The 56,475-nt window shown below is 59.0% G+C and carries 41 protein-coding genes and 2 tRNA genes (1 of these 43 running past the window's edge); 23 read left to right on the top strand and 20 right to left on the bottom strand.

The window, feature by feature from the left end; genetic code table 11:
- Positions 1-111 precede the first annotated feature (111 nt).
- The 4 genes from M2367_RS06715 (at position 112) to yjjG (ending at position 2,910) form a co-directional block, all read left to right on the top strand.
- Positions 112-188 (top strand) — tRNA-Met (locus tag M2367_RS06715).
- A gap of 80 nt (positions 189-268) precedes the next feature.
- Positions 269-345, top strand: a tRNA-Met gene (locus tag M2367_RS06710).
- Between the two features lie 228 nt (positions 346-573).
- Positions 574-2,064 carry a M17 family metallopeptidase gene (locus tag M2367_RS06705; protein ID WP_404972859.1) on the top strand — a complete coding sequence of 497 codons (1,491 nt, stop codon included), beginning with the start codon at positions 574-576 and terminating at the stop codon, positions 2,062-2,064.
- Between the two features lie 171 nt (positions 2,065-2,235).
- Entirely contained in the window at positions 2,236-2,910 is a 675-nt protein-coding gene (yjjG, locus tag M2367_RS06700; RefSeq protein WP_224432830.1) for a pyrimidine 5'-nucleotidase, read from the top strand.
- Between the two features lie 102 nt (positions 2,911-3,012).
- Here yjjG and M2367_RS06695 read toward each other — a convergent pair whose 3' ends face one another.
- Positions 3,013-4,278, bottom strand: coding sequence for an amidohydrolase (locus M2367_RS06695; protein WP_259236202.1), 1,266 nt, complete (start codon positions 4,276-4,278; stop codon positions 3,013-3,015).
- A gap of 1,026 nt (positions 4,279-5,304) precedes the next feature.
- Between M2367_RS06695 and M2367_RS06690 the strand changes: the two genes are divergently transcribed.
- From M2367_RS06690 to rplY, 5 genes are all read left to right on the top strand, one after another.
- Positions 5,305-6,375: a helix-turn-helix transcriptional regulator gene (locus tag M2367_RS06690; protein ID WP_042042378.1), complete on the top strand. Its 1,071-nt coding sequence runs from the start codon at positions 5,305-5,307 to the stop codon at positions 6,373-6,375.
- 72 nt (positions 6,376-6,447) lie between these two features.
- Complete coding sequence (locus tag M2367_RS06685) at positions 6,448-6,870, top strand: CBS domain-containing protein (protein WP_042042380.1); 423 nt, start codon at positions 6,448-6,450, stop codon at positions 6,868-6,870.
- 151 nt (positions 6,871-7,021) lie between these two features.
- The gene (gene hrpA / locus M2367_RS06680) at positions 7,022-10,909 is read left to right on the top strand and encodes an ATP-dependent RNA helicase HrpA (protein ID WP_259236201.1); all 3,888 of its coding nucleotides are present in this window, start codon (positions 7,022-7,024) and stop codon (positions 10,907-10,909) included.
- Between the two features lie 75 nt (positions 10,910-10,984).
- A complete protein-coding gene (locus M2367_RS06675; RefSeq protein WP_259236200.1) occupies positions 10,985-11,767 on the top strand; it encodes a hypothetical protein in 783 nt (260 codons plus the stop codon).
- Positions 11,768-11,875: 108 nt separating this feature from the next.
- Positions 11,876-12,163, top strand: a complete 288-nt coding sequence (rplY, locus tag M2367_RS06670; protein WP_005908201.1) for a 50S ribosomal protein L25 — start codon at positions 11,876-11,878, stop codon at positions 12,161-12,163.
- A 176-nt stretch (positions 12,164-12,339) separates the two neighbouring features.
- On the opposite strand, the gene M2367_RS06665 is transcribed toward rplY, so the two are convergent.
- From M2367_RS06665 to selD, 3 genes are read right to left on the bottom strand one after another with little or no spacing between them, the layout of a single operon-like run.
- Positions 12,340-12,984, bottom strand: coding sequence for an MBL fold metallo-hydrolase (locus M2367_RS06665; protein WP_259236199.1), 645 nt, complete (start codon positions 12,982-12,984; stop codon positions 12,340-12,342).
- On the bottom strand, positions 12,978-14,108 hold the full coding sequence (mnmH, locus tag M2367_RS06660; RefSeq protein WP_042042384.1) for a tRNA 2-selenouridine(34) synthase MnmH: 1,131 nt from the start codon (positions 14,106-14,108) through the stop codon (positions 12,978-12,980). Before mnmH ends, M2367_RS06665 begins: the two co-directional genes overlap by 7 nt.
- Positions 14,105-15,142, bottom strand: coding sequence for a selenide, water dikinase SelD (gene selD, locus M2367_RS06655; protein ID WP_259236198.1), 1,038 nt, complete (start codon positions 15,140-15,142; stop codon positions 14,105-14,107). Before selD ends, mnmH begins: the two co-directional genes overlap by 4 nt.
- A 730-nt stretch (positions 15,143-15,872) precedes the next feature.
- Here selD and M2367_RS06650 point away from each other — a divergent pair.
- The 3 genes from M2367_RS06650 to M2367_RS06640 all read left to right on the top strand — a co-directional run bounded on the left by M2367_RS06650 (position 15,873) and on the right by M2367_RS06640 (position 19,249).
- On the top strand, positions 15,873-17,879 hold the full coding sequence (locus M2367_RS06650) for an alkyl/aryl-sulfatase (protein WP_259236197.1): 2,007 nt from the start codon (positions 15,873-15,875) through the stop codon (positions 17,877-17,879).
- Complete coding sequence (locus tag M2367_RS06645) at positions 17,876-18,412, top strand: hypothetical protein (protein WP_259236196.1); 537 nt, start codon at positions 17,876-17,878, stop codon at positions 18,410-18,412. The genes M2367_RS06650 and M2367_RS06645 overlap by 4 nt, the downstream gene beginning before the upstream one ends.
- Before the next feature lie 192 nt (positions 18,413-18,604).
- Positions 18,605-19,249, top strand: coding sequence for a glutathione S-transferase family protein (locus tag M2367_RS06640; protein WP_259236195.1), 645 nt, complete (start codon positions 18,605-18,607; stop codon positions 19,247-19,249).
- 167 nt (positions 19,250-19,416) lie between these two features.
- Here the strand turns inward: M2367_RS06640 and M2367_RS06635 are convergent, their stop codons facing one another.
- Positions 19,417-20,610: a class I SAM-dependent methyltransferase gene (locus tag M2367_RS06635; RefSeq protein WP_259236194.1), complete on the bottom strand. Its 1,194-nt coding sequence runs from the start codon at positions 20,608-20,610 to the stop codon at positions 19,417-19,419.
- Positions 20,611-20,702: 92 nt separating this feature from the next.
- Complete coding sequence (locus tag M2367_RS06630; RefSeq protein ID WP_224432839.1) at positions 20,703-22,133, bottom strand: methyl-accepting chemotaxis protein; 1,431 nt, start codon at positions 22,131-22,133, stop codon at positions 20,703-20,705.
- A gap of 84 nt (positions 22,134-22,217) precedes the next feature.
- Here M2367_RS06630 and yccX point away from each other — a divergent pair, with 84 nt between their 5' ends.
- Together yccX and M2367_RS06620 are read left to right on the top strand one after the other, a co-directional pair.
- On the top strand, positions 22,218-22,490 hold the full coding sequence (yccX, locus tag M2367_RS06625; RefSeq protein WP_042042389.1) for an acylphosphatase: 273 nt from the start codon (positions 22,218-22,220) through the stop codon (positions 22,488-22,490).
- Positions 22,491-22,641: 151 nt separating this feature from the next.
- On the top strand, positions 22,642-23,454 hold the full coding sequence (locus tag M2367_RS06620; RefSeq protein ID WP_042042391.1) for a CHAD domain-containing protein: 813 nt from the start codon (positions 22,642-22,644) through the stop codon (positions 23,452-23,454).
- A 104-nt stretch (positions 23,455-23,558) separates the two neighbouring features.
- On the opposite strand, the gene metG is transcribed toward M2367_RS06620, so the two are convergent.
- Positions 23,559-25,592, bottom strand: coding sequence for a methionine--tRNA ligase (metG, locus tag M2367_RS06615; protein WP_259236193.1), 2,034 nt, complete (start codon positions 25,590-25,592; stop codon positions 23,559-23,561).
- Positions 25,593-25,755: 163 nt separating this feature from the next.
- Between metG and apbC the strand changes: the two genes are divergently transcribed.
- From apbC to M2367_RS06595, 4 genes are all read left to right on the top strand, one after another.
- Positions 25,756-26,838, top strand: coding sequence for an iron-sulfur cluster carrier protein ApbC (gene apbC, locus M2367_RS06610; protein WP_259236192.1), 1,083 nt, complete (start codon positions 25,756-25,758; stop codon positions 26,836-26,838).
- Between the two features lie 109 nt (positions 26,839-26,947).
- Positions 26,948-27,592, top strand: coding sequence for a uridine kinase (udk, locus tag M2367_RS06605; protein ID WP_005902590.1), 645 nt, complete (start codon positions 26,948-26,950; stop codon positions 27,590-27,592).
- Between the two features lie 66 nt (positions 27,593-27,658).
- Positions 27,659-28,240, top strand: coding sequence for a dCTP deaminase (gene dcd, locus M2367_RS06600; RefSeq protein ID WP_005902592.1), 582 nt, complete (start codon positions 27,659-27,661; stop codon positions 28,238-28,240).
- Between the two features lie 611 nt (positions 28,241-28,851).
- Entirely contained in the window at positions 28,852-30,321 is a 1,470-nt protein-coding gene (locus M2367_RS06595) for an inorganic phosphate transporter (protein WP_259236191.1), read from the top strand.
- Positions 30,322-30,529: 208 nt separating this feature from the next.
- Here M2367_RS06595 and dsbB read toward each other — a convergent pair whose 3' ends face one another.
- Together dsbB and nhaB are read right to left on the bottom strand one after the other, a co-directional pair.
- Positions 30,530-31,051 (bottom strand): disulfide bond formation protein DsbB, encoded by a 522-nt coding sequence (gene dsbB / locus M2367_RS06590; RefSeq protein WP_224432844.1) that lies wholly within the window; start codon positions 31,049-31,051, stop codon positions 30,530-30,532.
- Between the two features lie 82 nt (positions 31,052-31,133).
- Complete coding sequence (nhaB, locus tag M2367_RS06585) at positions 31,134-32,717, bottom strand: Na(+)/H(+) antiporter NhaB (protein ID WP_259236190.1); 1,584 nt, start codon at positions 32,715-32,717, stop codon at positions 31,134-31,136.
- Positions 32,718-33,049: 332 nt separating this feature from the next.
- On the opposite strand from nhaB, the gene fadR reads away from it, so the two are divergent.
- The gene (gene fadR, locus M2367_RS06580) at positions 33,050-33,763 is read left to right on the top strand and encodes a fatty acid metabolism transcriptional regulator FadR (protein WP_042042400.1); all 714 of its coding nucleotides are present in this window, start codon (positions 33,050-33,052) and stop codon (positions 33,761-33,763) included.
- A gap of 93 nt (positions 33,764-33,856) precedes the next feature.
- Here fadR and M2367_RS06575 read toward each other — a convergent pair whose 3' ends face one another.
- The 4 genes from M2367_RS06575 to M2367_RS06560 form a co-directional block, all read right to left on the bottom strand.
- The gene (locus M2367_RS06575; protein ID WP_259236189.1) at positions 33,857-35,377 is read right to left on the bottom strand and encodes a SpoVR family protein; all 1,521 of its coding nucleotides are present in this window, start codon (positions 35,375-35,377) and stop codon (positions 33,857-33,859) included.
- 8 nt (positions 35,378-35,385) lie between these two features.
- A complete protein-coding gene (locus M2367_RS06570) occupies positions 35,386-36,657 on the bottom strand; it encodes a YeaH/YhbH family protein (RefSeq protein ID WP_042042402.1) in 1,272 nt (423 codons plus the stop codon).
- Positions 36,658-36,684: 27 nt separating this feature from the next.
- Entirely contained in the window at positions 36,685-38,607 is a 1,923-nt protein-coding gene (locus tag M2367_RS06565) for a PrkA family serine protein kinase (protein WP_042042404.1), read from the bottom strand.
- A gap of 641 nt (positions 38,608-39,248) precedes the next feature.
- Positions 39,249-41,177 (bottom strand): ATP-dependent DNA helicase RecQ, encoded by a 1,929-nt coding sequence (locus M2367_RS06560; protein ID WP_259236188.1) that lies wholly within the window; start codon positions 41,175-41,177, stop codon positions 39,249-39,251.
- A gap of 344 nt (positions 41,178-41,521) precedes the next feature.
- Between M2367_RS06560 and sstT the strand changes: the two genes are divergently transcribed.
- A complete protein-coding gene (gene sstT / locus M2367_RS06555) occupies positions 41,522-42,769 on the top strand; it encodes a serine/threonine transporter SstT (protein ID WP_224432849.1) in 1,248 nt (415 codons plus the stop codon).
- A 321-nt stretch (positions 42,770-43,090) separates the two neighbouring features.
- On the opposite strand, the gene yfaE is transcribed toward sstT, so the two are convergent.
- The 5 genes from yfaE to ubiG form a co-directional block, all read right to left on the bottom strand.
- On the bottom strand, positions 43,091-43,414 hold the full coding sequence (gene yfaE / locus M2367_RS06550; RefSeq protein WP_310504053.1) for a class I ribonucleotide reductase maintenance protein YfaE: 324 nt from the start codon (positions 43,412-43,414) through the stop codon (positions 43,091-43,093).
- Positions 43,411-44,544, bottom strand: coding sequence for a class Ia ribonucleoside-diphosphate reductase subunit beta (nrdB, locus tag M2367_RS06545; RefSeq protein WP_042042407.1), 1,134 nt, complete (start codon positions 44,542-44,544; stop codon positions 43,411-43,413). The genes yfaE and nrdB overlap by 4 nt, the downstream gene beginning before the upstream one ends.
- Positions 44,545-44,609: 65 nt before the next feature.
- A complete protein-coding gene (nrdA, locus tag M2367_RS06540) occupies positions 44,610-46,877 on the bottom strand; it encodes a class 1a ribonucleoside-diphosphate reductase subunit alpha (RefSeq protein WP_259236187.1) in 2,268 nt (755 codons plus the stop codon).
- Positions 46,878-47,478: 601 nt separating this feature from the next.
- The gene (locus tag M2367_RS06535; RefSeq protein WP_224432851.1) at positions 47,479-48,162 is read right to left on the bottom strand and encodes an HAD family hydrolase; all 684 of its coding nucleotides are present in this window, start codon (positions 48,160-48,162) and stop codon (positions 47,479-47,481) included.
- Complete coding sequence (gene ubiG / locus M2367_RS06530) at positions 48,162-48,878, bottom strand: bifunctional 2-polyprenyl-6-hydroxyphenol methylase/3-demethylubiquinol 3-O-methyltransferase UbiG (RefSeq protein ID WP_005907197.1); 717 nt, start codon at positions 48,876-48,878, stop codon at positions 48,162-48,164. The genes M2367_RS06535 and ubiG overlap by 1 nt, the downstream gene beginning before the upstream one ends.
- A gap of 184 nt (positions 48,879-49,062) precedes the next feature.
- Between ubiG and gyrA the strand changes: the two genes are divergently transcribed.
- Positions 49,063-51,840, top strand: coding sequence for a DNA topoisomerase (ATP-hydrolyzing) subunit A (gene gyrA, locus M2367_RS06525; RefSeq protein ID WP_259236186.1), 2,778 nt, complete (start codon positions 49,063-49,065; stop codon positions 51,838-51,840).
- A 678-nt stretch (positions 51,841-52,518) separates the two neighbouring features.
- Here the strand turns inward: gyrA and M2367_RS06520 are convergent.
- Positions 52,519-53,577 carry a PA0069 family radical SAM protein gene (locus M2367_RS06520; protein ID WP_259236185.1) on the bottom strand — a complete coding sequence of 353 codons (1,059 nt, stop codon included), beginning with the start codon at positions 53,575-53,577 and terminating at the stop codon, positions 52,519-52,521.
- A 216-nt stretch (positions 53,578-53,793) separates the two neighbouring features.
- On the opposite strand from M2367_RS06520, the gene M2367_RS06515 reads away from it, so the two are divergent.
- Positions 53,794-54,384: a tetratricopeptide repeat protein gene (locus M2367_RS06515; RefSeq protein WP_259236184.1), complete on the top strand. Its 591-nt coding sequence runs from the start codon at positions 53,794-53,796 to the stop codon at positions 54,382-54,384.
- Between the two features lie 149 nt (positions 54,385-54,533).
- Here the strand turns inward: M2367_RS06515 and M2367_RS06510 are convergent, their stop codons facing one another.
- Positions 54,534-56,081 (bottom strand): MFS transporter, encoded by a 1,548-nt coding sequence (locus tag M2367_RS06510; RefSeq protein WP_259236183.1) that lies wholly within the window; start codon positions 56,079-56,081, stop codon positions 54,534-54,536.
- Positions 56,082-56,251: 170 nt separating this feature from the next.
- Here M2367_RS06510 and M2367_RS06505 point away from each other — a divergent pair, with 170 nt between their 5' ends.
- Positions 56,252-56,475, top strand: the beginning of a protein-coding gene (locus tag M2367_RS06505) for a LysR substrate-binding domain-containing protein (RefSeq protein WP_259236182.1). Its footprint extends 655 nt past the window's final position; only the first 224 of its 879 coding nucleotides appear in the window; the start codon lies at positions 56,252-56,254; its stop codon lies beyond the right edge, outside the window.

Raw genomic sequence — 56,475 nt, 5'->3', positions numbered from 1 at the left:
GTCGTTGGTTCAAATCCAGCCCCCGCAACCACACACAGTCTTGCTGTTCAACTATGAACATCAAGGCGCACTCAAGCTGGCAACTGCTCTGCCAGCTTGGGACAATTCGGACGCGGGGTGGAGCAGCTCGGTAGCTCGTCGGGCTCATAACCCGAAGGTCGTTGGTTCAAATCCAGCCCCCGCAACCACACACAGTCTTGCTGTTCACCTATGAACATCAAGGCGCACTCAAGCTGGCAACTGCTCTGCCAGTTTGGGACAATTCGGACGCGGGGTGGAGCAGCTCGGTAGCTCGTCGGGCTCATAACCCGAAGGTCGTTGGTTCAAATCCAGCCCCCGCAACCATTTTATTCTGTTCGTCTCTCTCCATTGCTCCCCCTTTAGCTGGCTAGACTCCCTCATCGGGGTTGCCTGCTCGTTGTTCGACCGCGCTGCCTGTCACTGATCTATGCCCTTTTTCATTGTCTGTATCCCATCAGCGCTCCGCTCAATGAGCTAGCAGCATGGCGATCTTTGCCTTCACTCAGGTATCATCGGCGCTCTTCTGTTTTTTCATGGATGAGGCTGCACCATATGCTCGATTTTTCCTATCAGGCCCCCAAGATAGACAACGATCCTCGGGATCTCGATCAGTTTATGGAACTGAGTTCCCCCCTCAAGTTATTGATCTGCCATCAGAGTCTGAAAGAGACGCTGCTTGCGCGCCCCGAGCTGGTTGCGGCCAGCCTACAAGCGGCCCTGGGGCAGGAGGGGCCTTATCTGTGCCCGATCATCGACTCTTCTGATCAGCAAGGGCTGCTTATCCTGATCTTCAGCCCGGCGCTGGGAACAGGCCATGAGCGCTTCAAACAGATCCGGCAATGGATAGCCCCCCTTGCCCAATACCAGACCGAGCAGCTGAGTCTGCATCTGGAAGGGTTCGAACCCGCCGAGAGGGCCCGACTCGGAGAGGTACTGCTTGCCTCCCTGCTGGCCGCCAACGTGACGCTGCCGAGCCAGAAGCGCGAGGCCAAGGCCAGGACCCCTTATCGCCTGCTCGCCAGCTCCCCCGCATTTCCCCTGGATGTGGCGCGTTTGTGTGCCGAGGCCGAAGGCAATGCCCTGGCCCGCCATCTTGGTGTGCTGCCCGCCTCCGTGCTCGATGCGCCCGGCTACCGGCAACGGGTGAAAGAGATGGCCGGTGTCGAGGGGTGGCAGTGTCAGGAATATGATGAGGCAGCCTTGAAGGCACTGGGGGCGGGGGCTTTTCTCGCCGTGAGCCGCGGCTCTCAGGATGGCCAGGGCGCCATCGTGAAGCTCAGTTATGAACCCGCAGGGGCCACCCGGCAGCTGGCCCTGGTGGGCAAGGGGATCTGTCACGACTCGGGCGGCTACAACCTGAAAGTGGGGGGCTCCATGTATGGCATGCACCTGGATATGGGTGGCAGCGCCGTGGCGCTGGGAACCCTGCTCGCCATTAGCCGGGCCAGGCTGCCGGTGAGGGTGCACTGTTGGCTGGCCATCGCCGAAAACCACATAGGCCCGGCGGCTTATCGCCCTGGTGAGGTGGTGACCGCCTGCAATGGCACCACCATCGAGGTGGTGGACACCGATGCCGAGGGGCGCATGGTGCTGGCCGATGCCCTGGCGCTGGCGGCGCGAGACGAGCCGGATCTTATCATCGACTACGCCACCCTGACCGGCGCCTGCAAGCGGGCGCTGGGCAGCCGTTACAGCGGTGCCTTCACCAACCAGGCCGAGTGGCTGACCTGCCTCATTGCGCTTGGGCAAGAGAGCGGGGAGCGGGTGTGGCCCTTCCCGCTCGACAGTGATTATGATGAGGTGCTGGAGAGCGAATGGGCGGATCTGTTGCAGTGCGCCCCCGGTGCCTCTCCGGATCATATCGATGCGACCCGTTTTCTCAGCCGTTTCGTGCCAGCCAACACCCCCTGGTTACATCTGGACTTGTCCGGCTACCGCCACAAGGGGGGCAATGGGGTGGTGGGCAGCGAGGTAACGGGCTTTGGGGTACGTTTCACGCTGAGCCTGTTGGCGAAATGGCAGGCCGGCAAGCTGGGATCCTGACTGGATCCCGTCCGCGCCCTGGCTGATAATGGTGCCCTGCTTGTCGGCCCGTTCGTCAAAGATGAGTGGCTTTGGCCTCGAAAGGCCACTCATTGCCAGGGGTTGACCACAGTTGAGCCCGTTTGGCCGGGTCAGCGCCAGCGTTCATTTTCCATGTAGTAAAGGATTGATATGAAGACGCCATCTTATGACTGGGTACTCTTTGATCTCGATGAAACCCTGCTGGATTTCCCGGTGGATCTCGCCTTGGAGCAGACCTTGCAGCTGCACGGTATCGTCGCGAACGAGGCGCGGATGAGTGAGTACCGTGAGCTCAATCATCGACTGTGGGGTCAGTACAACAGTGGTGAAATAGATGCCCAGCATCTGCAACAGACCCGTTTCTCCCCCTTCGTCCCAGCAGGGCTCGACCCCCTCGCCATGAATAATACTTTTTTGCAGCAGATCATTGCCCTGAGTCAGCCCCTGGATGGCGTACTGGAAACCTTGCTGCAACTGAAAGAGCGGGTGAGCATGGGCATCATCACCAACGGTTTCAGCCTGCCCCAGCGCGGCCGTCTGGCCAAACTTGGTTGGCACGACTGGTTCGCACCGCTGATCATCTCGGACGAGGTGCGAGTCACCAAACCGGCGGCGGCCATCTTCGAGCAGAGTCTGGCGCTGATGGGGAGACCGGATCCGGCCAGGGTGCTGATGGTGGGAGACAATCCCAAGACAGACATAGCCGGCGCGGCGGCCATGGGGTTGGCCACCTGCTGGTATAACCCCCAGGGTCAGGCGGGGGACTGTGCCCCGACCCACGAGATCCGCCACTTCAGCCATCTGGCCGAGATAGTCCTGGGATAACGGCGGTAATAATGCTGGGATAAAACAACGATGTCCCGCTCAACAAAACAGGCAGCCTCTTGTTGGCTGCCTGTTTTTTTATGTCATTGCGGGATCCTGCCCCTATTCATCAGGCCGGGCCAGCCTGTGCTGGATAAAACGCGCCAGCAGATTGACCCCCGATTCCATCACGGTTTCATCGAAGTTGAATGCGGGATGGTGGTGAGGCGCACTGAGATCGGCACCCAGGATGAGATAAGCGGCCTGACCACCATTGCGCTGCACCCGTTCGATGAGGAAACCGGCATCTTCACTGGCACCGAAGCGGCGGGTGTGCACCGTATTGAGGGCCATGGCGGCGGCCAGGGGGAGCAGCTCTTCAATCAGCTCAGGGCTGTTGTGGATGCCGATGGCTTCCCCTTGCTTGCGAATGAGATAACTCACCCCCTGCATCAGGGCGGCCCCCTCGACGATGCGTTGTACCTGGCCAAAGACATAGTCGTTGAGCGCCGGGCTGGCGCCCCGGGTTTCTCCTTGCAGGCGAGCCTGGCCGGGTATCACATTGCGACCGCTGCCACCACTGAGCTGGCCGACGTTGATGCGGGTCATGCCGTCGCGATGACGGGGGATGCCGAGCATGGCGGTGGTCGCCATACAGGCCGCCGCCAGGGCATTGCGGCCCGAATTGGGCTCGAGCCCGGCGTGAGCCGACTCCCCCATAAATTCCACATCAAACTTGGTCGAGCAGAGAAACTCGGTAGGGTTGAGGACCAGCTCGCCGCTGGTGGCATGAATGCCTATGTGCAGCGCCAGCAGCACGTCCACATCATCGAGCTGGCCACCTGCCGCCAGCGCCTTGCCGCCACGGCATCCCTCTTCCGCCGGTTGGAAGAACAGCTTTATGCGTCCCCCAAGCTGCTCGGCCTGGGTCATGATGCGCTCTGCCAGTACCAGGCCGATGGCGGTGTGGCCATCATGGGCACAGGCGTGCATCCAACCGGGATTGTGAGACTGCCATGCCTCCTGGGTGGGTTGGTGCTGCTCGCCACTCTCTTCGTCCACCTCAACGGCATCTATGTCGAAACGAAACCCCAGCGTCGGGCCGGGCCGTCCGCTATCCCACAGGCCCATCACGCCGGTCAGACTCTCGATGCGTGCCAGCCAGTCGGGGTTGGCACCTTGGCGCAGGGCTCGCTCTTTCTGCGCCGCTACATCGATCTGACGGCCCATCACCAAGGAACTGGCCAGCAGGGCATCTCCCAGCATGACGGTGAAACCGAGTTCATTGAGGCGGTGCGCGATGAGGGCGCTGGTGCGAAATTCACACCAGGCGGCTTCTGGCAGACGATGCAGATCGCGGCGCCAGTGGCGCAGGGTGTCGATAGTCATAACGGATCCCGAGAACAACTGAAGAGGGTTATTGTGGCCCTGGGGTGGGGCAGAGTAAATCGGTGATGGGGCCGCCCATAAGAGGTCGGACGAGCATGGGCAGCATGGGGAAATGCAGAAATGGCACAAAAAGCACAAACAAAAACACCAACCGTGAAAAAGTCACAGTTGGTGTCGATTAAACAGTCGTTTTCTGGTCAGTCAGTGAGGCACAAGGCGCCTCGCATGGCTCAAAACTGGGACAGTGAAGGCAGGGAAACTGCGACCAGAGTGAAAAACACAGTGAAAACTGCTGTAACTAAGAATTCGGTCATATCTTTTCTCCCTGGCTGGCTGTTGATGGATCCAAGATAACACAAAGAGAGATTAAAACAATGGCTCTTTGTGATAAATGGGGCATTTTTATGGCTTGAGCAACCAAGCGACCGTTTTTGCATGCTGGTGTTTGAAATGCACCCAAGTCGATGTGGTTAATGGAATGTTTCGACGGAAAACTATTTTAAATCCATTATTTTCAATAGCTTATTGTTCATTGATAACAGGTTTATAAATGGGTTTTGAATGAGGCTTTTTAGGTTTTCCCACTTTTAGAGAGCGTAAATGGCGATCCAGCCCAGTCAAAAGTTGTCGCCGAGCGCTGTTTTTGGCCGTCATACGGTGCCATGCCCCTCTGTAAGCAGATTTTTTGTAGGTGTCGATTTTATGATCTTATCTAACCCCATGACACTGCTCAGGCTTTGACCCGACAGAGCAGGGCGGTGCGATCAGACAGATAGCCAGGTGTGGGGAGCATGAAAGGAGCCTATTAAGAAGGAGAGCGAACAAGGCGGGAGCGGAGGAAAGCGATCAACAGGGCAGGGGGACGACATCGTATGGGCCTTTGCTTAATAAGCGATGACTGATGAACACTTAATTGTAAATATAATGAGGCAGCTGCTCTTGTAATTATTCATTTGGCTACTTTTCGCTGTAGTCAATGCGGAGTAAGATGCCTGCTCAATAAAAATAAGAATTAGGAGTTCGGGTGTGAAAACATTAGTAAGCGAGAGGGTATCGCCTTATATAAATCAATTATATGAATGCGGTATTAATGATTCTGACATTAAGCTGGTCGTGGACAAGTTTCGTCATGATCTCGGTGGCAGTTCAACCCTGTTTTTATTGCGCGATGATGACAAGAGCGACGGGATCAAGCTGTTTGCCAGCGGCTTGAACGATGCTCAGCAGCATTTCTATCTGCAGCATCATCGTCAGGATCTCTGGTTCAATCACTACCTGGATAAAGGATGCCAGGGGGTGGTCAGCGCCAACGAGATCTCCGACAACGCCGGCCTGCTCGCCAGCTTTGGCGCCCAGTTTGCCTTAGGGGGCGTGTGCCGGGTCAAGGATCATGGCTTGAGCTCTCTGTGCGGTTATCGCAGTGGGGCCCAGAGCGATTTCAACCTGCAAGAGAGGCATCTGGTTGCCGATACCTATGCCGGTCTTGCGGCCTGGAGTCAGCACTATTGGAATCTGCTTGCTCTGGAAACCCAGAATTACCAGCTGCAACAGCTGGTGCGTAACCACAATAAGCCGAGCGCCATCATTGATGGCAAGGGTTATATCCATTATTCCAACATGGCATTTAACCGCATCACGGATGAAAATGTGGAATTGCGCACCCTGACGGGCTTGTTCTCCCTGCATAGCAAGGAGCTGCAGCGTCAATTCAAAGAGATGCTTGCCGGCTTTGCATATCTGCTGCCCGGGGCAAGCGCTTATCTTTCCGTGCCCCGCCAATCCAATCTCAGGCCCTTGTTGATCCAGTGCACCCTGATGAGTGGCCTGACCCGGTTCGAGCGTTATGTGGAGTTGGTGCTGCGCGACCCTGAGCATGCGTTTAATCCCGATATCGAGGCCCTGGCCAGTCTCTATCCACTGACCATAGGGGAGAAAGAGCTGCTGATGCTGATGAGCAAGGGATACAGCAGCAATGACATCGCCCAATTACGGGGCGTGAAAGTGGAAACGGTGCGATCCACCCTCAAAGGGGTCTTCAAGAAGACAGATTGTCACAGCCAGAGCGAGCTGTTGTTGCTGCTGCAATCCATCTCCTGACATCGGCGAGCTATGCTAGACATGAGGCCGCCAATATAAGGCGGCCGAGCCAGATTTCTTAGGGGGTTCAACATGAAAGCATTAATGGCCAAGGACTATATGCAGGTGAGGCCCATCACCTTCAAGGCTGAGATGATGGTGCAATCTGCCGTCGCCAAGTTTATCAACAGCAATCAACTGGGCGGCCCTGTCATCGATGAGGCAGGTCACTTGATAGGCTGGGTCTCTGAGCAAGATTGCATCTCCGTCATGCTCAAGGAGGCCTATCACTGCGAGCAGGTGGCTCAGGTCAAGGATGTGATGCGCAAGGATGTGCTGACGGTCAACCCTGACACCAGCATGCTGGAGCTGGCCGAGATGATGCTGGGTCAGAAACCCAAGATGTATCCGGTGCTGGAGGGCGGCCGCCTGGTGGGGGTCATCAGTCGCCATGATGTGATGAAGGCCATTCACAATCAGCTCGATACCTGCTTCCTTCCCCGGGCTCACCACTGACAGCTCTTCACCGAGGCAGGGGTCTTCCCCTGCTTTTATCCTGACCCGCAACCTGACCGCGTTAATGCTTGCACCGCTCCCGCCCGCTCTTTAGGATCTGCCCCAGCTATCGATATGGCCCCCAGCGGGCTTTCTATAAGGAATCTGTACCTTGTCTCTCTCTATCGAGGCGCTGCGCCGCCGTCTTTCTGCCTGCATGAATCTGGATGCCCGCCGTCTATCCAGTCGACTTCATGGGGTCAAGAAGCTGCCACAAGACAAGCAAGAGTCTGTGCTGGAAACCATTGCCGCCGATCTGGACGCCGCCGAGCAGCGTTACCAGTCTCGCCTGGCCGGGGTGCCCGCCGTTACTTATCCAGACAACCTGCCGGTCAGCCAGAAGCAGGCGGAGATCGCCAAGGCGATTCAAGAACATCAGGTGGTGATCATCGCCGGGGAAACCGGCTCGGGCAAGACCACCCAGATCCCCAAGATCTGTCTGGCACTGGGACGCGGGGTGAAAGGTTACATCGGCCACACCCAGCCGCGCCGCTTGGCGGCCCGCACCGTGGCGGCCCGCATCGCCGAGGAGATGAAGTCCGAGCTCGGCCAATATGTCGGCTACAAGGTGCGCTTCACCGATCAGGTGAGCGAGCAGACCCACATCAAACTGATGACCGACGGCATCTTGCTGGCGGAGATCCAGCACGACCGCATGTTGACCCAGTACGACACCATCATCATCGATGAGGCCCATGAGCGCAGCCTCAACATCGACTTCATCCTGGGCTATCTCAAGCAGCTGCTGCCGAGGCGCCCCGATCTCAAGGTGATCATCACCTCGGCCACCATCGACCCCCAGCGCTTCTCCCGCCACTTCAACCAGGCGCCGGTGATCGAAGTATCGGGCCGTACCTATCCGGTGGAGGTGCGCTATCAGCCGCGCCCGGAAGGGGGTGACGATCGCGATGAGTTGCAGGGCATCTTCGATGCGGTGCAGGAGCTGGCCAAAGAGGGCTTGGGGGACATCCTCATCTTCATGAATGGCGAGCGGGAAATTCGCGACACCGCCGATGCCTTGAACAAGCTGGGGCTGCGTGACACCGAGGTATTGCCGCTCTATGCGCGCCTCTCCAACAGCGAGCAGAACAGGGTGTTTCAGCAGCACGCCGGGCGGCGCATCGTGCTCGCCACCAACGTGGCGGAGACCTCCCTCACGGTGCCAGGCATCCGTTACGTGATAGATCCCGGCACCGCCCGCATCAGCCGCTACTCCTGGCGCACCAAGGTGCAGCGCCTGCCCATCGAACCCGTCTCCCAGGCCAGCGCCAACCAGCGCATGGGCCGCTGTGGCCGGGTCGCCGACGGTATCTGCATCCGCCTCTACTCGGAGGAGGACTTCAACAACAGGCCCGCCTTTACCGATCCCGAGATCCTGCGCACCAACCTCGCCTCCGTCATCTTGCAGATGCTGGCGCTGGGGCTGGGCAACATGGAGGCCTTCCCCTTCGTCGAGCCACCGGAGTCGCGCCACATCAAGGATGGCCTCTCCCTGCTCAACGAGCTGGGGGCGGTCAAGGCGCTGCCTGCAAACAGGGAGCAGGACGGCAAGCTGCAACTGACCGAGACCGGTCGCCAGCTGTCGCGCATTCCTCTCGATCCACGGCTCGCCAAGATGGTGATCACCGGGGCGCAAACCGGCTGCCTGAGCGAGGTGATGGTGATCACCGCCGGCCTTAGCATCCAGGATCCTCGCGAGCGCCCCATGGAGAAGAAACAGGCCGCCGACGAGCAGCACAGGCGCTTCGAGGACAAGGAGTCCGACTTCCTCGCCTTCGTCAATCTGTGGAACTACCTGAAAGAGCAGCAGGATCTCCTGGGCAGCAACCCGTTCCGTCGCCTGTGCCAGAAGGAGTTCCTCTCATTCCTGCGGGTGCGCGAATGGCAGGATATCCACTTCCAGCTGCGCCAGACGGTGAAAGAGCTGGGCTTCAAGAGCAATGCCGAGCCTGCGGATTTCAAGACGGTACACTGCGCCCTGCTGACCGGCCTGCTCAGCCACATCGGCAACAAGGATCTGGAAAAGCCGGAGTTTCTCGGCGCTCGCAATGGTCGCTTCCATATTTTCCCGGCTTCGGGACTGTTCAAGAAGCCGCCCAAGTGGGTGATGGCCGCCGAACTGGTGGAGACCTCGCGCCTCTATGCCCGGGTCAACGCCAAAATTGAACCCGAGTGGGTGGAACCCCTGGCGGCGCACCTCATCAAGCTGCACCACAGCGATCCCCACTGGTCGAAGAAAAGCGGCGCCGTCATGGCCAAGGAGAAGGTGACCCTCTACGGCCTGACGCTGGTCAATGAGCGTCTCATCAACTTCAGCACCATAGACCCGGCCCTGTGCCGCGAGCTGTTCATTCGCCGCGCCCTGGTGGAGGGGGACTTCGAGACCCGCCACCGCTTCTTTAGCGACAACCGCAAACTGCTGGCTGAGGTGGAGGCGCTGGAGCACAAGTCGCGGCGCCGCGACATCCTGGTGGATGACGAAGACCTGTTCCGCTTCTATGATGCGCGGCTGCCGGAGGATGTCATCTCCAGCCGTCACTTCGACAAGTGGTGGAAGGAGGCGCAAAAGCAGAGCCCCGATCTGCTCAACTTCGAGAAAGAGATGCTGATGAAGGGGAATGCCGCCCACATCAGCGACTTCGATTACCCCAACTTCTGGCAGCAGGGGCGCCTCAAGCTCAAGCTGACCTACCAGTTCGAGCCGGGGGAGGCGGCCGATGGCGTCACCCTGCATATCCCGTTGCCGCTGCTCAACCAGGTCGAAGTGAAAGGCTTCGAGTGGCTGATCCCGGGTCTGCGTCATGAGCTGTTGGTGGCCCTCATCAAGTCGATGCCCAAACCGATGCGCAAGAACTTCGTACCGGCCCCCAACTATGCCGATGCGCTGCTCGCCAGCATCAATCCCGAGCAGGGGCCGCTGCTGGACGAGATGGAGCGCCAACTGCGGCGCATGACCGGCATCACAGTGCCCCGTGAGGCCTGGGACTGGGCGGCGGTGCCCGATCACCTGAAACTCACCTTCCGGGTGGTGGACGACAAACACAAGAAGGTGGCTGAGGCCAAGGATCTGGAGGCGCTCAAAGAGTCCTTGCGTGGCCGGGTGCAGGAGACGCTCTCCCAGGTCGCGGATGATGACATCGAGCAGTCCGGCCTTACCCTGTGGAGCTTCGGGGAGCTGCCCAAGGAGTACAGCCAGAAACGCAGTGGCTTTGAGATGAAGGCCTATCCGGCGCTGGTGGATCAGAAAGATTCGGTCGCCATCCAGCTGGTGGAGAGTCCGGTGACCCAGCAGCAGCTGATGTGGGCGGGCCAACGCCGCCTGATCCTGCTCAATGTGCCATCTCCCATCAAGTACCTGCAGGAGAAGCTGCCCAACAAGGCCAAGCTGGGGCTCTATTTCAACCCGTTCGGCAAGGTGGCGGAGCTGATTGACGACTGCATAGCCTGCGGCTGCGACAAGCTGATCGAGCGCCACGGCGGCCTGGCCTGGGACGAGGCGGGTTTCGAGGCGCTCAAGGAGTATGTGCGCGCCGAGCTCAATGATGCCGTGGTGGAGGTGGCTAGCCAGGTGGAAGCCGTGCTGACCCTCTCCTTTGATATCAAGAAGCGCCTCAAGGGCAAGATGCAGCTCGATACCGCCTTTGCCATGTCCGACATCCAGTTGCAGCTCGACAAGCTCATCCACAAGGGCTTCGTGACCGAGACCGGCTGGCAGCGATTGCCTGACTTGTTGCGCTACCTGCGCGCCATCGAGCGGCGCATGGAGAAGCTGGCCATCGATCCCAATCGGGACAGGGCTTACATGCTCAAGGTGCAGAGTGTCGAGAACGATTACAAGGCGCTGCTTGCCAAGATGCCCAAGTCCCAGCCGATCCCCCCCGAGGTGGCCAACATCCGCTGGATGATCGAGGAGCTGCGGGTGTCGTTCTTTGCCCAGCAACTGGGCACCCCCTATCCGGTCTCGGATAAACGGGTGCAGAGTGCCATCGCTCAGTGCTAACCTGATGGCACGGCGGGGTTGACAGGGAAAGTCGCCTTGCTAGCCATTGATTAGTCGAGATAAAAAGGAGCAGGCATGCTTGGACTCTGGTTAGGGATGGCATTGGTGAACATCAGTGGGTATCAACCCATTGCCGAGCAGACCTGGGTCAGCCTGAACCCTGAATATTATCCGCTGCGCCAGGCGCCACCGCCCATCTTTGCCGCCTGGCACGGCAACCAGTATCCCCCCCTGGCCAGTCGCCAATACAAGGGGCATTGGCAAGTGCTGTTCCCGGCCAGGTTGGTCCCTCCATTCGACTTGTTCGAGGGGCAGGCCCAGCTTTCCCGTGCCTATCTGGCCCGGTTGGAGCGTATCGACGAGATGGCTTATGGCATCGCCAGCGTTGAACCGGCGAAACCGGCCACGCTCAATCAGGAGCAGCGGCTCGAACAGGCCACCAGCCATGTGCCCGTGCTGCCCGAGTTCACACTTCCCAATCAATATGGCCTCCTGCTGGCATCCCCCCTGCTCAGTGACCGGATGCCCCATCAGGGGCAGGTACAGCCTCAGGGCCAACCGGAACGGGTCGAGTCAACCCTGGCAAGAGGGGAGGAGAGCGGTGGCATCTGTCACAGGGTGGCACCCGGCGAGACCTTGTGGCGCATCGCCAGCACCCTGGCCAAGGGGGAGGGCGGGGACACCTACAGCTATCTGCTGGCGCTCTATGAAACCAATCGCCAGCAGCTGGGAGTCAAGCCTGTGGTCAAGACCGGGGATGCCCTGCGCTGCCCGGCGCCACAATTGCTGGCCCGTTTCGAGGCGCTCAGCCCCGCCGAGCGTCATCAGCAGTTCAATCGACTCGATGGCAGTCTGTAACCTGTCTTGTCACTGCCGTGATAGCCATGCTATTATCCGCGCTCGTTTTGCGAGGTGCTGATCGGTCGCAGTCAGCATCATAAAGTCATCTACATAGAGATAACCAATATGTCTTTCATATTCGAAGCTGAAGTCCGTTCTGACCTGGGGAAAGGTGCGAGCCGCCGCCTGCGTCATGCTGACCAAGTTCCTGCCATCATCTACGGTGCAGGCAAAGAAGCAGTGTCCATCACTGTTGACCACAAAAAATTCATCATCGCCCAAGCCAAGCCGGAGTTCTACGAATCCGTGCTGACCCTGAAAGTGAACGGTGAAGAAGTCAACGTGAAAGTGAAGGCTATCCAGCGTCACCCGGTGAAAGCCAAGCTGGTGCACATGGACTTCATCCGCGTCTAAGCCTCGCTTAGCACGTGATAAAAACACCTCCCTTGTGGAGGTGTTTTTTTATGTCTGCTTTTCACTTGAAAGGCGGGTGGCGAGCGTGCCTTGCCCGCTCAGTGTTTCGGCAGGTTGCCGCCACCTATCACCTCCACAAGCAGGGGGAGCCGCCCTTCGGGGTGCTTCCCCCTTGATCACCAGACGGGCTGGGTGAGATAGGGATTGCTGACTCGCTCGCGGCCAAAGGTCGAGCTGGGGCCGTGACCCGGCACGAAGACGATGTCATCGCCGAGGGGCAACAGGGTCTCGGTGATCGAGCGAATGAGGGTGGCGTGATCGCCACGGGGAAAGTCGGTGCGACCTATGCCACCGGCGAACAGCACATCGCCGACCCAGGCGAGCCGCTCACGCTGGCTGAGCAATACCACATGACCCGGGGTGTGGCCGGGGCAGAAATAGACCTCCAGCTCGCAGTTGCCGACTGTCACCTTGTCGCCCTGCGCCAGCCAGCCGTCCGGGCTGAAGGCGGGGGTGTGGGGGAAGCCGAACATCTGGCTCTGCTGGGGCAGCATGTCGAGCCAGAAGGCATCTTCCTGGTGGGGGCCGATGATCTTGACCCCGGTCTGCTCGCGCAGCTCGGCGGCGGCGCCCACGTGGTCGAGGTGGCCGTGGGTCAGGATGATCTTCGCCAGCACCAGATCGTGCCGGGCGATGGCGGCCAGCAACTTGTCAGCCTCGCCACCGGGGTCGATCAGCGCGGCCTGGCGGGTCTCGTCACACCAGATGAGGGAGCAGTTCTGGGCGAAAGGGGTGACCGGGATCACCTCGAACTTCAACATGGGGATCGCTCCTGATTGATCTCGGCGGCATGCTGCTCGGCGAAGAAGGCGAGGCAGGCCTGCTTGTCACCGCGAAAGCGGATCCGCTCGCGTTTGTTGTTGAGCTGATAGAGATACATGGGATCGTAGTAACGAGTCAGCAACAGCCGGATCCAGGCCAGGTGCAGCGCGGTATTGCCGCTGCTGGCCTGCTCCGCCAGGGCTGTTTGCATCAAGCCATCCAGCTCCCGGTGATCCTTGTCGCCGAGCCGCTTCTTGAGGCGCGCCAGGGCTTCGGTCAGGTAGCCGGCAAACAGCGGCCAGCCAGCCTCTGGCCCGTGCATCTCCTGGTAGCGTGACCAGAGATCCTGCACGTAGTCGACCCGGATCTGTTCGGCACGTTCTTCCTGGGGCACATCCACCACCACCAGCGGGGCCTGGCACATGGCCTCATACAGGCTCAGTGGCAGGGCGCAGCGGCCGATGAGGCGACTCTCGTCTTCCACCACGAAGGCCCGCTCGCCCAGGTGACGACGCTTGAGCAGCTCGATGGCCAGCTTGTTTTCGAAGTTGATGTTGCTGGGTTGGCCTCCCGGCAACTGGCCAAAGGAGGAGCCCCTGTGATGGGCATGGCCCTCCAGATCCACCGCCTGGACAACCTGCTCCAGCATATGGGTCTTGCCGGAGCCGGTCATGCCGGTCAGCACTGTCCAGCCACATTCGGCCGAGGCGCTCTCCTGGGTATCTATCAGAAAGCGGCGCAGCTCCTTGTAGCCACCGGCCACCCGGGGGCGGGTGACCCCGGCCTCATGGAGCCACTGCTGCACCGTCTGGGAGCGCAGGCCGCCGCGAAAGCAGTAGAGCAGGGCATCGGGCTGCTGGCGCAATTGCGCCAGCCAGCCATCGAGACGCGCTGCCCGCACGGCGCCCCCCACCAGCTTGTGGCCGAGGGCAATGGCGGCCGCCTGGCCCTGTTGCTTGTAACAGGTGCCGACCTTGGCACGTTCTTCATCGGTCATCAGCGGCAGGCTGACGGCATGGGGGAAGGCCCCCTCCTTGAACTCGACGGGGGCGCGCAGGTCGATGAGTGGCACATCCTTGAGGAAAATAGTGGCCAAGTCCGTGGCGAGTGGCAGCGAACTCATTGAATGACCTCGATAAAGCGTTCGCCATCCTTGACCATCAGCTCGCCGACCGGGGAGAGGGAGAGCCCGGCCGCACGGGCGATGCTCAGCAGCGTGGCCTCGCTCTCTTTACCGACGGCCACCAGCAGGCCACCGCTGGTCTGGGGATCGCACAGGATATTGCGGGTGCGATCACTCATGGCATCGAGCTTGTCACCATAAGAGTCGAAGTTGCGCAGGGTACCGCCCGGCACGCAGCCCTCATCCAGGTAGTAATCCACCTCGTCCAGCAGCGGCAGCGCCTTGAAGTTCAATCTGGCGCGCAGCCCGGATCCTTCGCACATCTCCAGCAGGTGGCCCGCCAGACCGAAACCGGTCACATCCGTCATGGCATGCACGCCGGGCAGGGCCGCAAACTGCTGACCAATCTTGTTGAGGGTGCACATGGCCTCGGGGGCCAGTTGCTCATGCTCGGGTTTGAGCTTGCCCTTCTTCTGGGCCGTGGTGAGGATGCCGATGCCAAGGGGCTTGGTCAGATAGAGAATGTCGCCCACCTGGGCGGTGTCGTTCTGCTTGATGGCATCAAGCGGCACTATGCCGGTCACCGCCAGACCGAAGATGGGCTCGGGGGCATCGATGCTGTGACCGCCGGCCAGGGAGATCCCCGCCTCGTGGCACACCTGGCGACCGCCATCGATCACCTGCTGTGCCACTTCAGGCGCCAGGGTGTTGATGGGCCAGCCGAGGATGGCGATGGCGACGATGGGTTTGCCGCCCATGGCGTAGATGTCGCTGATGGCATTGGTGGCGGCGATGCGGCCAAAGGTAAAAGGGTCATCGACGATGGGCATGAAAAAATCGGTGGTGGAGACGATGCCCTGGCCGTTGCCGATATCGACCACGGCGGCGTCATCCTTGCTGCTGTTGCCGACGATCAGGGTGGGATCATCGAAGCCCGGGATCTGGCTCTTGAGAATGGTGTCGAGCACCTTGGGAGAGATTTTGCAGCCACAGCCAGCGCCGTGGCTGTATTGGGTCAGACGAATGGAAGACATAGTTACCCCTTATGCAGAGGCGCTCGTGGCGCCATCTTGATAAACGCGCGGGCTCTGTCGCAACAGCCGGTATCGCAACAATGCACCGCAAATACGGGTGGCCTCGGTGCCAACGGGGGCAGCGATGTCAGGTCGCCATGAATGGCAACCAGGCCGGACGGGGAGGAGGGGCGACAAGGTGCGCCAGAGCAGCCCCGCCAAGGGCCACAGGACGGGACATTATGCCACAAAGGGGATAAGGGGTTCGAACTGGAATTTGACCCAGGCAGGGTGGCGGCTATGTCGGTACTTGTCCGAGGCGAGGCGAATTTAAGTGGGTTGCCATTGACAACGCGCATGCCATGAGGGCGGCAGGACGGGCATTAACCAAGGCTGTACGGCATAGCAGTAAGTAAAAAGAAACTTTTGATAAAACACATGGTTAAGTGTAGTTTGGAGCCGAGGGGGTCTTCGCAATTTATCAAATCCAGACCTCCCCCTGCATCGTGGTTTTACATCAGACAACTCATGCGCTGTGGCTGCGTTTGCTGGTTTTTTTTCATGATGACGGGGGCAAGGGGTGAGAGTGACGTCGGGTCAAGGGGGAACGGGCGTGTCCCATGTCGGATCCTGACCTGACGGTATTTATCTTAATGATCCCCACAGTCCTCAATTGCACTAGGCTGATGTGCGATGGTTTCATATAGCACGACCTTCTGGAAAAACATTAACCATGACAGAGGAATACCTTATGAATTCGAGTGTCAATCTCCCTAAAAAATCGGCCATGAAGGGGCGACTGCTGCTGAGCAGCGCCATCCTGCTTGCCATGCAGGGGCCCGCTTTCGCGGCAGAATCTGCCGTTCAGAAAGAGGCAACGACAGCGACCAAGGCGGCCAATGATGCCCTCTACAAGCAGCTCCCTTTCGCCAACAAGACAGATTTCACCAATGCCCATAAAGGCTTTATCGCCGCGCTGCCAGATGCAGTGATCAAGGGCGAGCAAGGCAATGTGATCTGGGATCCGGCCAAATACGCTTTCATCAAGGAGGGGGACAAGGCACCCGATAGCGTCAACCCCAGCCTCTGGCGCCAGTCGCAGTTGATCAACATCAGTGGTCTGTTTGAGGTCACGGATGGCATTTACCAGGTGCGCAACCTCGATCTGTCCAACATGACCATCATCGAAGGCAAGGATGGCATCACCATAGTGGATCCCTTGATTTCGGCGGAGACAGCCAAAATTGGTCTGGATCTCTACTACAAGCATCGCGGCAACAAACCGGTCAAGGCCGTGATCTACACCCACAGCCACGTCGACCACTATGGCGGCGTCAAAGGGGTAGTCAATGAAGAGGACGTCAAGTCCGGCAAAGTCAAGGTCTATGCCCCCGAGGGCTTCATGGAGGCGGCCGTAGCCGAAAACATCATGGCTGGCAACGCCATGAGTCGCCGCGCCAGCTACATGTATGGCAACCTGCTGCCGCCTGATGCCAAGGGGCAGGTGGGGGCCGGGCTTGGTACCACCACGTCCGCCGGTACCGTGACCCTGATTGCGCCAACGAATTACATCACCAAGACGGGTCAGAAAGAGAGTATCGATGGCCTGACCTATGAATTCATGATGGCACCGGGCTCCGAAGCGCCAGCCGAGATGCTCTGGTTCATCGAAGAGAAGAAGGCCATCTCTGCGGCCGAAGATGCCACCCATACCCTGCATAACACCTACTCCCTGCGTGGCGCCAAGATCCGCGAGCCGCTGCCCTGGTCCAAGTATCTGAATCAGGCTCTGACCATGTGGGGCGACAAGGCTGAGGTGATCTTCGCCCAGCACCACTGGCCTACCTGGGGGAACGAGGAGGTCACGACACTGCTCAAGTCCCAGCGCGACCTCTATCGCTATATCAACGATGAAACCCTGCGAATGATCAACCACGGCTATACCCGTGACGAAATCGCCGCCAAGTTCAAGCTGCCGGACAACCTGGCCAACACCTGGTCAAGCCGGGGCTACTATGGCTCCATCAGCCACAACGTCAAGGCGACCTATGTGCTCTATCTGGGCTGGTTTGACGGTAACCCGGCCACCCTGGATGAGCTACCGCCGGTGGAGGCCGCCAAGAAGTATGTCGATTACATGGGGGGAGCCGACAATATCCTGAAAAAAGCGAAAGAGGATTTTGCTCAAGGCAATTATCGCTGGGTGGCTCAGGTCGTGAGCAAAGTGGTGTTTGCCGATCCGGATAACCAGGCGGCTCGCGCCCTGGAAGCCGATGCCCTCGAACAAATGGGTTATCAGGCCGAATCCGGCCCGTGGCGCAACTTCTACCTGACTGGAGCCAAGGAGCTACGCGGGGGTGTCACAAAGCTGGCTACCCCGAATACCGCCAGCCCGGATACGGTGCGTGCCATGTCACTGGATATGTTCTTTGACTACCTGGCAGTGCGTCTGAACAGTGAAAAGGCGGGCAATGCCCATGCAATGCTGAACTTCGACTTCGGTGATCAAGGAGGGAAGTACAAGATCGAGCTGGAAAATGGTGTGCTCAACAACACCGCCAATGCCCAGGACGATAAGGCCGATGCGACCATCACGCTCTCGCGCGATGTGCTCAATAACCTGCTGCTCAAGCAGACCACCTTCGAACAGGCGGTGGCTGCAGGGGACATCAAGATCAACGGCAATGCCGATAAACTCAAGGAAGTGCTCAGCTATCTGGACAACTTCGAGTTCTGGTTCAACATCGTTACCCCATGATCAAGCCATTAGCTCGACTCCTGCTCTGCGCCCTGGTCCTGGGGGCTTCCCCCACGACCAGGGCTTGCGGCTATGACATGGCCTGGGATAATCCCTTCCAGCTCAGTTGGCCAGGCTCTTTCGATGTTGCGCTGGCGACGGCAACTGCCATCTCTGCCAACAAATTGGATCCCATTTTGGCCATCACGGGAAAAGAGGGATTTGGCCGTAGTTATCAATGGCTGAACCAGCTTAGATCAACCCTGAAAACGACCGGTATCCCGGGCAATGTGTCGATACTGTTGGTCGACTCCGGGCTTTGGTCACGATTAAGGGGCAAGCAGACCCTGCTGTTGCAGAGTCACACCCAGGGGCCCGTCGAGGGTGACAGGGTGGTGCTGCTGAGCGAGGCAACCATCGATGCCTTGCTGGCGGGTCGCCTCTCCGCCAAGGAGGCGATACATCTGGGGGTCATGACGGTCAACAATGATGCGGATGGTGCTTTTTTGCAGCAACTGGATCAGGCCTTGGCCACGAGATCTGCCGAGAGCTGAGATGCGCTTCATAACGAACAAAGCCGCCAGTCAGGCGGCTTTTTTATTGGCGCGATGTCGACGTGACAGGGAGTTAACCAGGGAGGGCTCGCTAGGTGCCACATATGGGCTGTCCAGTGCTGCCGGACGGTAAAGGTCGGGAGAAGGGATAGACTGGATCTAGCCCATCACAGTGTTTGAGGAGAATGCCTCATGAAACTCTACGCCCACCCCTTCTCGTCTTACAGCCAGAAAGTGCTGATCGCCCTCTACGAGAATGCCATCTCGTTTGACTATCGGAACCTCGAAGATCCGGCGGCCAACGCCGAGCTTGTCGCCCTCTGGCCGCTCAAGCGTTTCCCGGTGCTGCTGGACAATGGCCGCACCATCCTCGAGAGCAGTACCATCATCGAGTACCTCCAGCACTGTCACCCCAGCCCCGTTCAGCTGATCCCGGAGGGGGAGGCGGGGCTAGAGGTTCGCATGCTCGATCGCCTGTTCGACAACTATGTGATGACGCCGATGCAGAAGGTGGTACTGGACGGCTTGCGTCCAGATGGTGACAAGGATGCCTCTGGGGTGGCACAGGCGCGCGATTTGCTGGGCAGGATCTACCCCTGGCTCGACGATCGCCTGGTCGGACGCTGCTGGATAGCCGGCGATCGCTTCACCCTGGCCGATTGCGCCGCCGCCCCCTCACTCTTTTATGCCGACTGGGCCCACGAGATCCCCTCTCTCTATACCCGGCTGCGGGACTATCGCGCTCGGCTGCTGAGTCACCCCTCCATCGCGCGCACCGTGGACGAGGCGCGCCCCTACCGCCACTATTTTCCGCTCGGGGCGCCCGCGCGGGATTAGCGACATTGGCCAGGCCAATGGTGACCGGCACTGTGATGGCGAGTGGCGCCGGTATCTCCGATGGCAGGTCGTCACCTGGCACAAGAGAGAGGCCCGCAATCGCGGGCCTCTTTTTGGCATGTTTTGGGTGGGTCATCCCCTCAGGAGAGATGTCGGGGAGGGCGCCCTTAGCGGGCGCGCACCACCATGCCCTTGAGGTAGAAGCCTTCCGGATAGGCGGTGCCGATGGGGTGATCCGAGGCCTGGGTGAGCAGCTCCAGGATCTGGGCATCGCGACCGGCATCGAGGGCCGCATCGGCCACTATCTTCTGGAACAGACTCTGCTCCATCAAGCCGGTGCAGGAGTAAGTCAGCAGCACGCCACCCGGCGCGAGCAACTGGAACGCCAGCATATTGATGTCCTTGTAGCCACGGCAGGCGCCCAGCAGCTGGGCCTTGCTGTCGGCAAACTTGGGCGGATCCAGCACGATGACATCGAACTTCTCGCCCTTCTCGCGGTATTCGCGCAGCAGCTTGAACACGTCATGGCGCACGAACTGGGTGTTGGAGACATCCAGGCCGTTGAGCTCGGCGTTCTGACGGGCAACGTCCAGGGCGTTCTGGGAGAGATCGACGTTGACCACTTCCCGGGCGCCACCCTTGAGGGCATAGATACCAAAGCCGCCGGTGTAGCAGAAGCAGTTGAGCACCCGCTTGCCTTCGGCGTACTTGGCGGCGGTCTGACGGTTGTCGCGTTGATCCAGATAGAAACCAGTCTTGTGACCGTTGCGGATGTCCACCAGGATCTTGACGCCGCCGTTCTCCTCGATCACCACAGGCTCGTTCGGTGTCTCGCCATAGATGACGCCAGTGCGCTCTTTGAGCCCCTCTTTCTTGCGCACCGCCACGTCGGAGCGTTCATAGATGCTGCACTCGGGGTAGAGGGTACGCAGGGCTTGGGTGATCAGCTCGCGCTGGAGCTCGGCACCGGCAGACAGAATTTGGCACACCAGGAAGTTGGCGTAACGGTCTATGGTCAGACCCGGCAGGCCATCGGATTCGGCGGCGCACAGGCGATAACCGGTGAGGCCCTGCCGCTTGATCAGCGGATCCCGGGACTCCTGGGCATAGGAGAGGCGACGAATGAAGAAGTCGAGATCGACGGCCTCGTCTTTATCGAAGGTCCAGACCCTGGCGCGGATCTGGGAGCTGCCGGACCAGGCGCCCCGGGCGAGCCACTTGCCATCGTTGGAGTAGATCTCGACGGTGTCGCCATCGATGGGGTTGCCCTGCACCTTGTCGATCCCCTTGGAGAAGATCCAGGGGTGACGGCGCAGCAGGGATTTTTCGCGGCCTTTGACGAGATAGATGGAAGCGCTCATGGGAGTTGCCAGATGGTCAAAAGAAATGGGGCCACATTCTATGTGGCCCCTCCCAAAAACTCAAAGGCAAAACGCAGTGGTGATGGGTTGAGTCAGATCTTGAGACCACGCAGAGCCTGTGTCAGCTCCGTTGCCGTGGCCTTGAGGCCTGCGGTACCGGCCACCGAGGCGCTGGCGGACTCTTCCACCTGGCTCGCCTCGTGACGGACCCGGTCCAGATTGCGGCTGATCTCCTCGGCCACCGAACTCTGCTGCTCGGAGGCGGTGGCTATCTGGGTGCTCATCTCCAGCACCGCATCGCTGTGGTGGCTGAGCTTCTCGATATCCAACCCCACTTCGGCGATCAGACGCTGGCTCTGCTCGGCGCGCTCGACGGTTTTTTCCATGATGTCGTTGAGTGCGCCCGTGCCCCCTTGCAGCTCTTCGATCATCTTCTGGATCTCGACCGTGGCTTGCTGGGTGCGGCTGGCCAGGGTGCGTACCTCATCGGCGACCACCGCGAAGCCACGACCCTGCTCACCGGCCCGGGCCGCCTCGATGGCGGCATTGAGCGCCAGCAGATTGGTCTGCTGGGAGATGGCATTGATGACGGCGATCACCTCGTTGATGCGATTGGCGTTGTGGGTCAACCGCTCCACCGCGCCAGAGGCATTGCCTATCTCGCTGGCCAGGGTGCTGATGGCCTCTATGGTACGGGTCACCCGGTTGGCGCCCTGGTTGGCCTCGTCACTCGACTGGCGGGTCTGGGCCAGGGAGTCATTGGCATTGCGGGCGACCTCGCGAATGGCGGCGGACATCTGCTCCATGGCGGCGGCCAGGGAGTCCATGTGCTGGCGTTGATCCATGGCGAGGGATTCGCCGTCACTGGCATGTTCGCGAAACTCGTCGGCGGCCATGGTGAGGGCTTCAGCAGACTCTTCCACCAATTGCACTATCTTATGCTGACGGTCGGTAAATCTGTCGATGCTGCCCGCCAGCACGGAAAACTCGTCCCGGACCGGGAAGAAGTTGAGGCGATGGGTGAGATCGCCGTCAGCCACCGTCTGCAGGGCCTTGTTGGTGGAGTAGAGGGCGCCGGATACGAAGGTCATCAGATAATGGGTGACCAGTGCCATCAGCGCGGCCACCAGGGCGATGACGGTGAGGGTGCTGCCCTGGTTGTCCCAGGGGGAGAACTGGCTGGCATCCAGGGTGGCGGTGAGGTAGCCCGCCTGACCGGCACTGGCGGTGACGCTGCGGTGCTCGCCCTGCTCACTGATGCCAGGAGTACCGCTGGGGCTTAAGCTCAAGCCGGCAGGCAGGGTCAGGGTCGGTTGCTGGCTGACCAGCTGCGCCGTGGTCTCCACCTTGCTTTGCAAGGCGTCGAGGCGCAGCTGCATCTGCTGGGCGTGGCTGCTCGATAGCAGATACCAGGAGAGTACCGCGATGAAGATCAGCGGGCACCAGAAGGTGATGAGGAATTTTTCACTGATGGTGAGATGAATGAGATAGCGGTCAACCCAACGAAACTTTACTTCTTTCATAATGGTATTTGCATCCTGCACAACAGAGAGTGTCGGCATCATTATCGGCTTGCCCTCTCATTGCTTAAGGAAAAGGTGTGAAAAATGGGAGAGCAAGCGTTTTCGGTCAAGGTGTTTGGGCGAGTGCAAGGGGTGGGCTTTCGCTACTTCACTCAGGAGCGAGCCTTGCAACTGGGCTTGAGGGGGCATGCCTATAACCTGGAGGATGGCTCGGTCGAGGTCGTGATCTGCGGACCCAGGGAGCAGGTACAGATGATGCTGGGTTGGCTCGAACACGGTCCGCGCACCGCCGCCGTGACCCATATCGAGTATTTGGCCCATGAGGGGGAGGTCAGGGCGGGTTTTCACATCAATTAGCGCTAGGCCATCACGCCCGGACGGCCTGCTTGTTGGCGGTTCCGGGCAGGTGATGGGTCATATCAAGGTGACAGATCCGCCCCCCTGGGGGTGACAGTGCCGGTGCGTTGGCATTGCCATGATGGGCATGGCAATAAACAGGAGTGACTTCATGGACGATCCCTTACGCGAGCGACTGCTTGATCAGGCGCGTGCCCTCATCAATCACTATTGGGCCGCGACCCTGGCCCTGCGCCAGCAGGCGGGCCTGGAGCAAGTCCATGGCTACCGCATCGCGGCGCGCAGGCTCCATGCCCTGCTGGCCCTGTGGCGCCCGCTCATTTACCACCCCAGGCTGGAGCGCCGGCTGCTGAATTCGGTGCGCCGTCTCTCCCCGTTGCGGGATGAACAGGTCTACGCCAGCCATTTCTTGCATCATAAGGCCGCGAACAAAGGGGATGAGAAGGAGGGCAAGGGGGCAGTAGCTGAGCCTGTGCCACCCAAGGTGAACATGCTGGCGGTGGCCCTCGACGGCTGGCTCGATGCGGTACAACAGGTGCCAGCAGGCTTTGATCCACTGCCCTGGTATCGGCTCCAGCTTGGTCTGCGACTGAGCCTGCTGCTCAACCAGAGTGATGATGAACAGAGCGCCAAATCCAAGAAGCTCAAGAATGACAAACTGTTGCGCCAATGGCACAAGGCCCGGGTCGAGATCAAGCAACTCCGCTATGGCTGCGAGCTCTTGGTGGCCATGGGGGCGGGGGATCCGGATTGGTTGACCCTGCTTGGCCGTTGGCAGGAGCAGTTGGGTCAGCTGCAAGATGGCCGGCAGTGGTACAAGCGGCTGCGCCGGGAAAAGAGCACCGCCAAGCAGCAACGGCTGTTGCGGGCCCTGCGCAAGAAAGGGGGCTGGCAGCTACAACGGCTCTCCTGTCAGCGCGGTGAACTCGTTGGGTTGAGCCTCTTGATGCTCAAGGTCGATTGAGGCGCGGCGGCCAATCAAGCGCGGGGATTGCCACTCATCAGCCTTGGCGAGGGTGAGACAAACAAGGGGCCCATTGGGCCCCTTGTTTGGTAATGGCGCGGAGTTTACTTGACCCGCATGCCTGGCTGGGCGCCGTCCTGGGGCTCCAAAATCCAGAGATCTTTTCCACCGGGGCCCGCGGCCAGCACCATGCCCTCTGACATGCCAAAGCGCATCTTGCGCGGCGCCAGGTTGGCCACCATCACGGTCAGCTTGCCTTCCAGATCTTCCGGGTTGTAAGCGGACTTGATGCCGGCGAACACCTGACGGGTCTCACCACCGAGATCCAGCTGCAACTTGAGCAGCTTGTCGGCCTCAGGCACCGCGTCGGCCTTCTTGATCAGTGCCACCCGCAGGTCAATCTTGGCGAAATCCTCATAGGAGATGGTCGGGCTGATGGGGTCATCCGCCAGCGGGCCGGTGGGCTTGGGGGCCTGCTCTTTGGCCAGATCTTCCTTGGAGGCTTCGATCATGGCCTCAATCTTGGCCGGTTCGATGCGGGCGAACAGCGCCTTGAACGGGGCCAGCTGATGATTGGTGAGCGGCTGGGCCACCCCTTCCCAGCTGAGGGTCTCATTCAAGAAGGCTTCGGCGCGCTCGGCCAAGAGTGGCATGACGGGCTTGAGATAGGCCATCAGCACCCGGAACAGGTTGATGCCCACGGAGCAGACATCTTGCAGCTGCGCATCCGCGCCTTCCTGCTTGGCCAGCACCCAGGGCGCCTTGTCATCGACGTAGCGGTTGGCCTTGTCGGCCAGGGCCATGATCTCGCGGATGGCGCGGCTGAACTCGCGGGCCTCGTAGGCCTCTGCGATGGAGGCGCTGGCGCTGGCGAACTCGTTGTAAAGCTCGGGTTCGCTGCAGCTATCGGCCAATTTTCCATCGAAACGCTTGGTGATGAAACCGGCGTTGCGGGAGGCCAGGTTGACCAGCTTGTTGACCACATCGGCGTTGACCCGGGAGACGAAGTCTTCCAGGTTCAAGTCCAGATCGTCGATGCGGCTGTTGAGCTTGGCGGCGTAGTAGTAACGCAGGCACTCCGGATCCAGGTGCTTGAGGTAGGTGCTCGCCTTGATGAAGGTGCCCTTGGACTTGGACATCTTGGCGCCGTTGACGGTCACATAACCGTGCACGTTGACCTTGGTCGGCTGGCGGAAACCCGCCCCTTCCAGCATCGCCGGCCAGAACAGGCAGTGGAAGTAGGCGATGTCCTTGCCGATGAAGTGATAGAGCTCGGTGGTGGAGTCTTGTCGCCAGTAGCTGTCGAAATCGATGTCGCCGCGCTTGTTGCACAGGTTCTTGAACGACGCCATGTAGCCGATGGGGGCATCCAACCAGACGTAGAAGTACTTGCCCGGCGCCCCCGGGATCTCAAAGCCGAAGTAAGGGGCGTCACGGGTGATGTCCCACTGCTGCAGGCCGCTCTCGAACCACTCCTGCATCTTGTTGGCCATCTCTTCCTGGATGGCGCCGGAGCCGCGCACCCAGCCGGCGAGCCAGGTTTCGAACTGGGGCAGGTCGAAGAAGAAGTGCTCGGAGTCCTTCATCACCGGGGTGGCACCGGAGACGGCGGACTTGGGATCGATGAGCTCGGTTGGGCTGTAGGTCGCGCCGCAAGCATCGCAGTTGTCACCGTATTGCTCGGGGGACTTGCACTTGGGGCAGGTGCCCTTGACGAAGCGATCCGGCAGGAACATGGACTTTTCCGGATCAAACAGCTGAGTGATGGTGCGGCCCTTGATGAAGTCGCCATCCTTCAGCCGCCCGTAGATCTGCTCCGCCAGCGCGCGGTTCTCGTCGCTGTGGGTGGAGTGATAGTTGTCAAAACTGATGTTGAAGCCGGCGAAGTCGGTCTGATGCTCCTCGGACACGGCCGCGATCATCGCTTCCGGGGTGATCCCGAGCTGCTGCGCCTTGAGCATGATGGGGGTGCCGTGGGCATCGTCGGCACAGACGAAATGCACCTGATGGCCACGCATTCGCTGATAACGAACCCAGATATCGGCCTGGATGTGTTCCAGCATGTGGCCAAGATGGATGGAGCCATTGGCATAGGGGAGGGCGCAGGTTACCAGCATTGTACGAGGATCAGTTGCCATAATACGTTCTTTATGTGCCTGTTGGGATGATACAGTGCCGAGCATGTTACCCGAATTGGGGGCGGCCTGCCTAGGTCTGCGGCCCTTCATGGGCGCGGGCTTGGCCCTTATGAGGTAGGTTCTCCACTCACCCTCAGCATAATGACGACATAATGAGGATTTCATGGTGATTGATTCAGTTAAACAGGTACTTGCCGAATTTAAGCCAATCGGTTGGGGCAAGAGCCTGGTTGACGCCGGTTTTGTCCGTGCCATCAACGAGCAGGGCCAGACCCTGCAGATCAGACTGGTGCTGCCCTTTGCCGGCGGTTCCTGGTTTGAACAGATCAAGGCAGAGTTTGATGACAGGTTGCGTACCTTGACCGGGGCGAGCCAGATCGAGTGGCAATGCGACATCGATGTGGCCAGCATGCCCCGGGCCCAGCATCTCAATGCGGTGCAGGGGATCCGCAACATATTGGTGGTCGCCTCGGGCAAGGGGGGGGTGGGTAAATCCACCACGGCGGTCAATCTGGCGCTGGCGCTGCAAAAAGAGGGGGCGCGGGTCGCCATTCTGGATGCGGACATCTATGGTCCCTCGGTCCCCATCATGCTGGGCTCCCAGCAAGAGCGCCCCAGCAGCCAGGATGGCAAGACCATGCTGCCGGTGGAGGCGTGTGGCCTCAAGAGCAACAGCATCGGTTATCTGGTGGCCGAGCAGGACGCCACCATCTGGCGTGGTCCCATGGCCAGCAAGGCACTGGCGCAGATACTGCACGAAACCCGCTGGGGCGAGCTGGATTATCTGGTGGTTGACATGCCGCCGGGCACCGGCGACATCCAGCTCACCCTGGCCCAGCAGGTACCGACCTCGGGGGCCGTCATCGTCACTACCCCCCAGGATGTGGCACTGGCGGATGCACGCAAAGGCATTGCCATGTTCAACAAGGTGAATGTGCCGGTGCTCGGCATCATCGAGAACATGAGCTATCACCTGTGCAGCGCCTGCGGCCACCATGAAGCCCTGTTTGGTACCGGCGGTGGCCAGAAGATGGCTGAGCAGTATCATGTGGACTTGCTTGGTCAATTGCCGCTGCACATCGATATTCGTCAGCACATGGATGATGGCCGTCCGACGGTGTTCTTTGCCCCGGAAGGTGAGCTGGCTCAGAGTTATTTGAAGCTGGCTCGTCGGGTCGCTGCTGCGCTCTATTTCAGCGGTAAACCGATTGCGACCCCCCTGTTTACCCTGGCGGTGGACGAATAATCGTCGGTTGGCGGTTCAGTGGGTATTTAGGGTGGGCAGGTCCCACCCTTTTCCATATAATGGATCGGTTTAAACCTTTCCCGCAGCGCTTCTTTTTTAGGTATTTGTCATGTCTGATACTCAACATTCGTGTGTGATCATCGCCATTGCAGGGGCGTCAGCGTCCGGCAAGAGCCTCATCGCCCAGACCATCTACGAAGAGCTGGTGGCCGAACTGGGGGCGGGTGAGATCGGGGTGATCTCCGAAGATTGTTACTACAAAGATCAGACCCATCTGACCATGGAAGAGCGGGTCAAGACCAACTACGACCACCCCAGCGCCATGGATCACAGCCTGCTGGTCGAGCATCTGGTGCAGCTTATCAAGGGGGCAGGGGTCGAGATCCCCCAGTACTCCTACACGGAACATACCCGCATCAGCGAGACCAGCTACTTTGCACCGCGCAAGGTCATCATCCTCGAAGGGATATTGTTGCTGACTGACAGCCGGCTGCGCGAGCTGATGGATGCCTCCATCTTCATGGATACCCCGCTGGACATCTGTCTGGTGCGCCGCCTGGTGCGCGATGTGCAAGAGCGTGGCCGTACCATGGATTCGGTGCTCAAGCAGTACCAGAAAACCGTGCGCCCCATGTTCCTGCAGTTCATCGATCCCTCCAAGCAGTATGCGGACGTGATAGTGCCCAGAGGCGGCAAGAACCGCATCGCCATCGACATGCTCAAGGCGCGTATTCGCCACATGCTGGTGGGTTAACAACATGAGGAAGCCGGGTCACTGCCCGGCTTTTTTAAATGCCATTTTTGTCAGGAGAGTCGCAGAATGCGTCTTTGTGATACCGATATCGAACGTCATCTGGACGAAGGCAAGATAGTCATCGAACCCAGGCCCGGAGTAGAGCGGATCAGCGGCGTCAGCGTCGATGTGCTGCTTGGCAACGAGTTCCGGGTGTTTCGCGACCACACAGCCCCCTTCATCGATCTCAGCGGCCCGAGCAGCGAGATGGCCAGTGCCATCGATCGGGTGATGAGCGAGGAGATCCACATTGCGGATGGGGATGCCTTCTATCTGCACCCAGGTCAGCTTGCCCTGGCGGTGACCTATGAGTCAGTGACCCTGCCTGCCGATATCGTTGGCTGGCTCGATGGCCGCTCCTCGTTGGCCCGTCTCGGGTTGATGGTGCACGTGACCGCACACCGCATCGATCCGGGTTGGTCCGGCCGCATCGTGCTCGAGTTCTACAACGGCGGCAAACTGCCGCTGGCGCTGCGTCCCAAGATGAAGATAGGGGCGCTCAACTTCGAGATGCTCTCCGGCGCCGCGGCCCGCCCCTACAACAAGCGTGAAAATGCCAAGTACAAGAGTCAGCAAGGTGCGGTCGCCAGCCGTATGAGTGAAGACTGAGTCGACAATTTTCCCTGCAAAGGCGCCTCTGTTGTGGCGCCTTTTTACTGCCTGTTTCCCCAGACAGCGTTCTGTGCTCCTGTAGCGGTCTGATCATTCCGGTGCAGCGTGGCGTCGTGAGCCTGATCAGGTGGAACGGCGCTGGCATTGGCAGAGGGATCCATGATGTCTGTGCGTGATGGCAGTTAGCTGCGCTGAGTCGCATTGCACTCTTTGTCATGACTGTGCTGGCTGAGCCGATGAGATTGTCCCGCTCGCGGTGTCCAATCGACTCATCCTGACCGGGACACTGGCCCCGACTGATGAGCTATGTGTCGTCAACATGTGGCTATCGTGTGCCATTTCCTGGTCATAAAACTTGGCGTGATCCGTATTGTTGGCCACGATATCGCAAATGTTGAGCTTGTTTTACCCTCCGTTCGCGTTTTTTTGCCCGAATGTTGAATGTGCTTCTTGTGTTAATGAGTTGTTGATAGTCCCGTGGGGCAAGGGGCCAGCCTCGGTTTTTTAAAATGCGCTTTATTTTTATGACTGAAATATTTCAGGGGTGGCTATTGCCTCCCGAGCCATCTGGGCATAATCCGCCGCAACTCATAAACAGGTTCGTTTTTATGTTGGAAATGATTAACGGTTTGGGTTTGTGGTGGTTCATTGGCTTGGCGCTGGCCGTGCTCTTTGTACTGACGTATGAATTTATCAACGGGTTTCATGACACGGCCAATGCGGTAGCGACGGTGATTTACACCAAGGCGATGCCTGCAAACATGGCGGTGGTGGCCTCCGGAATCTTCAATTTTGCCGGTGTCATGCTCGGTGGCCTGGGGGTGGCTTATGCCATCGTCCATCTGTTGCCTATCGATCTGCTGCTCGGGATGGATTCGAGCCAGGGGCTCGTCATGGTCTTCTCCCTGCTCTTCTCCGCCATCGTCTGGAATCTGGGTACCTGGTACTTCGGTATTCCGGCGTCCAGCTCTCACACCCTGATAGGCTCCATTCTGGGGGTGGGTGGCGCTTATGCCTGGATCAACGATCAGCCCCTGGCGCAGGGGATCAACGTTGGCAAGGCCATCGATATCATGCTGTCGCTCATCGTCTCGCCCACACTGGGCTTTATCATCGCGGCCGGGCTGCTGTTTGCTCTTAAACGCGTCTGGCAGGGCAGCAAGATCCACAAGACCCCGGAAGAGCGGTTGCTGGTCGATGGCAAGAAGCACCCTCCCTTCTGGGCACGACTGACCCTGGTCGCATCGGCCATGGGAGTGAGCTTCGTGCATGGCTCCAATGATGGTCAGAAGGGGATCGGCCTGGTGATGTTGGTGCTCATCTGTATGGCACCCGCTTATTTCGCCCTCGACATGGGCAGCCGCCCTTATGACATCGACAGAACTCAGGATGCCAACCGTCGCATTACCGAGATCTATCAGCGCAATCAGGATCAACTGGTGGGTCTGATTGACTTTCAGCGTCCTGCCAAGGTCAACCATCATCCGGTGACCCATTGCGAGGCAGGGAATACCTTGTCGGCCATGGCGACCCTGGATGACAGGCTTGGCAAGGTGCGTAGCTACGATGGTCTGAGCCTGGAAGAGCGCCGTGAAGTACGCCGCCTGCTGCTGTGTGTCGATGATACGGCCCGCAAAGTCGCCAAGCTGCCGCTACCTGGCAAGGAGCTGACCGATCTCGCCAAGTGGCGCAAGGATCTGACTGCGACTGCCGAATATGCCCCGACCTGGGTCATCGTCTCCATCGCCCTGGCCCTGGGCTGTGGCACCATGGTGGGCTGGCGCCGTATCGTTCACACCGTCGGCGAGAAGATAGGCTCGAGCGGCATGACTTATAGCCAGGGCATTGCCGCCCAGATCACGGCCGCCACCTCGATAGGGATCGCCAGTCTGACCGGCATGCCGGTATCCACCACCCATATCCTCTCCTCGGCGGTGGCGGGTACCATGGTGGCCAACGGCTCTGGCCTGCAGAGCCAGACCGTCAAGACCATCTTGATCGCCTGGGCGCTGACGCTGCCGCTGACCATGGTGCTTTCGGGGGGACTCTTCATCCTGAGCAATGCCCTGCTGGGCTAAGTCACGCTGAGTAGCACACAAACGCAAGCCGCCCTCGGGGCGGCTTTTTTTGGCTCTGAATATCCGCCCAGCGACGGGATCCTGCTCTGGACCTGCTGGCCGTGTGCGCTCGCTGTCACATGCCCAGCCCTCCCCATCCTTCCCATCTAGCTGGGCGTGGATAAAAAGAGGCGCCCTCGGGCGCCTCTTCTCATGACAAGGTGGTTGATCAGTTGCAGCAGCGTCCCTTGACCAGATTGCCAATCATCACCACGGCGGCCACCAGCAGATAGGCGGCGAAGATGACGATCAGCCACTGGGGCATGGAAAAACTGAGGAACTGCCAACTGATCTCGCTGCAATCTCCATCGGGGAAGAAGAGCCAGGGAACCCAGGTGTCCAGGGGAAGCCAACTGGGGAAGTCGGCATAGGGGCTGCAGACATTGAAGGGGGAGGGATTGATTTGATAATCAACGTGCTGCAGCGCCAGTTGCAAACCACGGAAGGCACTGAAGACCCAGAGCAGCAAGGCCCCCCAGCGCAGATACCATTGCTGCGGGTTGACCATGCCAATCAGGCCGGCGGTGAGCACACCAAGGATGGCGATGCGTTCATAGATGCACATGACACAGGGATGCAGCCCGAGGATGTGCTGGAAGAAGAGCGCGCACAATTCGAAGGCGAGGGCGGAGGCCGCGAGCAGGCCCCAGGCCCAGCGCTGACAGGCAATATGGCGGAGAAATGCAATCATCTGATTGATCCTGAAGGGGAAGATGAGACGGATTAGAGCAGAGCAAGGCGCAAAAGAAAAGGGCCCTTCCTGGGCCCTTTTCTCAGTGTGCCAGTGGCAATGCACTGCTGGCGGCACTGCTGTGGTGCAACAACCAACCCGCCTCGTAGTACCAGCTGGTAATGGGGCCGAGTAAAAACTCCACTGAGATGAAGCCAATGCCACCCAGCACCAGGGTGTAGGGCAGCGCCATCCACACCATGCGCCCGTAGGAGAGGCGTAGTAGAGGGGCCAGTGCCGATGTGAGCATGAATAGGAAGGCGGCTTGGCCGTTGGGGGTCGCCACCGATGGCAAATTGGTCCCCGTATTGATGGCAACCGCCAGCATGTCGAACTGATCCCGGCTGATGGCGCCGTTTAACAGGGCGGTCTTCACCTCATTGATGTAGACGGTGCCGACGAAGACGTTGTCACTCACCATGGAGAGCAGACCATTGGCCAGATAGAAGAGGGCTAGCTGATCGTCCGGATCGGCGGAGAGCACCATCTGGATCACCGGTCTGAACAGCTGCTGATCGATGATGACGGCCACCACGCTGAAGAAGACGGCAAGCAGGGCGGTGAAGGGCAAGGCCTCCTCGAAGGCTTTGCCAAGGGCATGCTCTTCGGTGATGCCAGTCAAGGAGGTTGCCAGCACAATGACGGTCAAACCGATGAGACCGACGGCGGCCAGATGCATGGCAAGCCCCACGATCAGCCAGACGGCAATCAGGGCCTGAACAATCAACTTGGCCTTGTCCTGAGGAGTTCGGCGCTCGTCTTCATAGCGGTTGTAGTCTTCCATGATACGGCGAACCGCATTGGGCAACTTGGCGCCATAACCAAACCAGCGGCACTTCTCGACCAGTATGCAGGTGAGCAGGCCACAGAAGAACACGGGGATGGTGACCGGTGACATGCGCATGGCGAACTCGCCGAAGTGCCAACCCGCCTGCTCGCCGATGATGAGGTTCTGGGGCTCACCGACCAGCGTACAGACGCCACCGAGGGCGGTACCTATGGCGGCATGCATCATCAGGCTGCGCAGGAAGGCGCGAAAATCGTCCAGATGCTGACGGTTGAGCTCGGCGACGGTGACATCATCCGTGTGGTCGTGATCATGACCAAACTCCTTGCCGGAGGAGACCTTGTGATAGATAGCGTAGAAACCGGTGGCGACGCTTATCACCACGGCGATGACCGTCAGGGCATCCAGGAAGGCCGAGAGGAAGGCAGACACCAGGCAGAAGGCCAGGGAAAGCAGGGTCTTGGAGCGTATGCGGATCAGCATCTTGGTAAACACATAGAGCAGCAGCTGCTTCATGAAGTAGATGCCGGCCACCATGAACACCAATAGCAAGAGCACTTCTATATTGGCGACCAGCTCATGCTTGACCTGCTCGGCCGAGGTCATGCCGATCAGCACGGCCTCGATGGCGAGCAGACCGCCGGGTTGCAACGGGTAGCATTTGAGGGCCATGGCCAGGGTGAAGATGAACTCCACCACCAACAACCAGCCAGCGAAGAAGGGATCCAGGTGGAAGGCGATGGGGTTAATGATCAAGAAGGCGATGATGGCGCTCTTGTACCAGTTTGGGGCATGCCCTAAAAAGTTCTTCGCAAAGGCTTGCCCTAGGCTAATCGGCATAATAGTGAGTCTCAGTGATTATTGTTGGACGCTGTGTTGATACCCAGGACGCTGGCGGGCACACACCAAGATGCTGTCGCTTATTTGATTGATTCCCCATGATTTTAATCAAAAATGGGGCTAACTATAAATTACATAATGAAGCTTGCCCATGACTTGCTCGCAATTTCGGGGCATGCATGAGTCTCGAACTCGGCGGGCGATGAATTTATATACGTTTTGATAACAAAACAGTGCGTTTATGTGAGCAGAGGACTGACCTTCTGCTTGCCACGACCCCCTGCTTTGCTATTATTCGGGAGCCTTTTTACGCACGAGAATCGAGTCACTTCATGGTTATAAAAGCGCAGAGCCCTGCCGGGTTTGCCGAGGAATATATCATCGAGTCCATCTGGAACAATCGCTTTCCGCCAGGCTCTATACTGCCGGCAGAACGCGAGCTGTCCGAATTAATCGGTGTTACCCGCACTACGCTGCGTGAAGTGCTGCAACGCTTGGCCCGTGATGGCTGGCTGACCATTCAGCATGGCAAGCCGACCAAGGTCAATAACTTCTGGGAAACATCGGGTCTTAATATCCTCGAGACCCTGGCCCGCCTGGATCAGGACAAGGTGCCTGAGCTGGTGGCGCAGTTGCTGTCTGCGCGCACCAACATCTGCACCATCTTCATCCGGGGCGCGATCCGCAACAATCCGGAACAAGCTGCCGAAATCTTGCGGGCTGCGGACAGTGTCGATAACAGTGCCGATGCCTATGCCGAGTTTGACTATCGTCTGCATCATCAACTTGCGTTTGCCTCGGGCAACCCCATCTATGCCCTGATCCTGAACGGTTTCAAGGGGCTTTATAGCCGGGTTGGTCGTTACTACTTCTCCGATACTCAGGCTCGCGCCTCCGCTGATGCCTATTACAAGGTGTTGCGCACGCTGGCAGAGACCAAGAATCACGAAGATGTCTACAAGACGGTACGCCAATACGGCATTGAGTCCGGTAAGTTATGGACTCGCCTGCGCACAGATATGCCGAGCAACCTGTGCGATAACTGATGACGTTGAGCCCCTCTGGGATCTCGCCGAGTGATGGTAGAAAAAGAGCGCGCCCCAGGGCGCGCTCTTTGCATTATCTGTCATGGGGCAGGGTCAAGGGGAGGGGCGTCGCTCTGGACAACGACCGATGATATCACTTGGCAGATCGCCATTGTCTTGCTCCAGCACGACATCAAACCCCCATAGCAGATGCACATGCTTGAGCACTTCATGATGGGAGTCGCCGAGTGGGATGCGGTTGTGAGGAATATAACGCAAGGTCAGAGCGCGATCCCCCTTCACTGCCACATCATAGACCTGGATGTTGGGCTCCAGATTGCTGAGGTTGTACTGGGCCGAGAGGGCGTTGCGGACCAGGTGATAACCCTCTTCGTTATGGATGGCCGCAATCTTGAGGTAGTTTTTCAGATCGTCATCATCGATGGCGAACAGTTTCAGATCGCGCATCACTTTCGGGCTGAGAAACTGACTGATGAAGCTCTCATCCTTGAAGTTCTGCATGGCAAAGTGGAGGGTTTCCACCCAGTTGGTCCCTGCATAGTCGGGGAACCAGCGCCTGTCCTCTTCGGTCGGGTGCTCACAAATGCGCCGCAGATCGATGAACATGGCAAATCCCAGGGCATAGGGATTGATCCCCGAGTAGTAGCGACTGTTATAGGGGGGCTGGTAGACCACATTGGTGTGGCTGTGCAGCACCTCCATCATGAAGCGATCACTCAGTTTCCCCTCATCATAAAGGTGGTTGAGTATGGTGTAGTGCCAGAAGGTGGCCCAGCCTTCGTTCATGACCTGGGTCTGTTTCTGGGGATAGAAGTACTGGCTTATCTTGCGCACTATGCGCACGATTTCCCGCTGCCAAGGCTCGAGCAGGGGGGCATTCTTCTCGATGAAATAGAGCAGATTTTCCTGAGGTTCCGAGGGGTAGTGTCTGTCAGCCACATTGGAGGACTTGTGCTGCTTGGGCAGGGTGCGCCACAGCTCATTGACCTGGGTCTGCAAATAATCCTCACGGGCCTTCTGGCGTCGTTTCTCCTCGGCCAACGAGATCTTCTGGGGCCGTTTATAGCGGTCCACCCCGAAGTTCATCAGAGCATGGCAGGCATCAATCAGCCGCTCTACCGCGTCTATGCCGTGCTTTTCTTCGCACTCGGTGATGTAGTTTTTGGCAAATAACAGGTAATCGATGATGGATGAGGCATCCGTCCAGGTCTTGAACAGATAGTTGTTCTTGAAAAACGAGTTGTGGCCATAGCAGGCGTGAGCCATCACCAGGGCCTGCATCGGCATGGTGTTCTCCTCCATCAGATAGGCGATGCAGGGATCCGAGTTGATCACTATTTCATACGCGAGCCCCATCTGGCCTCGCTTGTAGTTGCGCTCGGTGTGGATGAAACGCTTGCCGAATGACCAATGCTGGTAGCCAATGGGCATGCCGACGCTGGAGTAGGCATCCATCATCTGTTCGGCGGTGATCACCTCTATCTGGTTGGGGTAGGTATCCAGGCGATAGTGCTTGGCGACGCGCGCTATCTCCTTGTGGTAGATCTCCAGCAGATCGAAGTTCCAGTCTGGCCCATCATCGAAGGGCGCAAAGGTTCTGGCTGTCTCTGTCATATGCCCCCCTAGGCCGCTTGCTTCTTGAACAGTTCCCTGAATACCGGATAGATGTCCTCCACCTTGCGGATATGTTCCATGGCAAAGTAGGAGTAGTGGCTCGCCACCGACTCGTATTCGTGCCACAGAGTCTGGTGGGCCCGGGTGGTGATCTCGATATAGGAGTAGTAGCGAACCCGCGGCATGATGTCGCGCAGCAGGATCTCTTTACACTGGGGCGAATCGTCTGCCCAGTTGTCGCCATCGGAGGCTTGGGCGGCGTAGATGTTCCACTGATTGGTGGGGTAGCGCTCATCCATGATGTCGCTCATCATCTTGAGCGCGCTGGAGACGATGGTGCCCCCCGTCTCCTGGGAGTAGAAGAACTCATGCTCGTCCACCTCCTTGGCCTGGGTGTGGTGGCGGATATAGACCACCTCCACATTCTTGTAAGTACGGCTCAGGAAGAGGTAGAGCAGGATGTAGAAGCGTTTGGCCATCTCCTTGGTGGCCTGATCCATGGAGCCGGAGACATCCATCAGGCAGAACATCACCGCCTGACTGGAGGGAACCGGCCGTTTGACGAAGTTATTGAACTTGAGATCGAAGGTATCGATAAAAGGCACGGCATCGATCCGTTTTTTCAGGTCGCGGATCTCCTTCTCAAGCAGTGTGATCTCAGCAAAGTGTTCGCTCGGATCTTGCTGAAGCAACAGCATGCGCGCTTCAAGTTCACGCAGAGTGCGTTTCTTGCCCGCTTGCAGTGCCATGCGTCGCGCCAGTGAGTTGCGCAGGGAACGCACTACGTTGATATTGGCCGGCACCCCGTTTGAGGTGTAGCCAGCCCGGTAGGTCTTCATCTCCATCAGCTGGTTGAGCTGCGTCTTTTGCAGGTGGGGCAGTTCCAAATCTTCGAACAAGAGATCCAGATACTCCTCCTTGGAGATCTGGAACACGAAGTCATCGCTTCCTTCCCCCTGATTGGAGGCCTGACCTTCACCCGCGCCCTGACCTGCGCCACCACCCTTGGGTCTGTCTATCTTGTCCCCGGAGACGAATTGATCGTTACCCGGGTGCACCATCTCCCGTTTTCCCCCTTGACCCTGGTGAAAATGGGGCTCGCCAATGTCCCGAGTCGGGATGCTGATGCTCTCGCCTTTGTCTACGTCCTGGATGCTGCGCTTGGAGACGGCATCCGAGACCGCTTGTTTGATCTGCTTCTTGTAGCGGCGGATGAAGCGCTGCCGATTGACAGCGCTTTTGTTCTTGCCGTTGAGCCTGCGGTCGATAAAGTGCGCCATAACTCCCCCTTGGCAAAGCCGTCAGGCTCAGGATGACTTGCGTACCCTGAGATACCATTCGGAGAGCAGCCGCACCTGTTTACGGGTGTAGCCCTTCTCCATCATCCGCTCGACAAAGTTATCGTGTTTCTTCTGCTCTTCCGCCGAGGTCTTGCTGTTGAAGGAGATAACCGGCAGCAGCTCCTCGGTATTGGAGAACATCTTCTTCTCGATGACGGTGCGCAGCTTCTCGTAGCTGGTCCAGTTCGGATTGCGACCGGCGTTGTTGGCCCGGGCCCGCAGCACGAAGTTGACGATTTCGTTGCGAAAATCTTTCGGGTTGCTGATGCCTGCCGGTTTTTCTATCTTCTCCAGCTCGCTGTTGAGGGAGGCGCGGTCAAACAGCTGGCCCGTCTCCGGATCCCGATACTCCTGATCCTGGATCCAGAAATCCGCATAAGTGACGTAGCGATCGAAGATGTTCTGGCCGTACTCCGAGTAGGACTCGAGATAAGCGGTCTGGATCTCCTTGCCGATGAACTCCACGTAACGCGGGGTGAGGTAGCCCTTGATGAACTCCAGATAGCGATCGTGGATCTCTTGCGGGAACTGTTCCCGCTCTATCTGTTGCTCCAGCACATAGAAGAGATGCACCGGGTTGGCCGCGACCTCGGCATGATCGAAGTTGAACACCCGCGACAATATCTTGAATGCGAAGCGGGTCGACAGGCCATTCATCCCCTCATCGACCCCGGCATAATCCCGGTACTCCTGATAGCTTTTTGCTTTGGGATCCGTGTCTTTGAGACTCTCGCCATCATAGACCCGCATCTTGGAGTAGAGGCTGGAGTTCTCCGGCTCCTTGAGTCGTGACAAGACGGTAAACTGGCCGAGGAGCTCCAGGGTCCCCGGGGCACACTTGGCCTCGGTCAGTTCGCTGTTGGTGAGCAGCTTCTCGTAGATTTTCACCTCTTCCGAGACGCGCAGGCAGTAGGGCACCTTGACGATATAGACGCGGTCGAGGAAGGCTTCGTTGTTGCGGTTGTTTTTGAAGTGCTGCCATTCGGATTCGTTGGAGTGAGCCAGCAAGATGCCGTCAAAGGGGAGGGCAGAGAGCCCTTCGGTGCCGTTGTAGTTGCCCTCTTGCGTCGCGGTCAGCAGCGGGTGCAGCACCTTGATGGGGGCCTTGAACATCTCGACGAACTCCATCATGCCCTGGTTGGCCTTGCACAGGGCCCCGGAGTAGGAGTAGGCATCGGCGTCATCCTGGGCAAAATGCTCCAGCATGCGGATATCGACCTTGCCGACCAGGGAAGAGATGTCCTGGTTGTTCTCATCACCGGGCTCCGTCTTGGCGATGGCGATCTGGTGCAGGATGGAGGGGTTGATCTTCTCTACCTTGAACTTGCTGATGTCACCACCGTATTCGGTGAGACGCTTTGCCGCCCAGGGAGACATGATGGGACGCAGGTAACGGCGGGGTATGCCGTACTCTTTCTCCAGCAGCTCACCGTCCTCCTCCATGTCAAACAGGCAGAAGGGGTGATCGTTGACCGGGGAGCCTTTGATCCGGTAAATGGGCACCTTCTGCATCAGGGATTTGAGCTTCTCGGCCAGGGAGGATTTACCGCCGCCAACCGGACCCAGCAGATAGAGGATCTGTTTCTTCTCCTCCAGCCCCTGGGCCGAGTGTTTGAGGTAGGAGACGATCTGTTCGATGGCTTCTTCCATGCCATAGAAATCTTTGAATGCCGGATAGCGCGCAACGACTCGATTTGAGAAGAGGCGACTGAGTCGTGGATTGGTGGCGGTATCAACCATCTCGGGATCGCCGATGGCGACCAGTAGACGTTCGGCGGCGGAGGCGTAGCAGGATTTATCCTGTTTGCACATGTCCAGGAACTCCTGAATGCTGTACTCCTCTTCCCTGGCTTGCTCATAACGCTGTTGGTAATGCTCGAAGATGCCCATAACTTAGCCCTCGTTATAGTCGCTTACCCTAAAATGACCGGTTTCTTACCCTTGTTGTACTTTCCTCTTAAGCCTAGTCAACAGCCCCCAGTAATCCATCACCGTTAACGGGATTAAATCGGTTGGCTCGCTTCCCTGGCCCTTTGGGTGGGAGGCAGTCAGCAGATGCTGTATGTTACTGACTGTTAAATTATTTCTGCCACGATAGCTGGGTAAATGTCAAAGAGATAAAAAATAAATGTTTCATCATTCTTCAATAAAAAAGTACGAATGGGATGAGGGAGAGGATCGCTATCGCCCCAGGGCAGGCCAGCCGTGCCTTGGGGAGTATCACAGTGGAATATGCTTTACGTAAACGTTAACGTAATGCTTCAAACTTAGAGTTTCGAGTCTAATTTTTACATTGACGCTACATTCCGACTGCTCTAGATTGGCCCTGTGTTCGGTGCTGCGCTGCTTTAGCAAGAAGGCGTCTCAGTGTCCGAAAACAAAGCTCTGTTTAAGCACGTTTCCGTTGGCTTGACCCTCGCATCTGCGAGGGTCTTATTTTTTCGGCGCAGGCACTCCTGTTATCCTCCTCACCTCTTCAGCACGCTAACCGGTATCTGCTGTCCGGAATCCCCAAGACGGAACAAATGAGTCTATTTGGAGTCTTGCACACCATAGGCCTGGGTCACCAGTGCCATCACCTGCGCAAAGGGCACCTCGCTCAACCTCCCGAAGCCAGCCAGCTTGCCCGCCTTGAGGCGGGTGGTGAGCGGCGTGCTGATGCCGCACAGGAAGCGCGCCAGCACCCTGGGTGTTGGTAGGGGCAACAGGCTTGCCAGCGGATCGCACCAGGCGCGGATCCCGGCGTCATTGGGCAGTTGTGGGGCGAGGTGAACAGGCAGCTCCGCCACCTGGCCGCGACAGACCGAACAGTGGCCGCATAAGGCTGGCGCTTGCTCATCGGCAAAATGGTGGGCAAGGGAGTGGCTCAGGCAGGTGGGTGAGGTGAAGAAGGCGAGCAGGCCCTGCAACCTGGCCAGTTCGCTCTGCTCCTTTTGCTCGAACAGAGCATGAAGCTCATCGGCGAGGAGATCGAGGCTGCTCGGTGCATTCTGCACCTGATAAACCTCGGTCATCTGCTTGCTCTCCAGTTCGATGAGCCCCTGTTGCTGCAGATAGTCGAGGGCGGCCACGGCGCGGGAGCGTTCCCCCTGATACCCCTGCCAGAGGGCCTCAAAATCCATGGTGCACCAGCTGCGAGCCTGAGGGGCAGAGGTGAACAGGGCCTCGAGAAAGTGGCGACGTCCCTCGCCAAAACGCGCCAATATGGCGGCTTTGTCTGCGATGAACTTGAAGCGATAGTCGGCAAAATAGCTATAAGCCGGGCTCAGCACGCCGGCCAGTTCCAGATAGACCAGGAGTGTCTTGAGGGGAAGCTGGCGAATATTGGTCTCGTTGGAGAGGCGCAGCAGCACGAACTCCCATGACTCCCCCGCAGGGGGCAGTTGGGCCAACAGTTGACGGATGGCGGCGCGGTCCGGGGTATCCCCATAGACGAAGTTCTCCAGCACCGGCAGCTGAGCCCGGTTGGCCAGCACAGTGCAGTGGGAGAGCTGACCATCGCGCCCGGCACGGCCTATCTCCTGGCTGTAGTTCTCGATGGACTTGGGCAAGTCGTAGTGGATGACCCGGCGAATATCGGCCTTGTCTATTCCCATGCCAAAGGCGATGGTGGCGACAATGCAGTCGAGCTGGCCAGTCATGAAGGAGTGCTGTATCTCCCGGCGAAGATCAGCGTCCAGCCCGGCATGATAGGCACGGGCCCGAAACCCGGCCCGGGCCAGATTGGCGGCGCACGCCTCGGCGGTGTGTTGCAGGGTGACATAGACGATGGTCGGGGCGCCAGGCGCTCGCCCTATCTCCTGCGCCAGCCAGCGGTCACGCAAATTGGGTTCAATAGGCACAACATTCAAGTCCAGATTGGGGCGGTAGAAACCGGTCAGCACCAGCCCCTGATCGTCGATATCGAACTTGCGTTGCATGTCCTGCATCACGGCCCGCGTGGCGGTGGCGGTCAGCAGCAGTACCTGGGGGATATTAAGAGCGCGCCTGTGTTCGGGCAGCTTGAGGTAATCGGGACGAAAGTTGTGGCCCCACTCCGAGATGCAGTGCGCTTCGTCCACCACCATCAACGAGAGCGGCACCCCGGCGATGAAGCGGCGAAAGCGCTCGTTTTTGAGTCGCTCGACCGAGATCATCAGGATCTTGAGCTCGCCAGCCTCTATCTGCCGCATCACGTCACGGCTCTGCTCCGGGGTCAGGCTCGAATCCAGCGTGGCTGCGGCTATCCCTTTGCGCTGCAAGAAGGCGAGCTGATCCTGCATCAGGGCGATGAGCGGGGAGATGACCAGGGTCAGGTGGGGCAGGGCCAGGGCGGGCAGTTGATAGCAGAGAGACTTGCCGGAGCCAGTCGGGAAGATGGCCGCGGCGCTGCGTCCTGCCAATATCTGCTCCATGACTGCCTGTTGCCCGGGTCTGAGCTGGGTGAAACCGAAGTGTTGTTCAAGCAAAGAGGCGATCATAGGGCGGCATCCTGAGGAAAACCCCATGATACCACCTGGACCCGGCCAGGATCGGCCAGGGACGCCAAGAGAGTGGCATTTGGCTTCGTTCTGGCGGTTGTTGATATGGTGTTATCTCATTGTTGTGGTTTTTTTGTGATGTGAAATGGGATTTTCGTGGTGTATGTGTGGAAAAAAGATGTTGCAGGTGGGATATTCCATGGGTGCGACCCCCGCCTGGAACAGAGACCCCACTCGAGAAGGTCTTCCCGCAGCTGGCGGGTTCGTTCGGTTGGTTCCGAATGAAACAGGTTCGCCGCAGGACTTCATGATTCAAGCACCATGTGTGCACAGGGACTACATAGATGACACAACAACACCCCCTCCTTCGTCTGATCAATCGCACCAGTCTGGTCAGCCAGATCCTGATCGGTTTGATCGTTGGCATAGTGCTGGCCTTGCTCGCTCCTGAGTGGGCCAAATCGGCAGGTCTGCTCGGCAACCTGTTTGTCGGTGCCCTCAAGGCCGTGGCCCCCATACTGGTCTTCGTGCTGGTAGCCGCCTCCATCACGGGTCACAAGCAGGGTCAGAAGACCAATATCCGCCCGCTGCTCGGTCTTTACTTGTTCGGTACCTTCGCCGCCGCGCTGGTGGCCGTGCTGGCCAGCTTCATGTTCCCCTCCAGCCTGCATCTGGTGGCCAATACCGCCGATGTCACCCCGCCTGGGGGCATCATCGAGGTGTTGCAGACCCTGCTGTTCAACGTGGTGAGCAACCCGGTCAAGGCCCTGATGGAAGCCAACTACATCGGCATCCTGGCCTGGGCCATCGCCCTTGGCATCGTGCTGCGTCACGCCAATGAGAGCACCAAGGTGCTGGTTTCCGACTTGTCCGATGGGGTCTCTATCATCGTCAAGGCGGTGATCCGCTGCGCCCCGCTCGGCATCCTGGGTCTGGTTGCATCCACCCTGGCCGAGACCGGCTTCGAGGCGCTGCTTGGTTACGCCCATCTGCTGATGGTGCTGATCGGCAGCATGTTGTTCATCGCCTTTGTGGTCAACCCGCTCATCGTCTTCTGGAAGATAAAGCGCAACCCTTATCCGCTGGTGCTGACCTGCCTGAAAGAGAGCGGTGTGACCGCCTTCTTCACCCGTAGCTCCGCCGCCAACATCCCGGTCAACATGGCCCTGTGCGAGAAGCTCAAGCTGCCCAAGGACACCTATGCGGTCTCCATCCCTCTGGGAGCCACCATCAACATGGCTGGTGCCGCCATCACCATCACGGTACTGAGTCTGGCGGCGGCCCATACCCTGGGTCTGCAGGTGGATTTGGCCACAGCAGTGCTGCTCAGCGTGGTCGCAACCATCAGCGCCTGTGGCGCATCTGGGGTGGCCGGCGGCTCCCTGCTGCTGATCCCCCTGGCCTGCAGCCTGTTTGGCATCAGCAATGATGTCGCCATGCAGGTGGTCGCGGTCGGCTTCATCATCGGTGTGCTGCAAGATTCCGCCGAGACAGCCCTTAACAGCTCCACCGACGTCTTGTTCACCGCAGCAGCCTGCATGGCCGAAGACGAGGCCCTGCTGGATCACCCTGTGGTCAGTCGTAACGTCTAAATCGACGGTCAGCAATCTGGCTACGTGTCAGACATGGACATGCCCTCTTCGGAGGGCATTTTTTTTGCGTGCAGACCGTGGCTGGTGCAGGGGCGGGCTTCTCTCCCTTCCTCGCAAGCGGCGTGGCGGGCCATCGCAGCTGCCAGACGGGCAGGCAGATGCGCAGATACAGGCGCGGCTGAGGATTGTCTGGAGGGGCGGGGTGAGCAGCATGCACGGGCTGGGAGTGGGGCGGAGAACATCGATGTGGTTTGGCAGACCGCCGCTGGCAGATAACACAAAGCCCTCGATGGAGGGCTCTGGGGATCTGGTGGTGAGACGCTAGTCGTGGTGACTGAGATCGAGGGTGATGTCGCCCACCGGGCGACAGCAACAGGGCAGACACTGCCCCGCTTCGACGAAGGCAAGGGGAGGCTCCGGGTAGTGCACCTTGCCCGCCAGCAGGGGAGTGCGGCAGGCGCCGCAATAGCCGCTGCGACACTGATACTCCAGCTGGTGGCCGTGGCGCTCCAGGGTGTCGAGCAACGCCTCGCCAGGGCGAACCTGCATGGGGCCGTGCTGGCTCTCTATGATGGCCAGCGCCGGCTCGCGTTCAACCCCTGGGGTCTGGGCGGCCCGCTCTGGCGCCAGCAGTGCCTCACTCACAGCTCGAAGTCACCGAGATCTTCATGGCTCACTTCGCTGTCTATCTGACCGACCAGATAGGAGCTCACTTCCACTTCCTGGGGGGCGACCTGGACGTTGTCGGACGACAGCCAGGTGTTGATCCAGGGAATAGGGTTTTGCTTGGCGCCGCTAAAGGCGGACGGCAGTCCGACGGCGGCCATGCGCAGGTTGGTGATGTACTCCACGTACTGGCAGAGGATGTCCTTGTTCAGGCCAATCATGGAGCCGTCCTGGAACAGGTACTCTGCCCACTCCTTCTCCTGCTCGGCCGCTTCCTTGAAGATGTCGAAGCAGGCCTGTTCACACTCCTGAGCCACGATGGCCATCTCGGGATCGTCCTGGCCGCTGCGCATCAGGTTGAGCATGTGCTGGGTGCCAGTCAGGTGCAGGGCTTCATCACGGGCGATCATCTTGATGATCTTGGCGTTGCCCTCCATCAGTTCGCGCTCGGCGAAGGCGAAGGAGCAGGCAAAGCTGACGTAGAAGCGGATCGCCTCCAGGGCGTTGACGCTCATCAGACACAGATAGAGCTTCTTCTTGAGCTCATGGAGGTCGATGGTGCGCTCAGCGCCGTTGACCATATGGGTACCGGCACCGTGCAGGTTATAGAGCGCGGTCGCCTCGATCAGGTCGTCATAGTAGCAACTGATGGAGCCGGCGCGCTTGAGGATCTGCTCGTTGGTCACAATGTCGTCAAACACCTGGGAGGGGCTGTTGACGATGTTGCGGATGATATGGGTATAGGAGCGCGAGTGGATGGTCTCGGAGAAGGCCCAGGTCTCAATCCATGTCTCCAGCTCCGGGATGGAGACCAGCGGCAGCAGCGCGACGTTCGGGCTGCGGCCCTGAATGGAGTCCAGCAGCGTCTGATACTTCAAGTTGGAGATGAAGATGTGCTGCTCGTGGGGGGGCAGGGCATGGTAGTCGATGCGATCCCGCGAGACGTCCACCTCTTCCGGGCGCCAGAAGAAGGAGAGCTGCTTCTCGATCAGTCGCTCGAATACATCATATTTTTGTTGATCATAACGGGCCACGTTGACCGGCTGGCCAAAGAACATGGGTTCCTTGAGCTGGTCATTCTGGGTCTGGCAAAACGTTGAATAAGCCATGGTGATTTGAATGTCTTGAATTGGGAAACAGGAGAGCGGGAGTTAAGGCTCCCGCTCGGTGTTTATCAGATCTTGCAGGCGCCGCCGGCACAGCCGTCATCTTGCATGTCGGCCTGGGTGTCGTCAGCCCCGTCACGGGTGTTGTGATAATAGAGGGTCTTGAGGCCGTATTTGTAGGCGGTCAGCAGATCCTTGAGCAGCTGCTTCATCGGCACCTTGTTGCCTTCGAAACGGGCCGGATCATAGTTGGTGTTGGCAGAGATCGCCTGATCCACAAACTTCTGCATGATGCCGACCAGCTGCAGGTAACCATCGACGCTCGGTTGCTTCCAGAGCAGCTCGTATTGATCCTTGAGGCGCTCGTACTCGGGCACCACCTGCTTGAGGATGCCATCCTTGGAGGCCTTGACCGACACCAGACCGCGCGGCGGCTCGATGCCGTTGGTGGCATTGGAGATCTGGCTGGAGGTTTCGCTTGGCATCAGGGCGGTCAGGGTGGAGTTGCGCAGACCCACGGTCTTGATCTCTTCGCGCAAGGTCTCCCAGTCCAGGTGCAGCGGCTCCTGGCACAACACGTCCAGATCCTTTTTATAGGTATCGATGGGCAGTATGCCCTGGGCGTAAGTGGTCTCGTTGAAGGCCGGGCAGGGACCGAATTCACGGGCCAGCTGTACCGAGGCTTTGAGCAGATAGAACTGGATCGCCTCGAAGGTGCGGTGGGTGAGCGCCAGACCAGAACCGTCGGAGTAACGGGCGCCGTTCTTGGCCAGGTAGTAGGCGTAGTTGATGACGCCTATCCCCAGGGTACGGCGGTTCATGCTGCCTTTCTGGGCGGCCTTGAGCGGGTAGTCCTGATAGTCGAGCAGGGCATCCAGGGCGCGCACGGCCAGATCGGCCATCTCTTCGAGATCTTCGAGCTTCTCGATGGCGCCGAGGTTGAAGGCCGACAGGGTGCACAGGGCAATCTCGCCACTGTCGTCATCCACGTTATTGAGCGGCTTGGTCGGCAGCGCAATTTCCAGGCAGAGGTTGGACTGGCGTACCGGCGCCACGCTCGGATCGAACGGGCTGTGGGTGTTGCAGTGATCCACGTTCTGGATGTAGATACGACCGGTACCGGCGCGCTCCTGCATCATCAGAGAGAACAGATCCACCGCCTTGATGGTCTTCTTGCGAATGGCTGGGTCCTGCTCGTACTTGACGTAGAGCTGCTCGAACTTGTCCTGATCCGCGAAGAAGGCGTCGTACAGGCCGGGGGCATCGGAGGGGGAGAACAAGGAGATGTCACCGCCCTTGATGAGGCGCTGGTACATCAGCTTGTTGATCTGCACCCCGTAGTCCATGTGACGGACCCGGTTCTCTTCCACGCCGCGGTTGTTTTTCAGCACCAGCAGGCTCTCCACCTCGGTGTGCCACAGGGGGTAGAACAGGGTGGCGGCACCGCCGCGCACGCCGCCCTGGGAGCAGCATTTGACCGCAGTCTGGAAGTACTTGTAGAAGGGGATGCAGCCGGTGTGGAAGGCTTCGCCGCCACGAATGGGGCTGCCCAGACCACGAATGCGGCCAGCGTTGATACCGATGCCGGCGCGCTGGGAGACATAACGGACGATGGCGCTGGCGGTGGCATTGATGGAGTCCAGGCTGTCATCGCACTCGATCAGCACGCAGGAGCTGAACTGACGGGTCGGGGTGCGCACGCCGCTCATGATGGGGGTCGGCAGGGAGATCTTGAAGGTCGAGACCGCATCATAGAAGCGCTTGATATAGCTCAGGCGCGTATCTTTCGGGTACTTGGAGAAGAGGCAGGCCGCTACCAGGATATAGAGGAACTGCGGGCTCTCGTAGATCTCGCCGGTGACGCGGTTCTGGACCAGGTATTTGCCTTCGAGCTGTTTGACGGCGGCGTAGGAGAAGTCCATGTCACGCCAGTGATCCAGGTGCTCGTTGAGCTCCTCGAATTCGGCCTGGGTGTAGTCGGTCAGCAGGTGCTTGTCGTATTTGCCCATGTCTACCAGACGAGCGACATGCTGGTAGAGGTGGGGCGGTTCGAACTGGCCGTAGGCTTTCTTGCGCAGGTGGAAGATGGCCAGACGGGCTGCCATGTACTGGTAATCCGGGCTCTGTTCGGAGATCAGATCAGCGGTAGCCTTGATGACGGTTTCGTGGATGTCGGCGGTACGGATACCGTCATAGAACTGGATGTGGGACTTGAGTTCTACCTGGGAGACTGAGACGTGGTCGAGTCCCTCTGCGGCCCAGTCGAGCACACGGTGAATTTTATCCAGATCGATGGGTTCTTTGTGGCCGTTACGCTTCGTCACAAACAAGTTCATTGGCTGATGACCTTTAGTTGATTCCCGAAAAACTCACCGCAAGGCTTGACAAACAAGCCAGTTCGCCCCTCGTTTCTAGTGGGGCGATATGCGGTGAGGCACAAGATGTAGTGTTATTTTGAGTTCGAGCTACAAGATAGTGAGGTCATCACAGCTTTGCAACGTATGGATGGGGGTATAGCTGTGGATAAATTGTGGGTGTCTCATGATAGTTAGTGACTGCTCACAGTGAACGGGTTTTCCTTCGTCCGCTCCCTGAAAAGCAAGCCTGCCTATCCAAGATATAAAATTAAAATAACTTTTTTTTCTTGCGAAACTAGCCCCGTTTTACTAGCAATCGCACCCTTCTGGATCCTTGCACAATCCCTGTGCGATCCGCGCCAAAAATGGTCGCCATTATGCGGCAGCTCTCCCCGCGCAGAACGGTGAAAAAGTGAGTCATCGAGCCTGTGTCGCGTGCAAAAACAGACAGGGCCCGTCGGGCCCTGTCTGTTTCATGTTAATGACGACAAGCGTCCCTCGGCGGCGCATCTGCGGCATGAGCACGCACTGGGATGGGCCATCTTTGATCCCGGCGGGATCCAGCGAGTCTGGCTGTGCGTCACCCGAGTTCGTAGCGCAACCAGTGATGCAACGCCTGCACCGTATCAAAGTGCAGATCCGCCCCCCAGGCTGCCGGGTCATCCTCCCCATGCAGGTAGCCCCAGCCGGCGATGGCGGTCAACATGCCGGCGTTGCGGCCCGCCTCGATGTCGCGCACATGGTCGCCGACATAGAGGCAGTGCGCGGCCTCGACCCCTAACTGCTCACAGGCGAAATACATGGGGGCGGGGTCGGGCTTGCGCACCGGCAGGGTATCGGCGCTGACCGTCACGCCACAGCTGGCCAGTGCCGGCAGGGCCGCCAGCAGCGGCTCGGTCAAAAAGCCCGGCTTGTTGGTGACGATGCCCCAGGGCAGGGACCGCTCGTCCAGCCATTCGATGAGATCGATCATGCCCTCGTAGGGGCGGGTGCCGACGCACAGATGGCTGGCGTAGTAATCGAGCAGGGCGGTGCGCAGGCGCGTCGCCCCCAGCTCTTCCAGTAGTTCGTCCCCCAGGCCCGCCTTGAGCAGGCCGAGCGCCCCGTGGGAGGTGGTCTGGCGAATGATCTCATCCGAGAGCGGGGCAAAGCCTTCGCTTATCAGCACATGGTTGACCGCGGCGCCCAAGTCCGGGGCGGTGTCGAGCAGGGTGCCGTCCAGGTCGAACAGCACGCAGCGCACGCTTGTCTGGCGGGTACTCATCAACCCAGCTCCGGGCGGACAAACTCCACCATGTAGTTGACATCGACGTTGGCGCCCAGCTTGAAGTGGCCGGTGAGCGGCGAGTAGTGCACCCCGCTCATGTCCCGTACCAGCAGGCCCGCGGCCTCACCCATGCGACACAGTTCGGCGGGGGTGATGAATTTCTTGTGGTCATGGGTCCCCTTGGGCACCATTTTCATCAGGTATTCGGCGCCGACAATCATCATCAGGAACGACTTGGGGTTGCGGTTGATGGTCGAGACGAACACCCGGCCACCCGGGCGCACCAGGGTGGCGATGGCACGCAGCACCGAGGCGGGATCCGGCACGTGCTCGAGCATCTCCATGCAGGTCACCACATCGTACTGACCGGGCGCCTCATCGGCGTGCTGCTCGGCGGTCATCTGCTGGTAGTGAAGTTCGACCCCCTGTTCCAGGGCGTGGAGGCGGGCGACCCCGAGGGGCTCCTTGCCCATGTCGATGCCGGTCACCTTGGCGCCACGGCGGGCCATGCTCTCGGAGAGAATGCCGCCGCCGCAGCCGATGTCGAGCACCGGCTTGCCAAACAGGCCGCCACTCTTGTCGGTGATCCAGTCAAGGCGCACCGGGTTTATCTGATGCAGCGGCTTGAACTCACCCTCCAAATCCCACCAGCGGGAGGCGATGGCTTCGAATTTGGCAATTTCTGTCAGATCGACATTGGCGTCAGTGTTCATCTTGGCAAAATCCTGTGGCAGGGCGCTCGACCCGTCGGGAGCGCAATCTATTGTCCTGGCGGGCATTATAACGAACCAACTTATGCAAACCAGCCCGATTTCCGACTTAAGCAATGGCCCTTGTTGTGTTACTATGTCGCGCTGTTTATGCCAAAGAACAACTAATTAGGGATTAAGGCTTTCTATGAGCGATCTGGCCAGAGAGATCACGCCGATCAACATCGAAGAAGAGCTCAAGAGTTCCTATCTGGATTACGCCATGAGCGTGATCGTAGGACGAGCTCTGCCGGATGTGCGTGATGGCTTGAAACCGGTTCACCGCCGCGTTCTGTTTGCTATGAACGAGTTGGGGAACGACTGGAACAAGCCCTATAAAAAATCGGCCCGTGTGGTCGGTGACGTAATCGGTAAATACCACCCCCACGGCGACAGTGCCGTGTATGACACCATTGTCCGCATGGCGCAGGATTTTTCCATGCGTTACATGATGGTCGACGGTCAGGGTAACTTCGGTTCGGTCGACGGCGACAGCGCCGCCGCCATGCGTTATACCGAAGTCCGGATGGCGCGCATCTCCCATGAGCTGCTGGCCGATCTGGACAAAGAGACCGTGGACTGGGTGCCCAACTATGACGGCACCGAGCTGATCCCGGCTGTCATGCCCACCAAGGTGCCCAACCTGCTGGTCAACGGCTCCTCCGGTATCGCGGTGGGCATGGCGACCAACATTCCGCCTCATAACCTCACCGAGATAGTGAACGGCTGTCTGGCGCTGATCGAAAATGGCTCCCTCACCATCGATGAGCTGATGACCTACATCAGCGGCCCAGACTTCCCCACCGGCGCCATCATCAACGGTCGTTCCGGCATCGTGCAGGCCTACCGCACCGGTCGCGGCTCCGTCTATGTGCGTGCCAAGGCCGAAGTGGAAGTGGACGAGAAGACGAGTCGCGAGACCATCATCGTTCACGAGCTGCCTTATCAGGTGAACAAGGCGCGGTTGATCGAGAAGATTGCCGAGCTGGTCAAAGAGAAGAAACTCGAGGGCATCAGTGCCCTGCGCGATGAGTCTGATAAAGACGGCATGCGCATCGTTATCGAGATCAAGCGCGGCGAGTCTGGCGAGATTGTGCTGAACAATCTCTACAAGCACACCCAGATGCAGACCACGTTCGGCATCAACATGGTGGCGCTCGATAACAACCAGCCCAAGGTGATGAACCTTAAAGAGATCCTGGATGCCTTCCTGCTGCACCGCCGTGAGGTAGTGACCCGCCGGACCGTGTTCGAACTGCGCAAGGCGCGGGATCGGGCGCACATCCTGGAAGGTCTGGCCGTTGCGCTGGCCAACATTGACCCCATCATCGAGCTGATCCGTCACTCCGACACCCCGGCAGACGCGAAAGCCAAGCTGGTCGCGCGTGGCTGGGAGCTCGGCAACGTGGCCGGCATGCTGGAAAAAGCCGGTGACGATGCAGCCCGCCCCGAGTGGCTGGAGCCTGAGTTCGGTATCCGTGAAGGCCAGTACTTCCTGACCGAACAGCAGGCCCAGGCCATCCTTGACCTGCGTCTGCACAAGCTGACCGGTCTGGAGCACGAAAAGATCCTGGAAGAGTACCAATCTCTGCTGGATCTGATCGCCGAGCTGCTGTTCATTCTGGCAAGCCCGGAACGGCTGATGGAAGTGATCCGCGATGAACTGCTGGCCGTGCGCGAGCAGTATGGCGACGAGCGTCGCACCGAGATCAGCGCCTCCAGCGCCGAGATCAACATCGAAGATCTGATCACCCCGGAAGACGTGGTGGTGACCCTCTCTCACCAGGGTTATGTGAAGTATCAGCCGCTGACCGACTACGAGGCCCAGCGCCGCGGTGGTCGTGGCAAGTCGGCCACCCGGATCAAGGAAGAGGACTTTGTGGAGCGTCTGTTGGTGGCCAACACCCACGACACCATCTTGTGCTTCTCCACCCGTGGCAAGGTCTACTGGCTCAAGGTGTATCAGCTGCCTGAGGCGTCTCGTAGCGCCCGTGGCCGCCCGATCATCAACTTGCTGCCGCTGGAAGAGGGTGAACGTATCACCGCCATCCTGCCGGTCAAAGAGTATAGCGACGACAAGTATGTGTTCTTCGCCACCGCCGACGGTACCGTGAAGAAGACCAGCCTGTCAGCGTTCAGCCGTCCGCTCTCCTCCGGCATTCGTGCCATCAACCTCAAAGAGGGCGATGAGCTGATTGGCGTGGACATCACCGATGGCAGCAACGAGATCATGTTGTTCTCCGATGCGGGCAAGGTGGTTCGCTTCAATGAAGGCAGCGGCCGCGCCGATGCGGATGTCGAGAACGATAGCGACGCCGATGAGGATGTGGAAGCCGATGCCGTCAGTGATGACGACAGCAGTGACGCCGCCGAAGGCAGCGAAACCAAGGGCACCTTCAAGGGGGTTCGCCCCATGGGTCGTACCGCCGGTGGGGTACGGGGTATCCGTCTGCTCAATGGCGACAAGGTGGTTTCCCTGATCGTCCCCCGTGGCGAAGGCGCCATCCTGACCGCCACCGAGAACGGTTATGGCAAGCGTACCGCGCTGACCGAGTACCCGACCAAGAGCCGTGGTACCCAGGGCGTTCGCTCCATCAAGGTGGACGAGCGTAACGGCAAGGTGATCGATGCGATCCAGGTCGAAGATACCGACCAGATCATGCTGATCACCAATGGCGGCACCCTGGTGCGTACTCGCGTCGCCGAGGTGAGCATCATAGGCCGTAACACCGGTGGTGTTCGTCTGATCCGTACCGGTGAAGATGAGACAGTGGTCGGTCTGCAGCGTATCGCCGAAAGCGACGAGGAAGAGGTCCTGATGGATGGTGAGTCGGCTGAAGCCGGTACCGCCGCCGCAGGTGACATCATCCCCGAGTCGGGCGAGGCTAAACAGAGTAATCAAGCCGACCAGGCCGATGAGGAGTAATACTCCATCGTCTGGCCGAGTTGGCTAGTTGCTGCAAAAAAGAGCGCCTTAGGGCGCTCTTTTTTATGGTCTGCCGTTGGCTGGCGGCAACCTTGACGCTGGCTGGCGTTGTCTCGCTCAGCATGAGTTCCTTGGCCGGCAGGAGTGAATGTCATCTGCTTGTCATGGCACAAGGATAAGCTGCACTCGACATCAGCCGGTGTCGTGTCATGTCGAGGAGTCTGCGATGTTACAACTCTGGTGGTCGAAATGGTTCGGGGATGAGTCTGGGGCTGAGCGGGAAGAGGAGTTGGTGGCCTTTGAGCCATCCAGGATCCCGGTTGAATTGCTAAAAGGCAGCCAATCGTCCTGAACCTCAGCCGCTCTCTGAGCTGCAGGGGCAGTGGTAAAGCGGGAGAGGGGATATGTTTCCCGCTAGATGCCACAGGGCCATCCTGGGGCCAGGGCCCGGTGGTGACTACCCGCAGCAGAGTCCTTGCTCCGCTCTACGCTCCCACTCCCACTCCCACTCTTACTCTTAATACTTCATTATCCGTGATCCCATGCTGTCACTCGGGTTCGCGGTTCCCTCCTGAACCTCTCCATCCTGTGTCTGCTCCCGTTGCCTGGATGCCCGGCTCACCGTCTGTTGCCACGCTGTCATCGCTTCATCTCGATGGGTTGGCGGGGCGGGTGAAGCTAGAACAGTTCGAACTGTTGGTGGGGACGGATAAAAGCGTGCAGGTTAAGGGGCGTATGAGCCGCGTTGAGCCCCGAGCGTTTGCAGATCAGCCGAAAGCGCTGGGCAAGCAGCTCGGCAAACTGGCCGCTGCCACGCATGCGATCCCCGAAGGCCGGGCTATTGAGCCGACCTTCCCGGCTGGCTTTCAGTTGATTCAGTACAGCCTGCCGCTTGTCGGGATAGTGCAATGTCAGCCAGTCATCAAAGAGCTGCGTCAGCTCATGGGGCAGGCGCAGCAAGATGTAGCCAGCCTGGTTGGCCCCCTGCGCGGCGGCCGCGCTGATGATCTGCTCGAGTTCAGATCCGTTGAGCCTGGGGATCATGGGGGCTGCCAGCACTCCCACCGGGATCCCGGCCCGTGCCAGCTTGCCGATCACCGCCAGCCGCCCCTGCCCCGTACTGGCTCTGGGTTCCAGTTTTCGCCTGAGATCCTCATCCAGTGTGGTGACCGAGACCATGACGTGGCACAAGCCTTCGCTGGCGAGAGCCTGTAGCAACTCGAGGTCTCTGAGCACCATGGCGCTCTTGGTAATGATGCCTACCGGATGCTTGTGAGCCAGCATCACTTCGAGCAAGGCGCGGGTGAGGCGGTATTGCTGCTCAATGGGCTGATAGGGATCGGTATTGGCACCAATGACGATGGTCTGTGGTTGATATCCGGGTTTGGAAAATGCCTGACGCAATAGGTGGGCGGCGTTGAGCTTGGCAAACAGTTTTGTTTCAAAATCGAGCCCTGGGGAGAGCTCCAGGTAGGCGTGGCTGGGCCTGGCATAGCAATAAATACAGCCATGTTCACAACCCTGATAGGGGTTGATGGAGCGACTAAAGGGTACATCCGGCGACTGGTTATGACTGATGATGCTCCTGGCCTGGATCCCGTGCACCTGGGTTTGAGGGGCGCTATTCATAAACTCGGGCGCCCAGTCGATGCCTTGTTGCCAGCCATCGTCGACGGCCTCGATGCGGAGGCCACTGAAACGATGATCCAGGTTGTGAAGGGTACCGCGTCCAGCCATCTCTCACTGCTCATAATAACTGTGTTTATATACAGTCATTGTGAGCAATGAGACCGACAAAGACAAGTCGCCAGACGACAGTGGGATGGGCCCCTCATCCAATGAGGATGGGGAGGGGCCAGGGGCTGACGCAAACCCCCGAGACTGCTCAGACTTGCGTTCCAGATTACATTTCGTTTACATAAACCAAATGCGAACTGGATCACGGAACTCCTTATGACAAAGTCACGCTACCGCTGGTTGTTCATTGGCCTGACCGGTGTGCTGATCTGGCGTCTGCTGCCGGATGGTGCAGACGAGATGCACAGTGCCCAGCGCGCCTGGCAACAGGGGCGCTTCAGTCAAGCCGTCGGGATCTGGCAGTTGAAAGCCGAGGCGGGAGAACCCAGAGCGCAGGCCTTGATGGGGTGGAGCCACGAGCTGGGGCAGGGCAGTACCGCGGATGTGGCTGAGGCGATTCGCCTCTATCGCCAGGCTGCCGAGGGGGGTGATGCCTTTGGTCAATATCGCTTGGGGGAGGTTTATCTGCGCGGTCATGGGGTGACGCAGGATCTGGCGCTGGCGTTTCACTGGATGGATCTGGCGGCCCGCAACGGTGATGTGCCCGCCATGCTCAAGCTTGGCATTTTGCATCTGATGGGGGTCAATGGCCGGGTGGACCTGGTTCAGGCCAGGCAGTGGCTGTTTCAGGCCGCCCAGGGGGGCAACAAGATGGCGCTGCGGGTGTTGGAGGAGCTGACACTGGCGGAGGAGGGCAAGAGCCAGTTCGATTTCAACTGGCAGCCGCTGCTGGTTGGGGCCAGCTGATCCGGCTAATTACAGGGTTGGCTTGAGCTGCGAAAGAAGGAGGTCTGCCATCAACTACCAGACCTCCTTATTGTTTGGGGCGCATGACTCGTCTCCTGGCGTGAGTTAGCCCACAGGGTGGTGCAGTTTCCCGCCCTTTGCGGCCTTTGCTAGGTGTTCTGCGGCATCTCGGGATTGCGTTGCACGGATCTCCCGGGTGAAAAGATGAAGAAACTGATCGCTGCCAGCAGGAAGGCGCTGGCCGCCCCATAAACCATGACCCAGCCAAATCCGGCGACCAGAGCCTCATTGATCGCTTCGGCGGGGATGGCGATGTGCGGCAGCAAGGCGCTATGTTGCTCCAGCACAGTGATATCCCCGGCGGCTATTTTTTCCGCGAAAAGCCGCAGGCTCGCCCCCTCGACAATACCCAGCTTGTTGCGCAGATAGGCCATGATGCCTTCAACCAGAATGAACCCCATCACGGCGATGTTGAATGCCAGCGAGATCATCCTGGCGCTGGTATCTGCTCCCGACGCCATGCCTACCCGTTCGGCTGATACTGCGGCGGTAATAGTGTTGGTGGTTGTGGTGTTGGTTAAACCCAGCCCAATTCCTGCCAAGACGGCCCCCGGCAAGAGCAGCCAGCCCGGTTGGGCAGACTGGCTGCCAGCTCTCATCAGCACGAAGCCCATGCCGATGATCGATAGCCCCACAGGGATCACGATGCCGGCTTGATAGCGCATCGCCAAGCGTTCAGCCAGTGGCGGGATGAACAGGGTGGGCAAGGTGTAGGCCAGCAGGGCGAGGCCGGTCTGCACGTTGTCATACCCCAAAGCCACATGGAAATAGATCGGCAGATAGATGATGAATGGCCAGAAGCTGAAGTTTTGCCCCATGGATCCGAGCAAGGCACCGGAAAAGTTGCGCACCCGAAACATTGAGAACTCCAGCATGGGCCTACGGCTGGTTCGCTCGGCGACCACGAAACTGGCGAAGCTCAGCATGAACATTCCTATGATGCTCATGGCGGCGGCACTGCCAAATCCAAGCACCGGACCTTGAGTGACGAACAGGACCAGGCAGAACACGGCAACCGACAAGGTGGCGATCCCTTTGATATCGAGGTGGGTCGCATGAGGATCGCGGGACTCCTGCACCCCTATCTGGCTCAGCAGCAAGGTCATGACGGCCAGGACCGCGTGGATCAGAAATACCCATTGCCAGCTCGCCAGCGCCAGGATGGCGCCACCCACTATCGGGCCAAAGCCGAGACCGGCGCCGAACACCATCCCCCACCAGGCAAAGGCGGCGCCGCGTTCACGGCCATCCCGAAACTGATTGGACAAGATGGCAATCTGGCAGATCAGCATCATCGCAGCACTCAATCCCTGGAGAAAGCGTGCCACGATCAACACGGCGGCGCTCTCGGCCAGTCCACAGATGAGCGACGTGACGCCGAAGGCAAGAATGCCGATGGTGAAGATGCGTTTACGACCGTAACGGTCGGCCAGGGTACCAACGCCCATCAGGATGGTTGTCATCGCAATGGTATAGGCGGCCATGATCCATTGGAGCTGCCGGAAACTGGCTCCCATGACCTGCTCTATGGTGGATAGAATGGGCGGAACGCTGGAAATCTCCAGTCCCAGCATCAACGCGGACAAGCAGACGGCAGCCAGGGCAAAGGAGCCTTGGCGTCTTGGTGACAGTGTCATGGGGTACCTTCAAATGATGGGAACATGGGGGGGCCTGTTAGGCGCCACCTCAAGACCGGGTCGCACGCAAAAAGACACGTACGACACCTCGGTGAAGGATGTTAGGGAATACAGAACTATTGCTCAATGGTATGGTTGGGTATATCAGAGACAACAAATTTGGATGGTTCATGACTCGACAGGTGCTTGATGTGGAGTCGGTGCTGGCATTCGTCACCATCGCTGATTTTCAGAGTTTCACCAGAGCCGCCGAGGCCCTGGGGACGACCCAGGGCGCCATCAGCGTGAAATTGAAGCGCCTGGAGGATCGACTCGGCTACAAACTGCTCGAACGCACCCCCAGGCTGGTGCGGCTGTCGGCGCAGGGCAGTGTCTTTCTCAATCCGGCCCGTGA

Source organism: Aeromonas sp. BIGb0445 (assembly GCF_024809075.1).
In the GTDB taxonomy this organism is placed as follows: domain Bacteria; phylum Pseudomonadota; class Gammaproteobacteria; order Enterobacterales; family Aeromonadaceae; genus Aeromonas; species Aeromonas rivuli.
This window is presented reverse-complemented; position numbering and strand designations above follow the sequence as displayed.

What these genes read in the sequence shown, in the direction of transcription:
- M2367_RS06705 (WP_404972859.1), top strand. Translation starts at nt 574, where the DNA reads ATGCTCGATTTTTCCTATCAGGCCCCCAAGATAGACAACGATCCTCGG.
- yjjG (WP_224432830.1), top strand. Translation starts at nt 2,236, where the DNA reads ATGAAGACGCCATCTTATGACTGGGTACTCTTTGATCTCGATGAAACC.
- M2367_RS06695 (WP_259236202.1), bottom strand. Translation starts at nt 4,278, where the DNA reads ATGACTATCGACACCCTGCGCCACTGGCGCCGCGATCTGCATCGTCTG.
- M2367_RS06685 (WP_042042380.1), top strand. Translation starts at nt 6,448, where the DNA reads ATGAAAGCATTAATGGCCAAGGACTATATGCAGGTGAGGCCCATCACC.
- M2367_RS06675 (WP_259236200.1), top strand. Translation starts at nt 10,985, where the DNA reads ATGCTTGGACTCTGGTTAGGGATGGCATTGGTGAACATCAGTGGGTAT.
- rplY (WP_005908201.1), top strand. Translation starts at nt 11,876, where the DNA reads ATGTCTTTCATATTCGAAGCTGAAGTCCGTTCTGACCTGGGGAAAGGT.
- M2367_RS06665 (WP_259236199.1), bottom strand. Translation starts at nt 12,984, where the DNA reads ATGTTGAAGTTCGAGGTGATCCCGGTCACCCCTTTCGCCCAGAACTGC.
- mnmH (WP_042042384.1), bottom strand. Translation starts at nt 14,108, where the DNA reads ATGAGTTCGCTGCCACTCGCCACGGACTTGGCCACTATTTTCCTCAAG.
- selD (WP_259236198.1), bottom strand. Translation starts at nt 15,142, where the DNA reads ATGTCTTCCATTCGTCTGACCCAATACAGCCACGGCGCTGGCTGTGGC.
- M2367_RS06650 (WP_259236197.1), top strand. Translation starts at nt 15,873, where the DNA reads ATGAATTCGAGTGTCAATCTCCCTAAAAAATCGGCCATGAAGGGGCGA.
- M2367_RS06645 (WP_259236196.1), top strand. Translation starts at nt 17,876, where the DNA reads ATGATCAAGCCATTAGCTCGACTCCTGCTCTGCGCCCTGGTCCTGGGG.
- M2367_RS06640 (WP_259236195.1), top strand. Translation starts at nt 18,605, where the DNA reads ATGAAACTCTACGCCCACCCCTTCTCGTCTTACAGCCAGAAAGTGCTG.
- M2367_RS06635 (WP_259236194.1), bottom strand. Translation starts at nt 20,610, where the DNA reads ATGAGCGCTTCCATCTATCTCGTCAAAGGCCGCGAAAAATCCCTGCTG.
- M2367_RS06630 (WP_224432839.1), bottom strand. Translation starts at nt 22,133, where the DNA reads ATGAAAGAAGTAAAGTTTCGTTGGGTTGACCGCTATCTCATTCATCTC.
- yccX (WP_042042389.1), top strand. Translation starts at nt 22,218, where the DNA reads ATGGGAGAGCAAGCGTTTTCGGTCAAGGTGTTTGGGCGAGTGCAAGGG.
- M2367_RS06620 (WP_042042391.1), top strand. Translation starts at nt 22,642, where the DNA reads ATGGACGATCCCTTACGCGAGCGACTGCTTGATCAGGCGCGTGCCCTC.
- metG (WP_259236193.1), bottom strand. Translation starts at nt 25,592, where the DNA reads ATGGCAACTGATCCTCGTACAATGCTGGTAACCTGCGCCCTCCCCTAT.
- apbC (WP_259236192.1), top strand. Translation starts at nt 25,756, where the DNA reads ATGGTGATTGATTCAGTTAAACAGGTACTTGCCGAATTTAAGCCAATC.
- udk (WP_005902590.1), top strand. Translation starts at nt 26,948, where the DNA reads ATGTCTGATACTCAACATTCGTGTGTGATCATCGCCATTGCAGGGGCG.
- dcd (WP_005902592.1), top strand. Translation starts at nt 27,659, where the DNA reads ATGCGTCTTTGTGATACCGATATCGAACGTCATCTGGACGAAGGCAAG.
- M2367_RS06595 (WP_259236191.1), top strand. Translation starts at nt 28,852, where the DNA reads ATGTTGGAAATGATTAACGGTTTGGGTTTGTGGTGGTTCATTGGCTTG.
- dsbB (WP_224432844.1), bottom strand. Translation starts at nt 31,051, where the DNA reads ATGATTGCATTTCTCCGCCATATTGCCTGTCAGCGCTGGGCCTGGGGC.
- nhaB (WP_259236190.1), bottom strand. Translation starts at nt 32,717, where the DNA reads ATGCCGATTAGCCTAGGGCAAGCCTTTGCGAAGAACTTTTTAGGGCAT.
- fadR (WP_042042400.1), top strand. Translation starts at nt 33,050, where the DNA reads ATGGTTATAAAAGCGCAGAGCCCTGCCGGGTTTGCCGAGGAATATATC.
- M2367_RS06575 (WP_259236189.1), bottom strand. Translation starts at nt 35,377, where the DNA reads ATGACAGAGACAGCCAGAACCTTTGCGCCCTTCGATGATGGGCCAGAC.
- M2367_RS06570 (WP_042042402.1), bottom strand. Translation starts at nt 36,657, where the DNA reads ATGGCGCACTTTATCGACCGCAGGCTCAACGGCAAGAACAAAAGCGCT.
- M2367_RS06565 (WP_042042404.1), bottom strand. Translation starts at nt 38,607, where the DNA reads ATGGGCATCTTCGAGCATTACCAACAGCGTTATGAGCAAGCCAGGGAA.
- M2367_RS06560 (WP_259236188.1), bottom strand. Translation starts at nt 41,177, where the DNA reads ATGATCGCCTCTTTGCTTGAACAACACTTCGGTTTCACCCAGCTCAGA.
- sstT (WP_224432849.1), top strand. Translation starts at nt 41,522, where the DNA reads ATGACACAACAACACCCCCTCCTTCGTCTGATCAATCGCACCAGTCTG.
- nrdB (WP_042042407.1), bottom strand. Translation starts at nt 44,544, where the DNA reads ATGGCTTATTCAACGTTTTGCCAGACCCAGAATGACCAGCTCAAGGAA.
- nrdA (WP_259236187.1), bottom strand. Translation starts at nt 46,877, where the DNA reads ATGAACTTGTTTGTGACGAAGCGTAACGGCCACAAAGAACCCATCGAT.
- M2367_RS06535 (WP_224432851.1), bottom strand. Translation starts at nt 48,162, where the DNA reads ATGAGTACCCGCCAGACAAGCGTGCGCTGCGTGCTGTTCGACCTGGAC.
- ubiG (WP_005907197.1), bottom strand. Translation starts at nt 48,878, where the DNA reads ATGAACACTGACGCCAATGTCGATCTGACAGAAATTGCCAAATTCGAA.
- gyrA (WP_259236186.1), top strand. Translation starts at nt 49,063, where the DNA reads ATGAGCGATCTGGCCAGAGAGATCACGCCGATCAACATCGAAGAAGAG.
- M2367_RS06520 (WP_259236185.1), bottom strand. Translation starts at nt 53,577, where the DNA reads ATGGCTGGACGCGGTACCCTTCACAACCTGGATCATCGTTTCAGTGGC.
- M2367_RS06515 (WP_259236184.1), top strand. Translation starts at nt 53,794, where the DNA reads ATGACAAAGTCACGCTACCGCTGGTTGTTCATTGGCCTGACCGGTGTG.
- M2367_RS06510 (WP_259236183.1), bottom strand. Translation starts at nt 56,081, where the DNA reads ATGACACTGTCACCAAGACGCCAAGGCTCCTTTGCCCTGGCTGCCGTC.